The following is a 57,347-nucleotide window of genomic DNA, read 5'->3' as shown; positions in this document are numbered from 1 at the left end:
GACCATCAAGACCTTCTACGACGAATATTTCGCGGTGATGGACCTGCCCGCCGAGTTCTACATCGAGACCGTGCGCGACGTGTTCCAGGAGCATCTTCTGCCGCAGGGCAAGTTGATGCATCGCGGCCGCCCCGTGAACACCAAAGCCGTCAGCCGCATGGGGCTGATGACGGTCGAGGGCGAGAAGGACGACATCTGCTCGATCGGCCAGACGCTGGCGGCGCAGGACCTCTGCACCGGCGTGCGCGCCTATCGCCGCGTCCACCACATGCAGGCCGGCGTCGGCCATTACGGCGTGTTCTCGGGTCGGCGCTGGAACAACGAGATCTACCCGCTGCTGCGGGATTTCGTGCACGTCAATTCGTGAGGCGACTTAAGCCGACCATTCCTCGCCCCAGGCCTGTACGACGTGGCCCGGCGAGACTTCGCGATAGTGCCGCACCGGCGGCTGGTAATCCGGCGCGCGCACCGGGCTTCTGATCTCGTCGTTCGAGGCTTCGCGCCTGGTGCCGCGGCGTGACGGATCCGGCACCGGCACGGCGGCCATCAGCTTCTTGGTGTAGGGATGCTGCGGATTGCCGAACACGGCGGCACGGGGGCCGATCTCGACGATCTCGCCGAGATACATCACCGCGACGCGGTGGCTCATGCGCTCGACCACCGCGATGTCGTGGGAAATGAAGAGATAGGCAAGGCCCATGCTGGCCTGCAGGTCGAGCATCAGGTTCACGACCTGGGCCTTGACCGAGACGTCGAGCGCGGAGACCGCCTCATCCGCGACGATCAGCTTCGGCCCGAGCGCGAGCGCGCGGGCGATGCAGATGCGCTGGCGCTGACCGCCGGAGAATTCGTGGGGAAAGCGCGCGGCCATGTCGGCGGAAAGACCGACGCGGACGAGGAGGTCAGCGACCTTGTCGCGCGCCTGCGACGCCGTCGCGAGGCCGTTGGCGAGCAAGGGCGCCGCGATCGCCGTTCCCACCGACATGCGCGGATTGAGGCTCGCGAACGGATCCTGGAAGATGATCTGCATCTGCTTGCGGAAGTCGCGCAAGGCTCGGCCACTCATGGCCCGCACGTCCTGACCGTCGATCAACACCGTGCCGCTGTCCGGCTCCATCAGCTTGAGGATGGACCGGCCCGTGGTCGACTTGCCGCAGCCGGACTCCCCGACCAGCGCCAGCGTCTCGCCGGCGCGCAAGGTGAAGGAAACGTTCTCGACCGCATGGACGCGGCCCGAGACTTTTCCGAACAGGCCCGAGCGGATCGGAAAACGCGTGGTGAGGCCTGAAACTTCCAGCAGCGGACGCTCGGCCGTCGAGACCGTGTCGGGCGTCTCGGCCGGCTCGTCCGAGGTGCCCGTCACCTTGTCGACGATGGGAAAGCGCATCGGCCGCGCACGGCCATCCATCGAACCGAGGCGCGGCACGGCGGCAAGCAGCGCGCGCGTGTAGGGATGCGAGGGCGCGTCGAAAATGCGCGCGGTGGCGTCCGTCTCCACCGCCTGCCCGCCATACATCACGACGGTGCGGTCGGCGATTTCCGCGACCACGCCCATGTCATGGGTGATGAAGAGGATCGCCATCCCCTCCTCCTGCTGAAGCTCCTTCAGAAGCTCCAGGATCTGCGCCTGGATGGTGACGTCGAGCGCGGTGGTGGGCTCGTCCGCGATCAGGAGCTTCGGCTTGCAGGCCAGCGCCATCGCGATCATCACGCGCTGGCGCATGCCGCCGGAAAAGCGGTGCGGATGTTCGTGAAAGCGCGCCTTCGCCGCGGGGATGCGGACCCGATCGAGCAGGCGCACCGTCTCCGCCTCCGCCGCCGCGCGCGACAGGCCGCGATGCTGGATCAGCGCTTCGGCGATCTGGAAACCGATAGTGAGCACCGGATTGAGGCTCGTCATCGGCTCCTGGAAGATCATGGCGACGTCGTTGCCGCGGATGTCCTTCATGCCGGCTTCCGGCAACGCCAGCAGATCGCGGCCGGCCAGCATGATGCGTCCCTCGACGCGGCCGATCTCCTTCGAAATGAGACGCATGATCGACAGCGCGGTGACGCTCTTGCCCGAGCCGGACTCGCCGACGATCGCCACGGTCTCCCGGGCCGCGACGTCGAAGGAGACGTTGCGGACGACGGGAATCCACGTCCGCTCGAGCATGAAGGAGGTGGTGAGGCCCGCGACCGACAGCACGGGCGATTTCGTGTCGGCTGCGACCTGATCAGCTCTGGTGGCGCCAGTGCTCATGCGAAGACCCCTGCACGTGCACCAGCGAAGGTGCGCTCCCTCTCCCGCTTGCGGGGGAGGGTTGGGGTGGGGGTGTCTCCACAAGCGAGGGCCCCCAAGAGGAGAGAACCCCCACCCGGCGCTTTGCGCCGACCTCCCCCGCAAGCGGGAGAGGTAAGGGGAGCCCGTGGCTGCACTTGTATCAACATCGCCATCCCTCAATATCCCCGCGTGCGATCGACACGTCCCGGCAATTCCTCGCCGCGGCGGTGGCGCGCGATGACGTCGAGCACGAAATCGACGGCGGTGTCCGGCGCCGTCATGGCGGCATTGTGCGGCGTCAGCAGGATGCGCGGGTGGCTCCAGAACGGATGGCCTAAAGGCAGCGGCTCGGGATCGGTGACATCGAGCACCGCGCCCGACATCGCGCCGCCGTCGAGGGCCGCGAGAAGATCGGCTTCGACGAGGTGCGGGCCGCGTCCGACATTGACGAGAGCCGCACCGCGCGGCAGGCGCGCGAACAGTTTTGCGTCGAGGATGCCGCGCGTCTCGTCGGTGAGCGGCAGCAGGCAAATGAGGATGTCGCTCTGCCCGAGGAAGTCCGGCAGCGCATCGCGACCGGCGTAACAGGTGACGCCATCGATCTCGCGCGGCGAGCGGTTCCACCCCGATAGCGGAAAGCCGAACGCCTTGAGACGTTCGAGCACGGCTTGTCCGAGCTGACCGAGCCCCATGACGCCGACGCGCCGGCGCCTGGCCGGCGTGATCCGGATCTCGCGCCAGACCTGCTCCTTCTGCTGGCTGATGAAATCGAGGAGGTCGCGATGCAAGGCCAGGACGGCCATGGTGACATATTCGACCATGGTCTCGGTAATCCCGGGCTCCAGCATCCGAACCAGCGGAAGGTGCGCCGGAACTATTGATGCGTCGAACTGGTCCACGCCCGCACCGACCGAGAAGACGAGCTCGAGGTTCGGGAAGGCCGTCGCGATGTCGTCCGGCGGCACCCAGGCCACGAGGTAACGGACATCGGCGGGATCGCCGATGTCAGGCCAGAGCCGGAACGGCACGTCGGGCGCGCGCTCCGCGAAGAAGCGCGCCCACTCGGCACCGCGCACCATGTTGGCCTTGTAGAGAACCGTCATGCAGGTCCTCAGAACGGGCTGACCGGCGCCAGCCGCCGGCCGTCGATCATGCGCTTGTGGCTGTAGGCGGCGGGATCGACCAGCGGCGTCGCGCCGGTGACGATATCGGCGGCGAGCTTGCCGGCGGCAGGGCCGATGCCGAAGCCGTGGCCGGAGAAGCCAGTGGCGAGGAAGAAGCCGGGCAGCGCATCGACCGGCGAGATCACCGGAATAGTGTCGGGCGTGCAATCGATCGTTCCTCCCCAGGCTTCCGCGATCTCGATGTCCTTCAGCTCGGGATTCGCCTTGATCAATGAGGCGAGCGCAGCGTTGACCAGCGACATGTCGGGCTCGGGATCGCGCACGCGCTCGGTCTCGAACGGCGACGGCTTGTCGAAGCTCCAGCTCGTGCCGCGCATGATCTGGTCGAAGAACGACTTGCCGAACGACAGTTTCAGCCCGTTCTTGCGATGCAGATAAGTCGGCCAGAACGTGCGGGCATAGCGGAACAAATCGGGCGACAGCTCGACCGTACCGCGGTTGCGCAGCGCCAGCGTGAAGCCGCCGTCGAGACGGCGGCGGATGCAATAGAGATCGGTGCCGAGCGCGCCGGAGGTGATCTCCGGCGCCGGCGTGGTCCGGCATGCCGTGGCGTTGACGAGGCCGATCGGCAGCTCGATGCCGTGGCGGCGGCAGAACAGCGACGACCACGCCCCGCCCGACAGCAGCACCGCTTGCGTGCGGATGGTGCCCTTCTCGGTGACGACGGCGCTGACACGCCCGCCCGTCGTCTCCAGCCCGCGCGCCGCGCAGCCCTGATGAATGGTGACGCCATGTTTTCGCGCGGCAGCGGCGAGCGCGGGCACGGCCATCGAAGGTTCGGCACGGCCGTCGCTCGGCGTGTGCAGGCCCCCGACCCATTTGTCGGTATTGCCCGGCATGCGCTCGGCGACCTCGGCCGGCGTCAGGACGGTGGAGTGCACCTGCATCTCGCGCGCGACGGCGGCCCACTTCTCCCAGCTCGCCAGCTCGTCCTTGCTCTTGGTCAGGAACAAGACGCCGGTGCGGCGGAAACCGGCATCGACGCCGGCATCGTTCTGCATGTCCTCCCACAGCCGCAGCGCCTCGCGTGCCAGCGGGATCTCCTCACGCGCACGGCCCTGCTGCCGGCACCAGCCCCAATTGCGGCTCGACTGCTCGCCGCCCACATGGCCCTTCTCGACCAGCGCGACCGAGTGCCCCTTCTTCGCCAGATGATAGGCCGCGGAGACACCGATGACACCGCCGCCGATGACGACGACGTCCACCTGCGCCGGCAGGCGTTCGTCGCTGTTGATACGGTTGAGTGGCGGGGACATGGAGCACTCCTGGAGGTCAGTTCGATCGAATTCTTGTGGTCACGAGTTTGCGGATCATGGGATGTTCATGCGCGGGTCGAGCGCATCGCGCAGGCCGTCGCCGAGGAAGTTGAAGCTGGTCACCGCGAGCGTAATGGCGACGCCCGGCGCGATCGCAAGCCAGGGCGCACTGGTGAGATAGATCTGTGCGTTGTTGAGCATGTTGCCCCAGCTCGCGGCCGGCGGCTGGATGCCGTAGCCGAGATAGCTGACATAGGATTCCAGCAGGATCGCCTTCGCGACGTTCAGCGTCGCGGCGACCACGATCGGCGCGATCGCATTGGGAACGAGCTCGCGGAACATGATGCGCAGGTTCGACGAGCCGAAGGCGAGCGCCGCCACCGCGAATTCGCGCTCCCTGAGCGCGCGCACCTGGGCCTCGACCACGCGCGCCACCGCCATCCACGCAGTCGCCGCGATCAGCACCGTGGTGGTGACGAGGCCGGGTTCGGTGAGCGCCGCCAGCGCCAGCAACAGGAAGATGGTCGGAAAGCACAGCACGGCATCGACCAGCCGCATCAGCACCGCGCCGAGCACGCCGCCATAAAAGCCGGCGAAGGCGCCGACGACGATGCCGACCACCATCGCGATCACCATCGCCACGATGCCGATCGACAGCGAGATGCGCCCGCCCATCATCAGCCGTGCCAGCACGTCGCGGCCAAGCTCGTCCGTGCCGAGGATGTGCGCGCCGGAGAGCGGCGGCGCGAACCGCTTCATGATGTCGATATAGGTGTCGTCGAACGGCAGCAGATACGGACCGAGCGCCGAGCCGAGCACGAGCACCAGAATGATGACGGCGCCGAGGAGCGCCAGGCGATGCCGGCGGAAGCGCCGCCATGCGGCCTGACCGGGCGCGAGCTGGGCGGTGGGCAAGACTGCGGTTGCCATCGCTAGCCCACCCGGATGCGCGGATCGACGACGGCGTAGAGGATGTCGGCGAGCAGCGAGCCGATCAGCACCATGGTCGCCGAGAACATCAGGATGCCCATCACCACGGGATAGTCGCGGTAGCCGATCGAATCCAGGAACAGCCGCCCCATGCCGGGCCAGGTGAACACGGTCTCGGCCACCAATGCGCCGCCGAGCAGCGTCGGAAACTGCAGGCCCGCGACCGTGATCATCGGCAGCAGCGCGTTGCGCAGGGCGTGCACCGTGAGAATGCGCCATTCCGGCATGCCCTTGGCGCGCGCCGTGCGGATGTAATCCTGGTTGATGACCTCGAGCATGGAGGAGCGCATGAAGCGGCCCCACATCGCGGTCTCCACCAGCGCCAGCACCATCGCGGGCGCGATCAAATGATGCAGCAGGTCGAGGAAGGAGCCGTCGCCGATGGTCTGGCGGTTGCCGGCCGGCAGCCAGCCGAGCTTCACCGAGAACACGTAGATGGTGACGAGGCCGAACCAGAAGGTCGGGATCGACAGCGCGATCATGGCGCCGACGGTCCCGAGCGTGTCGAACAGCGAATAGCGCCTGAGCGCGCCAAGGATGCCGATCCAGCAGCCGAGCAGCACCGCGATGATCGTCGCCGTCGCCATCAGCTCAAGCGTAGCGCCGAGATGCGAGGAGATCACCGACAGCACCGCCTCGCCGTCGCGATAGGACTTGCCCCAATCGCCCTTCAGCATGCGGCCGAACCAGTCGAGATACTGGATCGGCAGCGGCCGATCGAGCCCGAGCTGTTTGGTGACGCGGTCGAGATCCTCCTGCGTCATCTGCGCGGAGGCGGCGAATTGCGACAGCGGACCGCCCGGCGCCATGTGCAGGATGGCAAAGCCGATCGCGGACACGATCACCAGCAGCATGATCGCCTGCGCGAAGCGGTTGACGACGTAGCGGGCCATTTCAGGCTGCCCTGCGCAACCGATCCATCAGGCCCAGTACCATTCGCGGATGTTCCAGCAATTGATGGAGGTGTTGATGTTGGGGCGGAAGCCCTGCAGTCCCTCCTTCACGCCCTCGGCGATGAAGCCCTGGAACAGCGGCAGGATCGCGAGGTCGTTGCGGATCAGCTTTTGCAGGTCGCCATAGGTGGTCTTGCGCTGCGCGATCTCGAACTGTCTCGCGCCATCGGCGAGCAGACGATCGGCCGCCTCGCTCTTGTACTGATAGGTGTTGTAGCCGCGGCCGCCCTTGGCGGGTATGGCGCCGGAGCCGAAGCGCGGCGTCACGTCGGGGTCGCTGCCGAGCATGAAGTTGACCGACACCAGCACCGAATTGAATTTCGACTGCTGCCAGAAATCGCCCCAGATCACCGCCGCCGGCATGTTGTTGACGCGCATCGCAGCGCCGATCGCACGCCAGTCCTGGATCAGGAGCTGCTGGGTCTGCTCGCGCACGGCGTTGCCCGATGTCGTCGAATTGGTGAATTCGAGCTTCACCCCGCCCTTCTCGCGCACGCCGCCGGAGCCGCGTGTCCATCCGGCCGCGTCGAGCAGCGCGTTGGCCTTGGCGGGATCGTATTTGTGCTGCGGCAACCCCTGCTGGAACGACCAGGCCTGCTGCGGCACGAAGCTCTCGGTCTGCGTCGGCAGGCCGTAATAGAGCGCGTCGATGATCCCCTGCTTGTTGATGGCGAGGTAGAGCGCCTCGCGCACCGCGCGGTCGGCGAAGGGGCCGAACTCGAGGTTTGGCGCGATGTGCTCCACCGACGACGTCGCCGAGACGAAGATCTTGCGGCCCTTCAGCGTCTTCGCCTCCTGCACGAAATTCGGCAGGATGCCTTGCAGGCCGGTGTAGTCGACCTGACCGGTGCGGAACTGGGTGTAGAGCACGGTGAGGTCGGGGATATATTTGAACACCACGCGTTCGACGTACGGCCCCTTGCCGTGATAGCCGGTGTGGGCATTGAGCAGGATGTGGTCGCCGGGCACGCGCTCGCCCCAGCGGAACGGGCCAGTGCCAACTGGCGCATTGTGGAACGGCGAGGCGTTCGGATCTGACACCTTCTCCAGGATGTGCTTCGGCACGATGAAAGTGAGCGAGCCCAAGATCGACATGTAGGGCGAGTAAGGCGCTTCCATGCGCCAATGAATCTCGTCCGCCGCGACGACCTTGATATCCTTGACGAGGCTATGGCCGACGCGGCTGCGCGCGCGAAAGTTGGAATCGTTGATCAGCTCGAGCGAGAATTTGACGTCCTCCGCCGTGAACGGCGTGCCGTCATGCCACTTCACGTCGCTGCGCAGCTTGATCTTCCAGGTCAGGCCGTCGGCCGACAGGCCGCCATTCTCGATGGTCGGCACTTCGCGGGCGAGATCGGGAACGAAATTGCCCGCGGGGTCGATGTACCAGAGCAGCGAGAACACCTGCCACCAGACGCCCTGGTCGACCTCGATGCCGGGCATCAGCGGATGAAAGACGGTCGGCTCCTGCGACAGCGCCGCGATCACCTGCCCGCGCGGCTTGTCCGGCGGATTGGAGGGACGTTCACTCTGGGCGAAGGCGTTGCCTGAAAGCGTCCATCCCGCTGCGGCGCCTGCGCCGAGCTGAAAGATCTGTCGGCGATTTGGAATGCCGAAGCGCGATCCGCCCACGCCGAACTTGCCGGTGCTGTCTGCCATGACCAGTCTCCGTTCCCGCACGCGGCACCGTCTCCCGCGCCCCGAGACCCCGGCAAGGGACAGGAGTGGGCTTTAGTGCTTCTACATTTTTCGATCAAAATTTCATCATGACTAAATACAGCTGTCAATCACATTGCTAGTATGCGCCACCTTTTCAATCTGCCTGAAGGCTCGAACCGACGGCGGTTCGGGGCTGAAATGATGCATGGGAGAAGCGACATGGATGGTCGCGGCGATATGAACGGCACGAAGGACGCTCCAACGGTCGAGGCTGACGATGCGGTCGACCAGCGCCTCGGCGAGACCGTGCGGCTGCTGCGTCAGCGCGCCGGTCTCTCGATCCAGGACGTCGCCACCAAGACCGGCCTCTCCACCGGCATGATCAGCCAGCTCGAACGCGCACGCGCCATGCCGTCGATCCGCACGCTGCGCCTGCTCAGCATCGCGCTCGAGGTGCCCATCTCGTATTTCTTCGAGACCAGCGATCCCGCCGACGTGCAGCGCTACATCGTGCGCAAGGGCAGTCGCCGCCTGCTGCGGCTCACCGCAAGCGGCGTGGTCAAGGAAGCCCTCACCCCCGAAGGCAAGGGCCAGCTCGAGCTCTACGAGCTCACGCTCAATCCCGGCGCCTCCTCCGGCACCGACTTCCTGCAGCACACCGGCGAGAAGGCCGGCTACGTCCTCTCCGGCAGCCTGCGGCTGTGGCTCGACAACGAGGCCCATGTGCTGGAAGCCGGCGACAGTTTCCGTTTTCCGAGCATCGTGCCCCACATGTTCGACAATCCGACCCAGCAGGCCGCCCGCGTGATCTGGGTCACGACGTTGCGCCAGACCGATTCGTCCCCGGTTTGAGGCGGACCGCCGCCCGTTACCGGCGCAAATTGCCCCTCGACGACGCCGCATTGACTCTGTAGCCACGGGAGACCGGACTCATTTGCCGGGCGGACATGGGGGTCCGCTCCGGATCGCGTTGGTGGGAGACCATGAAACTCAGGGGGCTTCTGACACTCGCGATGGCCGCCCAAGTCGTCGTGACCGCGGCGGCCCTCCTCGCCTCCACTGCCGTGGCCGGCCCCGGATTCGGTATCGCCCAGGTCGCAGCCCTCGTCGCCAGCGCCGCCAGCGCCATGCTGCTCGTGCGGCTCTGCACGCGCGCGATCGAGAGGGCGGAGGACAAGCACGGCGCCGCGCAATCGGCCGAGCTGGACCGGGCCCGCAGCGACGCCGCGCAGATCACGCAAGCCGTCATCAAGACCGCGCTCGATGCCTTCATCCAGATCGACGACAGCGGCACCGTGCTGGAATGGAGCTTCCAGGCCGAGGCCCTGACCGGATGGACGCGCCAGGAGGCGCTCGGCGCGGACGTCGTCGACCTCATCGTCGCCGAGCCGCTGCGCGCCGCCTTCCGTCAGCGCATGGCGCGGCTGGTTCCGGAGTTGTCGAACACGCCGGCCGGCATGCGCTTCGAGCTCACGTTGATCCACAGGAACGGCGAGCGGATCCTGGCCGAGGCGTCCAGCACGGTGTTGCGGCTGGGCGGACGTCCCATCGTCAACACCTTCGTCAGGGACATCACCCAGAAGCGCGCCGCCGAGGAGCAACTGGTGCAGTCCCAGAAGATGGAGGCGGTCGGCCAGCTCACCGGCGGCATCGCGCACGAGTTCAACAACATGCTCACGGTGATCACGGGCACCATCGAGATCCTCGCCGACGCCGTGAAGGACAACCCGCCGCTTGCGACCATCACCAAGCTGATCAGCGAGGCCGCCGATCGCGGCGCCGCGCTGACGTCGAGCCTGTTGTCCTTTGCGCGCAAGCAGGCGCTGCAGCCGGCCGATATCGACGTCAACGCGCTGCTCGACGAACTGGCCAAGCTGCTGCTGGCGACCTTCGACAAGAAGATCGAGATCGTCACAAAACTCGACCGCGACGTCTGGCTCGCCTTCGCCGATCGCGGCCAGCTGAGCTCGGCGCTGCTCAACCTCGCGATCAACGCCCGCGACGCCATGCTGGACGGCGGCAGGCTGACGCTGACGACGCGCAACGTCGTGTTCGGCGTGCGCGAGGCCGTCGCGGTCGGCGCCGGCTATGCCGGACACTATGTCGAGATCGAGATTGCCGATACCGGCACGGGCATTCCGCCAGCCATCCTGGAGCGCATCTTCGATCCGTTCTTCTCCACCAAGGACGTCGGCAAGGGCACGGGGCTCGGGCTCAGCATGGTGTTCGGCTTCGTCAAGCAGTCCGGCGGCGGCATCAAGGTCGCCTCCGAGGAAGGAAGCGGCACCGTCTTCACGATCTATCTGCCGAAGGCGGAGGCGAGCGCGCTGCGCCCGACCGGCTATGACGACCGCAAGATCGTCGGCGGCAAGGAAACCGTGCTCTGCGTCGAGGACGACCACGACGTCCGCCAATATGTCACGGTGCAGCTCGAAGCCCTCGGCTACACCGTGATCCCGGCCGCGAATGCGACCGAGGCGCTCGCGATCGAGGCGGGCGGCAAGCCGTTCGACCTGCTCTTCACCGACATCGTGATGGCCGGCGGCATGAACGGACGCGAGCTCGCCGAGCAAATGGTGGCGCAGCGCCCCTCTTTGCGGGTCCTGTTCACCTCGGGCTACGCCTACGACTCGCTGCATGCGCAGGGCCGCGCCACGATGGGCGCACCGCTGCTGCGAAAGCCCTACCGCAAGGCCGAGCTCGCAAGGATGCTGCGCCGCTGCCTCGACACCGCCGTCGATTCCGCCGGCGACGCCATCCCGACGCCCTATTCGGTGCAGGCCGACGTCGAGGCTTTTTTGCGCAGGCAGGCGGCGGAAGAGGATACGCGGAAGCCGCGGAAATAGTTTCCTCCTGACTTGAGTGCCTCAGCCTCGGCGGCGTCATGGCCGGGCTTGTCCCGGCCATCCACGTCTTGCCAGCGGCACGAAGAACGTGGATGCCCGGGACAAGCCCGGGCATGACGACCGCTAGATCAGGTGCAAGTGCGATCACCCCGCGCAGACATGGCTGTCGACGCGCATTGAATGACTAAGACGTCCCGGCCCTAGCTCATCCTTCGCCGCAGCGTCGCCGAGGGCGTCTCGCCGAATTTTTCGCGGTAGGCGCCGGCCATGCGGCCGAGATGGGTGAAGCCGAGATCGAAGGCGATATCGGTGATGGAGACGTCAGGCGGTGATTGCGCGAGCCGGGCGTTGAGGCCGGCGAGACGCATGTCGAGCAGCATCTGCGAGATCGAGACGCCGAAGTGGCGGCGGAAGCCGAGCTGCAGCGCGCGGATGCCGATGCCGGAGCGGGACGCGAGCCCGGCGAGATCGAGCGGCTCGCCGGCGTTGCCGGCAAGATGGTCGCGCGCGGCGCGCAGCGCACGCGGCAGACGCTCGGCCCGGCCGGAGTAGCTCTGAATGGCATCCGACAGGCCGTGCCGCTGGCCGTTGAGCAGATGGTCGAGCAGGCGCTCGCGCCAATCGGCCGTCGCGACAGCAGACATCAGACCTGACGGACCAAGGTGTTCGGCGAGCAGCATCAGCTCGGCGAGGCTGCGCCGCAAGGCCTGCCCGGCCGGCGCCTGCAGGTCGATCACGGGATCGAACTCGACCGCGCCTGCCGCCCTGCCCGACAGCGCGGCGGCGCGCTGCTCGACCATGCGGCGGTCGAGCAGCAGGATCGCCTGCGCGCAATCGCGCCACATCATCCGCGTCGGGATGGTCGGCGACAGCAGCGACGCCGTCCGCTCCGGCGCAGCCTCGACCTCGGTGGCGCCGGCACGGATGTGGGCCGCGCCCGAAAGCGGCACCTGCACCAGGAAGAAGCGCTCGAGGCAGCCGGGATCGATGCCGACCGATCCGCCATAGGCGACGTAATTGATGGAGAAGCCGTCAAAGGCCGCGCAATTGTGCCGGGCCGAGAAACCGGCGGCGCGCGCCGTCGCCGGCTTGAGATCGTGCGGACAGAAGATGCGCCCGATCTCCTCGGCAGCTTCGTCGACATCGTCGGTGGTGACGCGGGAGAAGTCCGCCAGCCGTTCGGCTGCGGACGACCTTGCGCTCATTTCCAGCACGGCTGCGGACATCGTCGACCACGCTTCGCGTCACGGAATTGCTTTAAGCTTATAATAATCCCGCTGGATCGAGAAGAGCCCCGCCGCCAAAATTGTCGTGCTGCACGGCAACAACCATCGCCGGATTCGTTTAGCGGATAGACAGCCGCCCCCTTGATGACCAAGCTCCCTCCCCGCCGGAATCCAATGGGAGCGCGACATGACTGCACTCGAAAAGGGCATTACCGCCAGCGGCACAGGCTATGGCGGCAAGAGCTGGAACATTCTGGGCCAGGTCTACTTCCCCAAGGCCGTCACCGACTCCACCTTCGCATTCGAAACCAACAGCGATCCCGGCCAGTTCGTGCCGGTTCACATCCATCCGACCCAGGACGAGTTCATCCTGGTGCAGGAGGGCACGCTCGACCTCAAGCTCGACGGCAAATGGGTCAAGGCCCATGCCGGCGATCTCGTGCGCCTGCCGCGCGGCATCCCACACGGCTATTTCAACAAGTCCGACAAGCCGGCCCGCGCGCTGTTCTGGGTCTCGCCGATGCAGAAGCTGGAGGCGCTGTTCGAGCAGCTGCACAATCTGAGCGACCCGGCCGAAGTCGTGCGCATCTCGGCGCTGCACGAGGTCGACTTCCTGCCGCCCGAAGCCAACGACTAGGCGAAAGCTCTCCGTCCACTTTCATCTGCTTGCAGGCCCGCCGGCCGCACCTCGCGGCCGAACGTGGTCGCTTGCGCGGAAAACCCATCGATTGCGAGCAAACCCATGGTCAGTCCCAAGCATGTCTGCGTGATCGGCGCCGGCGTCTCCGGCCTCGCCGCCGCCAAGGCGTTTTCCGCCCGCGGCCACCGCGTCACCGTCGTCGAGCGCAGCGGAGATCTCGGCGGCGTCTGGGAGCCGGCGCGCTCCTACCCTGATGTGCAGACGCAGAGCCCGAAGGAGCTCTACCGCTACACCGACCACGCCATGCCCGACGCCTATCCGGAATGGCCGACCGGGCCGCAGGTCCACGCCTATCTCGCCGACTACGCCAGGAGCTTTGGCCTCGATCGCATGCTGCGCCTCGGCACCGAGATTACCGGCATGGCGCGGCGCGCCGACGGCAAGCCGGGATGGACGCTGGCGCTGAGGGGCAAGGACGGCGCAACGACGAGCGAGGATTTCGATTTCGTCGCGGTCTGCACCGGCCAGTTCAACGAACCGCGCGAGCTGCATTGCCCCGGCGAGGACGGCTTTCGCGCGCAGGGCGGCCAGATCCTGCACTCCTCGACATACGGCGATCCTGCGCTGGCGAAGGGCCGCCGCGTGGTCGTGCTCGGCGGCTCCAAATCGGCGACCGACATCGCGGTCAATGCGGTGAAGTCCGGCGCGAAGGAGGTGACCATCGTGATGCGCGAGCCGGTCTGGCGCATTCCCTATTTCATCGGCGGCCTCGTGAACTTCAAGCGCATCCTCTACATCCGCGCGCAGGAGGAGATGTTTCCGGGCTGGGGCATGGGCGCGATGGGACGGCTTGCGCATCGCGTCGCCGCGCCGCTGGTGTGGGCCAACTGGCGCGGGCTGGAGAGCCTGCTCAAGGCGCAGCTCAAGCTCGGCCGCTGCAACATGGTGCCGAAGGAGCGGATCGAGGACGGAGTCAATTGCTCGGTGCCGATCGCTACGCCAGGCTTCTATCCGATGGTCGCCGACGGCCGCATCAATGCGGTGTTCGGCACCTTCGATCATTACGAGGGCGACAGCATCGTGATGAGCGGCGGCGAGCGCGTCAGTGCCGACGTCGCGGTGCTCGCGATCGGCTACAAGCTCGGCGTGCCGTTTCTGCCCGAAGCCTACAGGCAGAAGCTGGTCGATGCTGACGGGCAGTACCGGCTCTACCGCCTGATCGCCAATCCTGACCTGCCCGAGCTCGGCTTCGTCGGCTTCAACTCGTCATTCTGCACCGTGCTCTGCGCCGACCTCGCCGCCAACTGGCTGGTGCGCTATGCCGACGGCCAGCTCGCGAACCAGCCGACGGCGCAGGCCATGCGCGACAACATCGAGATGATGCAGCACTTCAAGCGCGTCGAGCGGCCGGCCGCCGGCGTCTATGGCGGCCTCTGCGTCGCGCCTTATCACTATCGCCATTTCGACGAGTTGATGGCCGACATCGGCACAAAGAAGCAGAAACTCGGCGGGCTGAAAGGACGCTTCCAGCCGCCGGATGCGGATGCCTATGCCAAGTTCCTGGCGACGGCGCCGGACTACCGGGCGGCATAAGAAGTCCGGCTCAGCGGGATTTGCATCTCGCCAGCCCTCGCTTCCGACGCTTACGATCTCCTGGCCCGCGAATCGATGAGAACGGCCATGGGATTGAGACATCTTGCCATCTGTGCGGCTGTTGCCTTGCTCGTCGCAGCACCTGCTACAGGTCAACAGCGCGCGCTCACGCCCCGGCAATCCGAGGCGGCCGCCGCCTATGACAAGGCGCTCGCCGAGTTCAAATCGGTCCTCGCCGAGCGGCGACGCCAGATCGACGCCAGGGAGCCGCTGCCGAACCTGCCGGGACAGGCGCTTTATCTGGCGCGTGTCGCCGTCATCAGCACCTACAAGGATCTCACCGACGCGATGCCGTCGCGGATCGGCCGGCCCAACAAGTTCGAGATTCCCCCGGCCTATTTCGACGCCGAGATCGAGCCACTGATCGACGAATATTCAAGACTGTTCGACGTCATGGAGGCCCCGCCGGCGAACGCGCAGAATTCGGCGACGCCGTTCAAGGACGTTGTCGATCTCGCCACCGTGATCGCCCGCGCCAAGGGGCTGGCGCCCGACCACGCCGCCGCTGCGGGACGCATCAGCCTCGGGCTGTTCTTTGCCGAGACCAACGGCAAGCAGAACGTCCGCAACGGACGCTCCAACACCTATATGGGCAGCTTCCAGACCGGCCCCTCCGAGGACCGCAACGGTCACAGGAAATGGCGGGCCCTCAAGGGTGAGATCGCCGCGATCAACCCGGCGCTTGCCGCGCGCGACGACAAGGAGGAGGCGCGGGCCAGCGGCATCGATCGCCGCTTCAACCACTGGACCAATGTGCGCGACGGCCTGATGAATGCGCACGCTGAGGTGTTCCGCGAGATTCCGGGCATCGTGAAGACGCTACCCGACCAGATCGACCAGATGAAGCTGTTCGAGCTGATCCAGATCGTGCCGACCCCGACGCGGTCCGCGCTCAAATCCGGCGATGTCCTGAACTACAGGGTGTCCAGCCCCACGATCATGAAGCATTTGCGCAACAACAGCATCTTCGCGTTCGGACAGGCCGACCGCGCGCGCACCTCCGCCAGCTTCCGAGAGATCCTCGGGGCGATGTGGCTGTTCAACCGCAAGTTTGAGAAAGCGATGGCGAAATACGCGGAGATCAAGCCGCGCTGAACGACGGGTTGCAACGACAACTGGGCATTGTAGGCTCGCGATCCCTGACATCCCGGCACTACGGACGATCGCATGCGCCTGCTCATTCTCGGCGGAAGCCAATTCCTCGGCCGCGCGATCGCCGCCCATGCCTGCGCGAACGGACACGACGTGACCTGCGCCGCCCGCGGGCTTGGCGGCCCCATCGCGGCAGGCAGCCGCCTCGTCCGGATCGACCGCGATGTTCCCGAGGGACTTGCGCCGCTCGCCGGCGAGACGTTCGATGCCGTGGTCGACGTCTCCCGTTATCCCGGCCAGGTTCGTCGCGCCGTCGCGGCATTGAAACAGCCGGGCGTGCATTGGACCTTTGTCTCGACGATCAGCGTCTATGCGGACAACCGCATACCGGGACAATGCGCCGACACGGCGCCGCTGCGCGAGCCCGTGGCCGAAGACGTCGAGCACAGCACCGACGCGATCTATGGCGGCGCCAAGGTCGCCTGCGAGCAGGCGGTCGGCGACGATGCCTTTATCTGCCGGGCTGGCCTCATCGCCGGGCCGGAGGATCCGACGGGACGCTTCGCCTATTGGCCTACACGGCTGGCGCGCGGTGGCGAGGTGCTGGCGCCGGGATCGCCCGACGATCCCGTCCAGTTCATCGACGTGCGCGACCTCGCGCAATGGATCGTGCATGCGGCTGAGACCCGCATGACCGGCATCTATGACGGGATCGGACCGGTGCACACGCGCGGTGAGTTGCTGAGCGCGTGTGCCTCGGCGCTCGGCGCGTCCTGCACATTCACCTGGGTCGATCGCGCCTTCCTGGAGGCGCATGACGTGCGCCGCTGGGCAGGGCCGAGATCGTTGCCGCTGTGGCTCCCCCTGCCCGACTTCGCCGGCTTCATGACGCGCGACACATCGCCGGCGCGCGAGGCCGGCTTGACCTCACGCCCCATCGGGGTGACTGCGCGCGATACGCTGGACTGGCTGCGCGCCGGCAACGGCCCTGTCGTCGGTCTCACTGTGAACGAAGAAACGGAGCTGCTGACCGCCTGGCGTGCCGCCAAGACGAGCTAGTCACGACCTGCTGGTGGTGGTCCCTGCGCCGAACGGGTTCGCGCTCAATCCCTGATTTATTCCATGCGCGGGCGCAAAAATTGCCGTCGCGGATTGTTGCGAAACCGGCCGGGTTGCATTTAGCTTCGGGCGACAACAACAGATCCTCGGGGGAAACCATGAAAGCCGCACCTCGCACGCGCGCGCACCATGCCGCGTCCGTTCTGGTCGCAACGTCGCTGGCCTCTCTCGCAAGCTTCGCTTGCCGGGCCGAGATCGTCGTCACCGCCAATGACGGCAAGATGGTGCTGGAGAACGGCAGCGCCGTGGTGCGCAAGCAGCCGTTGCCCGACACGGTCAGCGTCATCGATTTCACCGACGGCGCGTTGAAGCTGCTCGGCGAAGTGCCGGCGCCCGCCAGCGTCGTCGGCCCGCCGCCGAGCGTGGCGGTGGCACCGGACGGCTCTTATGCGCTGGTCACGGGCGCAATGAAGGTCGATCCGACGGACGCGACCAAGACGGTGCCCGACGACAGGCTCTCGGTCATCGACCTGAAATCTTCGCCGCCGAAAGTGCTCGCGACCCATCAGGCCGGCGCGGGCGCGGCCGGCGTCTCGATCAACCGCGCGGGCACGCTGGCGCTGGTCGCAAACCGCAGCGAAGGCACGGTCTCGGTCTTTGCGATCAGCGGGAGCACGCTGACGCCGGGTGGCAAGATCCAGCTCGGTGACGCCAAGTCGGGACCCAGCCACGCCGTGTTCTCCCATGACGGCGCGACCGCGCTGGTCACGCGCGACGGCGACAGCAAGATTTCGCTGCTGACGGTGGACGGACCCAAAGTCGAGTACGCCAAGCGCGATCTTTCCGCGGGCGTTCGTCCCTACGACATCGACCTCACCGGCAGCGCCGCCGCCGTGGTCGGCAATGTCGGCGCCAGCAGCGGCGACAACGACACGATCAGCCTGATCGACATGACCGCAAAGCCCGTCCGCGTCGTCTCGACCGTCAGCGTCGGCCAGACGCCGGAGGCGGTGAAGATGTCGCCGGACGGCAACCATGTCGCGGTCACCGTCATGAACGGCTCCAACAAGCCGTCGGCCTCGCCCTTCTTCAACGATTTCGGGCTGCTGAAAGTCTACCGGATCTCGGGCAGCGAGCTCGCGCCGGTGGCGGAGGCCAAAATCGGCCATTGGTGCCAGGGCATGGTGTGGTCGAAGGATTCCAAATTCATCGTGGCCCAATGCATGGTCGAAAGCGAGCTGATCGCATTCGCTTTCGACGGCAAGGCGCTGAACAAGACGTCCACCCTCAAGCTGCAGGTGAGCCCCGCGGGCATCCGAACCGCGGAGCCATGAGGCCGGTGGCGGCGCGGCCCGGATCGCGCCGCCAGCTTCACTCGGTGCGGATCGGCGAGTCCTTCAAGCCATTGTCGTCATAGGCCTTGCGGAGCGTGCCGTTGGTCGCGGCCTCGGTCATGAACTTCGTCACGAAGGCCAGCGCCTGGTTGTGGCCAAGCGGCACCGCGACGGCCGTCACCGTCTTCTTGAAGGTCTCGTCCAGCACCTTGGTGCCCGGAATCTTCTGCGCCATCTTGTTGAGCTGGTCGCGCGACAGAGCGAAGGCGTCGATCTCGCCGCTCTTCAAGAGGCCGAAGATCTCGTCATAGGTCTGGTAACCCGTGACTTTCGCATGCTTCAAATGCGCGATCGCGCCGCGCATGGTCGTGGTGGCGTTGACCGCCGCGACCTTGATGCCCACCTGGTCGAGCGTCGCGAAATTGGTGACGGCGGAGCCGGGCTTGACGATGTAGGTGGCGTCCGCGACCTCGTAGATCGGGCCGAACATCATCTTGGTCTCGCGCTCGGGATCTTTGGGCAGCCAGGTCACGTCCCAGCTGCCTTTGCCGGCGGCGTCGGTGATCTGCCCGGAATTCTGGTGCACGACATATTCGACGGGGACGCCGAGCTGCGCGGCCATCGCCTTGCCGAGATCGACGGGAACGCCGGCATAGCCGGCTTCGGTCTTGGTCGACCAGAACGCCCCGCCCGCCGGGCTGATGGCAATCGCGACCCGCAGCTTGCCGGTCGGCGCGATCTCGTCCTTCAAGCCGTCAGCTAGCGCGGGCATGGCAACCGCCGCTGCGAGAGCGAGGCCGGCAAGGGCCGAGCGAAATGGCGTTGGCATGTCATGTTCTCCTCACCTTTTCTTCTTCCAGGCCGCCCTGTCTGACTCGCGCGGCCTTTGACACAATTCTGGTCGATCATGCCCTCGGTGAAAAGCGGTTTGTCGTGATAAACTTGTCAAAGGCCACATCGCCCGTTGCGGTGCAAGGCCGCTGACTGCCATGGCTATGGTGTTCCACGGCCAGCCATTTGTTGCTAGCCTGCCGCACCGACAGACAGCAATCGGGGGCAACCGAATGATCGCAGCGAATCCCGCCTCTCCCGCACGACGCAATGGAGCGTGGAGGCATATCGGTCGGGTGCTGTCCGCTGCGGCGTCCGTCGCCGTCCTCGCCGGCTGCGAGGACAAGAACACGTTCGTGCCGCCGCCGCCGCCCAAGGTGGACGTGGCGATGCCCGTGCAGCGTCCGGTGACGCGCTATATCGAGGCCACCGGCAACACCGCGCCGATCAAGAGCGTCGATCTCGTGGCGCGGGTGCAGGGCTTTCTGCAATCGATCGACTATCAGGACGGCAGCTTCGTCAAGCAGGGCACCCAGCTGTTCACGATCGAGCCCGAGACCTACAAGCTCAAGCTCGAACAGGCGCAGGCCGCAGAGGTCGGCTCGCAGGCCTCGGTCCGGCAGTCGGAAGCCGATTACAAGCGCCAGGCCGAGCTGGTGCAGCGCCAGGCGGTCTCGCAGGCCACGCTCGACAACTCCACTTCGGCCCGCGACAACGCCCAGGCCAATCTGCAGCAGGCGCAGGCCAACACCAAGCTCGCCCAAGTCAATTACGGCTACACCCGCGTGACGGCGCCGTTCGACGGCATCGTCAGCGCCCACATGGTTTCGGTCGGCGAGCTCGTCGGCGTCTCCTCCCCGACCCAGCTCGCGACCATCGTCGCGATGGATCCGATCTATGTGAATTTCACCGTCAACGAGCAGGACGTGCTGCGCATCCGTGCCGAAGCGACCCGGCGCGGGCTGACGCCCGCCGACATGAAGCAATTCCCGATCGAGGTCGGTTTGCAGACCGAAACCGGCTATCCGCACGAAGGCAAGCTCGACTACGTCTCACCGACGCTCAATCAATCGACGGGTACGCTCGCGGTGCGCGGCCTCGTGCCCAACGACAAGCGGGTGCTGCTGCCCGGCTATTTCGTCCGCGTCCGCGTGCCCTTCGACCAGGAGAAAAGCGCCCTGCTCGTTCCCGACACCGCCCTCGGCAGCGACCAGGGCGGCCGCTATCTGCTGGTGGTCAACGGCGACAACGTCGTCGAGCAGCGCAAGGTGCAGATCGGCCCGGTCGACAACGGGCTGCGCGTCATTGAGGGCGGCCTGAAAGCCGAGGACCGCGTCGTCATCGCGGGCCTGTTGCGGGTGATCCCGGGCCAGAAGATCGACCCGCAGGTGACGAAGATCGAGCAGTCGCAGGCCTCGAGCAAGTAAGGGGCCAGCCATGATCTCAAAGTTTTTCATCGAGCGGCCGGTCCTCTCGAACGTCATCGCGCTGTTGATGATCCTGATCGGCGGCGTCGCGCTGTTCAATCTCGCGATCGCGCAATACCCCGACGTGGTGCCGCCGACGGTGCAGGTGACCACGCGCTATCCCGGCGCCAGCGCCAAGACCGTGATCGATACCGTCGCGCTGCCGATAGAGCAGCAGGTCAACGGCGTCGAGGACATGCTCTACATGCAGTCCTACAGCGGCTCCGACGGCACCTATACGCTGACCGTGACCTTCAAGATCGGCACCGACCTCAACTTCGCGCAGGTGCTGGTGCAGAACCGTGTCTCCAGCGCGCTCTCGCAATTGCCGCAGGCGGTGCAGAACCAGGGCGTCACCGTGCAGAAGCGATCGACCTCGATCCTGCTGTTCGTGACGCTGACCTCGCCGGATTCGCGCTACGACAGCCTCTATTTGAGCAACTACGCCACCATCAACATCCGCGACGAGCTCTCCCGCCTGCCCGGCGTCGGCAACGTCACGGTGTTCGGCGCCGGCCAGTATTCGATGCGGGTCTGGCTCGATCCGAACAAGCTGCAGGTCCGGGGCCTCGTGCCGCAGGACGTCATCAACGCCATCCAGCAGCAGAGCCAGCAGGTCTCCGCCGGTCAGGTCGGCGCGCCGCCGACGCCGCCGGGCCAGGCGTTCCAGTACACGCTCAACGTCAACGGACGGCTCGACGACACCAGCCAGTTCGAGAACATCATCGTCAAATCGGGCACCAGCGGCGACGTCACGCGCGTGCGCGACGTCGGCTCGGTCGAGCTCGGCGCGCAGACTTACAGTCAGATCTTTTCGCTGAACAAGCAGCCGGCCGTCGGCATCGGCGTATTCCAGTCGCCCGGCGCCAATGCGCTGCAGGTCGAGCAGGCCGTCGAGAAGAAGATGGCCGACCTCGCCAAGCGCTTCCCGGAAGGCATCAAATACGACACGCCGTTCGACACAACCAAGTTCGTCGAGGCCTCGGTGCACGAGGTCTACATGACCCTGATCGAGGCCGGCTTGCTGGTGCTGGTCGTGATCCTGGTGTTCCTGCAGGACTGGCGCGCGATGCTGGTGCCGGCGACGACCGTGCCCGTCACCATCATCGGTGCCTTCGCGGCGATGGCGGCGCTCGGTTTCACCATCAACATGTCGACCCTGTTCGCGATCGTGCTCGCGATCGGCATCGTGGTCGACGATGCCATCGTCGTGGTGGAAGGCGCCGCCCACAACATCGAGAAGGGGATGAACGGCCACGACGCCGCGATCAGCGCCATGGACCAGCTGTTCGCGCCGATCGTCGGTATTACACTGGTGCTGATCTCGGTGTTCCTGCCGGCCTCGTTCCTTGCCGGGCTCACGGGACGCATCTACTCGCAATTCGCGCTGGTGATCGCCGCGACCGCGCTTCTCTCGGCCATCAATGCAGCGACGCTGAAACCGACGCAATGCGCGCTGTGGCTGCGGCCGACGGTGCCGCCGGAGCAGCGCAATTTCTTCTACCGCGGCTTCAACGCCGTCTATGACCGCGTCGAACGCGGCTACACGAGGCTGATCACGTTTCTCGTGAAGCACGCCACGGTCTCCGTCGCGTTCGCGCTGCTGATCATCGGCGCCAGCGGCTACGGCCTGTCGCGGGTGCCGACCGGCTTCCTGCCGATCGAGGACCAGGGCTATCTGATCGCCGCCGTGCAGCTGCCCGACGGCGCCGCGCTGGAGCGGACCCAGAAGGTGCTCGACAGGGCCAGCGAGATCATCAAGACCACGCCGGGCGTGGCGCAGGTCATCACCATCGCCGGCATCTCCGCGCTCGACAACAGCGCCAGCCTCGCCAATGCCGGCGTCGCCTACATCATCCTGAAGGATTGGGAGGCGCGCAAAGGGCCCGGCGAGGATTTACGCTCGCTGGTCTACGGCCTCAACGACAAGCTAGCGACCATTATGGAGGCCCGCACCATCGTGCTGCCGCCGCCGCCGATCCAGGGCATCGGCAACGCCGCCGGCTTCTCGATGCAGGTCGAGCTGCGCGACGGCAACAGCGATTTCGCCAAGCTGCAGGCCATTACCGGCGCGATGGTCTCGAACGGCCAGAGCCAGAGCGCGCTGCAGCGCGTGCAGTCCTCGTTCCGCTCCTCGGTGCCGCAGTTCAACGTCGAGATCGACCGGGTCAAGACCCAGACGCTGCACGTCACCACCGATCAGGTGTTCTCGGCGCTGTCGACCTATCTCGGCTCGTCCTATGTCAACCAGTTCAACAAGTTCGGCCGCGTGTTCCAGGTCTACACCCAGGCCGACCCCGCCTTCCGCGTCACCGAGCGCGACATCGCCAACATGATGGTGCGCAACTCGAACGGCGACATGATCCCGATCGGCACCGTCGCCAAGATCACGCCCGCCACGGGGCCGTCGCTGATCAGCCTCTACAATCTCTATCCGTCCTCGACCGTGATCGGCCTGCCGGCGCAAGGCTATTCCTCCGGCCAGTCGCTGAAATTGATGGAGGAGATCGCCGACAAGACGCTGCCGCCGGGCACCGGCTACGAATGGACCGCGATGTCCTATCAGGAGAAGGCCGTCTCGAACCAGATCTACTGGGTGTTCGGCCTCGCCATGCTGCTGGTCTATCTCGTGCTCGCCGGCCAGTATGAGAGCTGGTACGCGCCGATCTCGGTGATCCTCGCGGTGCCGCTGTCGCTGCTCGGGCCGATGCTGATCCTCTCCGGGCTCAAGATCGACAACAACCTCTATTGCCAGATCGGCCTGATCCTGCTGATCGCGCTGTCGGCCAAGAACGCCATCCTCATCGTCGAGGTCGGGCTCGAGCTGCACGGCCGCGACGGCAAGCCGGTCATCGAATCGGCGATCGAGGCGGCGCGCGCCCGCTTCCGGCCGATCCTGATGACCTCATTCGCCTTCATCCTCGGCGTGGTGCCGCTGGTGCTCGCCACCGGCGCCGGCGCCAGCGCGCGCAAGTCGATCGGCATCACCGTGTTCTCGGGCATGCTGGCCTCGACCTGCCTCGCGGTGCTGTTCGTGCCGGCCTTCTTCGTGGTGGTGCAGCGCTTCGAGAACTGGCGGGCGAGCAAGAAGGCGCCGAAGGTGGAGACGGTGGCGGTGAAGTAGGCGACGCTGCCAATGACGGCGGCGAGACCGTCGCTCACCCCTTCTCCGCCGGAGCCTGCCGCGTCTCGCCGCTCGACACCAGCAGCACCGAGACCTTCGACTGCCTGAGCACTGCATCGGCGACGCCACCGAAGGAGAGATGATCGCCCTGGATGCGGTCGACGCCCATGACGACGAGATCGACGTCAGTGGTCTCGATCTCGCGCAGGATCGCGGCTTCCGGCGCCCGGTTCACCCGCAGCGTCGTGGTGATGTCGACGTCGTAGCGGGCGGCGAGATCGCTGGCGTCCTTGAGGATGCCGGCCTCCTGGCTGAGGCCACGGGAGGCGCCGCGCTGCGCGCCCTTGTCGCGCGTGGTCGCGACATAGATCACCCGGAGCGAGCCTGATCCGGCTTGCGCCAGCGCGACAGCGACCTCGGCGCCGCGCTTGGAGACGCCGCTGCCGGACACCGGGACGAGGATATTGAGGGCGTCGGGGTTCGGCTGCTTCAGGTGCTTGCCCTTGGCCGCGACGACCGCAAGCGGTCCTTCGAATTCCGCGGCGATGTCGTCGATCCCGCGATTGAACCGGTCCTTTGTGGTCGTGACCTTGTCGATGCCGACGACCAGGAGGTCGAAACCCTTGCGCGCCTCGTCGGCGATGGTCTCGCCGAGTTCCGCGCGCCGCGCCCGGCTGACGACATCGACGCTGCCGGTGTCTTCTTCCTTGTTGGCCGCCACCGCCTCGGCCGCCTTCTTCACCACGGCTTCGTGGCTCTCCTCCGCGTCCCGGCTCTTCTCCTGCTCCTTTGCGCTCTTGCCGATATGAAGGACGGTGATCGGCAGGCCGCGCATGCCGGCGATGAGCCCTGCGAGATGGGCGGCGAAGGTGGCGTTGACGCTTTCGTCCACCGCCAGCAAGGGGCGTTCGAGATTGGCGACGAAGCCGCGCTTCTCGAACTCCTCGCGCTCCAGCCGTTCCTTCTCCTCCTTGTTCATCGGCAGCCGCGCCAGCGCAGCGCGCAGCATCGGCGGCATCGCCATGGTGGTCACGATCGCCATGGTCACGATCATCGTGAACAGGTTCTGGCTGAGCACGCCGATGGACAGGCCGATGGTGGCGATGATCACCTCGGTCGAGCCGCGCGCGTTCATGCCGCTCGCGAGCGCCAGCGATTCCCGCGTGCTGAGGCCGCCCAGCGTGCCGCCGACAAAGGCCCCCCCGAACTTGCCGACGCTGGCGATCACGACCAGGAGGCCGGTGAGCATCAAGAGATTGGGATCGCGCAGCACCGAGAGATCGGCGGCAAGGCCCGCGAGGCCGAAGAACACCGGCATGAAGAAGCTGGAGATCAGCCCGCGCAGACGCTCGTCGATCTGCCGCGTCAGGATCGGGGATTCCCCGACCAGGATGCCGGCGACGAAGGCGCCGAGAACGGTGTGTACGCCGATGGCGTGCGTGATCATCGCCATCACGCACATCAGCAGCAGGATCACGGTGATGACCGCAGCAGTGCTGACGAGGTTGTCGTTGGCCCAGCGGATGAGCTGGAACACCAGCCGGCGGCCGATCGTGAAGCTGACGGCGAGGAAGGCCAGCGTGCCCAGCACGGATTTCGCCACCGAGGCGACGTCCAGCGCCCCTTGCGAGGCGAGGCTGAAGATGACGGCGATAATGATCCAGCCGATGGTGTCGTCGATCACGGCGGTCGCGACGATGATCTGGCCGACATTGCGGCGCATGAAGTTCATCTCGCGCACGACCACGGCGACGATCTTCACGGACGAAATCGACAACGCCGTGCCCATGAACAGGGAGGCCACCAGCCGCTGTTGCGGATTGGGCAGCAGCGTATCGGGCAGCATTTCGCCGAGCGCAAACCCGCAAGCAAAAGGCACGAGAATGCCGGCGATCGAGATCGCGATGGCGGCCTTGCCGACCTTCCTGACCAGCTTGAGGTCGGTCTCCATGCCCGTCAGCAATAGCAGGAGCAGGATGCCCACTTGCGCGATGCCGTCGATCATCGCCTTCTGCTCGGGCGTCTTCGGGAAGATCGCGTGTTGCGCTTCGGGCCAGAGCCAACCGAACAGCGAGGGACCGAGGATGATGCCGGCGAGCAGCTCGCCGATCACCGAAGGCTGGCCGATCCGCTGCATGATCTCGCCGAGACCGCGCCCCACAGCGATCAGCAGCACGATCTGCGCCACCAATAGGAATTCGGAGGGACCGGTCGATTTACCTGTTTCAGCACCGGCCGCGATGGTCGTGAGCATCAGCGCCGCGAGAACGAGCCCAGCCGAACGGAGCAGGCGCAATGGCATGCAGTGATGTCCCCCTCGCCCCGACGTCGGGATATCAGGACAGAACCCGCGGAGGGTGGAACTAGTTCCAACGGCCCGCGGCCGGCCATGGGCGCAAAAGTGCGAAAACAACCCCATGCACAGTAGGGATGGGTTTGAAAAGGCTCGTGAATTTTTTCGGCTTTGCGAAGGCAGTTTGTGTCGTCGGGCAAAACACTGGCAGATTAGTACGATGGGTGAGATGCGATGGCCCGCGACATCCAATGCCGGGCTGGCGCGAGCCGCGCCTCTCCAGTCATTCCGGGGCGTCGCGTAGCGACGAGCCCGGAATCCATTTGTCCGCAGTCCCTGCCGCCCGATGGATTCCGGGTTCGCGCTTGCGCGCGCCCCGGAATGACGGGGAGAGAGTGGCGGCCCTTACGCCTTCTCGTGCCCCGGACGCAGCGCAGCGTCTCTTCGACGGTGCGCTGCAGAGCCGGGGCCCATGCGACACGGCGACTCGCAGCCTCTGGGTCCCGGCTCAGCGCAGCAACGCTGACGCGTTGCAGCGCGTCCGGGACACGAGAGCTTAGGCTGCCTGCGGCGTCCGGATCTCGCGGGGCAGGATGATGGCGGCGGCGATCGCGAGCAGGCAGAGGCCGGCGAAGGCATGGAGCATCGTGACGAAACCGCCCTGCTCGTAGAGCCAGGCGACCAGGCCCACGGATGCGCCGGCCGCGGTGAAGCCGATGAAATAGCGCACCGCGTAGGCACGCGAGCGCCATTCCTCGCTGGTGTATTTGCCGACCATGGCATCGTTCACCGTGACCTGGCCGAACGCGCCCATGACGATGCCGATCGACACCAGGATCAGCGGCAGATTGTTCAGGCTGGCGGCGAGATACAGGAACGGCGCCAGCATGAACGACAGCGGCAGCGCCACCGTCTTCAGCGAGTAGCGGTCGAGCAGCCGGCCGATCGTGTACTGCGTCATCGCGCCGAACACGTAGACGCAGGCGGCGATGACGCCGAGCAGCGCCGGGCTTTTGGTGAGATCCGCCAGCCGCTCCGCGAACAGTTTTGGCAGCGCCACGGTGACGGCGTTGAACGTGGTGGAGATCGCGATCACCACGATCAGCAATGACAGCACCACGCGCCACATGTCCTGCTTGGCCACCCGCGCCTGCGCCGCCGCCTGCTTCGAGCCCTTGCGGTCCTCGTGCACGACCAGCATCGCAAAGGCGATGCCGATCAGGATCGTGACGATGCCGGGAACGATGAAGGCAAAGCGCCAGCCGAGATATTGGCCGATCACGCCTGTTACCAGCGCCGAGGAGGCGACGCCGAGATTGCCCCAGACGCCGTTGATGCCCATCTCGCGGCCGAGCCTCTCGGCATAGGACACGATCATGGCGGTGCCGACGGGATGGTAGATCGAGGCGAAGATGCCGATCGAAAGCAAGGCGGCGCCGAGCTGCGCCGGGGTCTGCACGAGGCCGACCGAGATCATGGACGCCCCGATGCCGACGAAGAAGATCAGCATCATGTGGCGGCGGCTCCAGCGGTCGCCGAGCCAGCCGGTCAAGAGCGAGCCGGCGCCGAAGGCCACGAAGCCCGGCGTCGCGTAAGGCAAGAGTTCCGAATAGGCCATGCCGAGCGCCGGACCCATGATGATGACGGCGGCGGCGAAGATCAGCATCGCATAATGGTCGATGAAATGGCCTGCATTGACGAAACTGATCACCCGGCTGGGGCTGTTCATTTCCCGAATCCTCTCCTGCTCCGAAATGAGTTATATGTCCTCCCCATGACGGGATGCCGCCAATGACTGTCTTGGAAAAGCCAATCCTCCGGGAGGTCCGGAGCAACCACCGCTCGCCCGCGGGCGTGCACCTGGTTGCGCGCGACTACCCCAAGGGCATGCGGATCGATCCGCATTTGCACCGCGAGGCCCAGCTCATCTATGCGGCGAAGGGCACCATGCAGGTGACGACCCCCGGGGGCCGCTGGCTGGTGCCGCCGGACCGGGCCGTCTGGGTCCCGGCCGGGCTCGATCACGCCCTCGACCTGCTCGCCGACATCGAGATGCGCACGCTGTATTTCGACCTGGCCTGGCTCAAGCGCGAGCAGCGCTATGAGGGGCTGACCAGGGAGTTCGTGGTGCGGGTCTCGCCGCTGCTCAACCAGGCGATCCTGGCGCTGTTCGACACTGGCAATACCGAGGAGCGCACCGAGCTGCTGGTGCGCCTCGTCATGCTGGAACTGCATCAGGCCGAGGATTCCGCGACCTTCGTGCCGCTGCCGCACGAGCCGCGCTGCCGCCGCGCCGCGATGATCGTGCTCGATGATCCCACCGGGCTGCACGACATCGACACGCTGGCGCGCGAGGTCGGAACCTCCGCGCGGACGCTGTCGCGACTGTTCTCGACCGAAACGCAGCTCAGCTTCAAGAGCTGGTGCCAGCGCGCGCGGATCGCGGCGGCAATTCAGCGGCTGTCCACGGATGCTAATGTTTCGGTGAAGCAGCTCGCAACGCAGCTCGGTTATGCCAGCGTGCCGGCGTTCTCGGCCGCGTTCCGCCAGGTCACGGGGCGGACGCCGACGGAGTTTGCGGGGAAGGGGTGAGCGTAACAACACTCTAGGCGTCATTGCCCGCGAAGGCGGGCAATCCAGTATTCCACCGGTGGTGATTGAGCCGAGAAGCTGCGGCGTACTGGATGCCCCGCCTTCGCGGGGCATGACAGCTTTCGTGTGGCAGCCGCATCGGGCATGCCTGCATTCTCCAAGCGCACGGCCCGACTAAAGTTGCCGCATTCTTCCGCTTGATTGTGATCGGTTTCCGCCCAAATCCCGTGTAAGCTTCCGCAACGCACAAACCTGATACGAAAGTCCCGATGGCCAACGCCTTCTTCTCCGACCTGCTCGCCACGATCTCCGAGCGCGGCCGCACGCTGCTTCGTCGCGGCGACTCCGCCGACACGCGGCGGGATGCCGATGGACTGATCGAGCTCTGCGACGCGCTGCTGTCGGGCCGGGGCGAGGCATCGGGCATCGCCATCGCGCGTGAGGTGCTCGACATCTACCGGGAGCTGGATGCGGCGGGTCGCCGCGCCTTCTTCAACGGGCTGGTGCGTGATTTCGGCCCGGATCGAGAACGCCTGTCCAAGGCGATCGAAAAGTGGCGTGACGCGCCGAGCGACGAGGACGCAAGCTCGCTGCATTTCGCCTCGGAGCCGCGGCGGCAGGAGCTGATCCGCCGGCTCAACCGCGCGCCCGGCGGCACCGGCGATCTCGTCGCCATGCGCGCCGACCTGCTCGGCATGATGAACGGACACACCGATCTCGCCGCGCTCGATCGTGACGTCTCGCATCTGCTTTCTTCGTGGTTCAACAGGGGGTTTCTCGTGCTGCGCAGGATTGACTGGTCTTCCCCGGCCAACATCCTCGAAAAGATCATCCGTTACGAAGCCGTGCACGAAATTTCGGACTGGGACGATCTGCGCCGCCGCATCGATCCGGTCGATCGCCGCTGCTACGCCTTCTTCCACCCTGCGATGGTGGACGAGCCCCTGATCTTCGTCGAGGTGGCGCTGACCGAGACGATCCCGGGCGCGATCGCCCCGCTGCTCGCGGTCGATCGCCAGCATCTGCCGATCGAGCGCGCGCGCACCGCCGTGTTCTATTCGATCTCGAATACCCAACGTGGCCTTGGCGGCATCTCCTTCGGCAGCTTCCTGATCAAGCAGGTGGTGGAAGAGCTGCGCCGCGAAATACCCAAGCTCGAGAATTTTGTGACGCTGTCGCCGGTGCCCGGCTTCATGCAATGGGTGAAGCAGGACAAGGACCTGCCGCTGTCGGACGAGGACCGCGAGACGCTGAAGCGGCTCGACGATCCCAGATGGTTCGAAAACCCGGAGACGACGGCGCTGCTCCGCGGCGTGGTCGAACCGCTGGCGGCGCATTATTTCCTCAAGGCCCGCACGTCGAAAGGCAAGCTGATCGATTCCGTCGCCCGCTTCCATCTCGGCAACGGCGCCCGCCTCGAGCGCATCAACTGGCTCGGCGATCTCTCGCCAAAGGGCTTACGGGAATCCGCCGGCGTGATGGTCAACTATCTCTATCGTCTCGAGGACATCGAGAAGAACCACGAAGCCTATGCCAATGACGGCGAGGTCGTAGCCTCGAGCGCGGTGAAGAAGCTGCTGAAGAGCGAAGGACGGCGGCTGTTGGATATGCGGTTGTCGTAGCGACAACCGTAACTGTCGTCCCGGGCAAGCGTAGCGAAGCGGAGCGCAGATCCGGGACCCATAGCCACACGGAGACGTGGTTACGGGGACTCGGAGTTGGCAACTCGCGCTACGACTTCTCCCTGGGGTTATGGGTCCCCGCGTTCGCGAGGACGACATCGGAGCAAGTGGCGCGGCCGTCGCGCTACCAATTCGCCCTACTCCGCCAGCGCCTTCATCTCCTTGTAGAGATCGGACTTGCCCTCGAAGCCGATGCCGGGAAGGTCCGGCATGGTGATGTGGCCGTTCTCGACACGCACGCCATCCGGGAAGCCGCCATAGGGCTGGAACAGGTCGGGGTAACTCTCGTTGCCGCCCAAGCCCAATCCCGCCGCGATGTTGAGCGACATCTGGTGGCCGCCATGCGGGATGCAACGGCTGGGCGACCAGCCGTGGGTCTTCAGGACTTCGAGGGTGCGCTGGTATTCGCACAGACCATAGGACAGCGCGCAGTCGAATTGCAGCCAGTCGCGGTCGGGGCGCATGCCGCCGTAGCGGATCAGATTGCGGGCGTCCTGGTGGCTGAAGAGATTCTCGCCGGTGGCCATGGGGCCAGGATAGAATTCGGCAAGCGCCGCCTGCAGCGCGTAGTCGAGGGGATCGCCGACCTCCTCATACCAGAACAAAGGATAGTCGCGCAGCATCTTGGCATAGGCGATGCCGGTCTCGAGGTTGAAGCGGCCGTTGGCATCGACGGCGAGCTGCGCGTCCTTGCCGATCTCCTTCAGCACCGCCTCGATGCGGGTGCGATCCTCGTCGATATCAGCGCCGCCGATCTTCATCTTCACGACGTTGTAGCCGCGATCGAGATAGCCGCGCATCTCAGACCGCAGCATCGAGAGATCCTTGCCGGGATAATAGTAGCCGCCGGCGGCGTAGACGAACACGCGCGGATTGGCCTTGACGCCGTGGCGTTCCGCGAGCAGGCGGAACAGCGGCTTGCCGGCGATCTTCGCCACCGCATCCCACACCGCCATGTCGATGGTGCCGACCGCAACCGAGCGCTCGCCATGACCGCCGGGCTTCTCGTTGGTCATCATCGCGCCCCAGACCTTGTCGGGGTCGAGATTGTCGCCGGCCGCGTTGAGCAGCGATTTCGGATCGGCTTCCGTGATGCGCGCGGCGAAGCGTTCGCGGATCAACCCGCCCTGCCCGTAGCGGCCGTTGGAATTGAAGCCGTAGCCGATGACCCGCTTGCCGTCGCGCACGACATCGGTGACGACGGCAACGAGGCTCGTCGTCATCTTGGTGAAGTCGATATAGGCGTTGCGGATCGGCGATGAGATTGGCTTGGTGATCTCACGGACGTCGACGATGCGGACGGACATGGGGGGCTTTCGATTTGTTGGCGTCATTCCGGGATGGTCCGAAGGACCAGACCTGGAATCTCGAGATTCCGGGTTCGCGCTATCGCGCGCCCCGGAATGACGGCTTCGCCGTCACTTCTTATCCCTGAAATACGGCTCGACCGGGCCATGCACCTTGATGGTCAGCGGGTTGCCGTGGCGGTCCTTGGCGTTGCCGGCGGTGACGCGGACCCAGCCTTCGCTGATGCAGTACTCCTCGACATTGGTCTTCTCGACGCCCTTGAAGCGGATGCCGACGTCGCGCGACAGGATGTCCGCGTTGTAATGGGGGCTGTTCGGATCGACCGACAGGCGGTCCGGAAATTCGTCGCTCATGATTGTCTCGCTCACAACAGTGTTTCGATTTGATTGCGCAATCCTTCCGGCCTGGCGGTCGGCGCGTAGCGCGCGATCACCTTGCCGGCACGGTCCACCAGGAATTTGGTGAAATTCCATTTGATGGAGGCGCCGAGAAGCCCGGATTGCTGGCGTTTCAGGTACTCATACAAGGGGTGCGCATTGGCGCCGTTGACGTCGATCTTCTCGAAGAGCGGGAAGGTGACGTCGTAATTGGTCGAGCAGAACGCCTGTATCTCGTCCGCCTTGCCCGGCTCCTGCGCGCCGAACTGGTTGCAGGGAAAGCCGAGCACGGAGAAGCCGCGCGGGGAGAGATCGCGGTGCAGGTCCTCCAGCCCGCGATATTGCGGCGTGAAGCCGCATTTGCTCGCGGTGTTGACGATCAGCAGCACCTGCCCTTCGAAATTTTTCATCGCCACCTCCTCGCCGGCAAGCGAGTTGGCCTTGAAGTCGTAGATCGCCGACATCGCTAACCCACGGGGTCGATCGGCGACGGCGGCACGCCGCCCGCTTCGATCGCCTCGCCCGCGAGCAGGCAGAGGTCCTCGCGATAGCGGCCGGACACGATATGCACGCCGACCGGCGTCTTGCCGACGAGGCCGGTCGACACCACGAGCCCCGGCAGGCCCATGAAGGGTGTCGCGATCTGCGGCATCTGCGCTTCCCAAACGCGCTCGAAGGACTCGGAATCCTTGCGGTCGAGATGATCGGGGAACGGCAGCTCGCCGGAGACCGGCGTCAGCGCCACGGCGTATTTTTCGAAGAACATCATCCACTCGCGCGTGAACGTGGCGCGGCGGGTCAGCGCCTGCGCGTAATTCGCCTGATCCATCGGCGTGACCTTGGCGCGGTTGCCGCGCAGGCACGCCAGCGCGCCGGGATCGCCCTCGCGTTCGGCCATTTCCAGCTGCGCCTCGTAACCGTCGCCGAGCCAGAGCTTGCGCTGCCACTCGACCGCCTCGCGCATCGGCGGGGTGTTCTCGATCACCTCCACGGTCCAGCCTGCGCGCTCGAGCCGCTTGCCGGCGTCGGTGACCGCCGCCTTCACCTCCGGCCGGGTCGCGAGGCCATCCGGATTGAGGCAGATCGCGGCGCGCTTCTCCCTCGCGGGGCCTTCCAGCGGCGCCGGCACATACCAGGGATCGCGGATGTCACGGGCCGACATGGCCGCGAGCGAGATGCGCAAATCGTTGATGGTGCGCGCCAGCGGGCCCGACACCGCCATGATCTGCGGCCCGATCGGGCGTTCCGGCAGCGCGGGGTTGAAGGCGGGAATGCGGCCGAGCGTCGGGCGCAGGCCGTGGACGCCGCAGGCATAGGCGGGATAGCGGATCGAGCCGGCGATGTCGGTGCCGTGGGCGATATGGCCGATGCCGGCCGCGACCGCCGAGCCGGCGCCGCCGGACGAGCCACCCGGGGTCAGCGAGGCATCGCGCGGGTTCTTGGTGTCGCCATGGATGAGGTTGGTGGTGAACCAGCGATAGGAGAAGGCCGGGCAATTGGTGCGGCCGAGCAGAATGGCGCCCGATTTGCGGAAATTGGCGACCACCGGATTGTCTTCGCGCGCGATCACGTCGCGCTGGAGCTTGAGGCCGTTGGTGGTGGCAAAGCCCTCCTGGTCGACATTGGCCTTGATGGTGACGGGCACGCCGGCGAGCACGCCGGGGTCCTCGCCCCTGGCAATGGCGGCATCGACGGCGTCGGCCTGCTTGAGCACGTCGTCCGGCCGATGGTCGATCACCGCATTGAGCTGGGGATTGACGGCATCGAGCCGGGCCAGCCCGGCCTTGGCGGCCTCCCTGGCGGAGACCTTCCTGGACTTGACGAGGGTGGCGAGGTCGGCAGCCGACAGGCGCCAGAGATCTTGCATGGCTTGCTCCGTGTATCCGGCGTCTTTTAGCGCCGGGAACGCGGCAAAGCCATGCGGATTTCGCAGAGGCGAAGGGCGCCAAAGGGTCGGATTGCTGCATCCGCCGTCATTGCGAGCGAAGCGAAGCAATCCAGAATCCCTCCTTTGAGGCAGTCTGGATTGCTTCGTCGCAAGAGCTCCTCGCAATGACGGTGGAGGGAGCGGCGTGCCCCCGCCTCTGCCGTGGGCGGCCGCTAATGCCGCGTCGCGGAGGGGTCCGGCATGTCCAGGAGCGCCTCGGTGAACGGGAACTCCAGCACGATCTCGCCTTCGGTGTCGGTCACCTCGATCACCGCATCGAGCAGCGCCCGCTGGGCGCCCTCCGACTTCACCACTTCGAGGATCATCTGGCGGGCGACCTCCCAGGCGCGATCGGGGTTGCGCAGGTCCTCACCGTCAGGATCCACGATCAGTTCGTCGCCGATGCGGGTGTTGAAGAAATATCTGGGCATGCCTGATCCAATGGGGTCGCCTGTGGCCGATTGGAAGCCGTTCTATACTCACAACTCGTTTATCCCGACAGGGATCACGACCTATCGGGGCATTCTGCCTATGGCAGCTTTACGGCCGCAATAGGCTCTCTTTGCAGTGCAGCAATTCGGTCGGCCTACTACCTAGGTCCGGGAAAATTTCACTAGCGAACTTCTGCGCTCGCATTAACTTAGCGTGTGGGCGGATACGTCCGAATTCGCAAAAATGGAGAGCCGAAATGGCATGGAAAGCCCCGAAGATCGTCGAAGTGCCCTGTGGCATGGAAATCAACATGTATGTGAGCGCCACCCGCAAGTAAGCCGGTCGGCGAATTGCGTACTGCGCCGGTGGATCTTTCGGTCACGACGCGTTTCCGAAAGAAAGATTCTGTGTCGGCATTTGCGTCGGCCTGAGATCCACCGCGCGTGTTCCTTCCAGGAGACGGATCATGCTTCGCGTCGTCGTCCTGGGCGCCGCAGCCGGCGGCGGAGTTCCGCAATGGAATTGCGGCTGCGAGGGTTGCCGGGCGGCCCGCAATGGCGGGCCTGAGCTGCACCGGACGCAGGCCTCGGTCGCCTTCAGCGGCGACGGCGAGAACTGGTTTCTGATCAACGCCTCTCCCGACCTGCGCCAGCAATTGAATGCCACGCCGCAGCTGCATCCCGAGGCCGGGGCGCTGCGCCATACGCCTGTCGCCGGCGTGATCCTGACCAACAGCGAAGTGGATGCGGTGGCGGGCCTGCTGTCGATGCGCGAGAGCTCGCCCTTCACCATCTATGCGCATGAGAAGGTGCTGGCGATCCTGGCCAGCAACAGCATCTTCAACGTGCTGAACGAGAAGCACGTGCGGCGCCAGCCGATCGGCATCAACGAGCCGTTCGAGCCGCGCCTTGCGGACGGCGCGCGTTCCGGACTGGAAGTGCTGCCCTTCGCGGTCTCGGGCAAATCGGCCTGGTATCTGGAAGGCAAAGCGCATCCCGGTGGCGACAGCGGCGACGGCGATACGCTCGGCCTGAAGATCACCGACAAATCGACCGGCAAGTATTTCTACTTCATCGCCGCCTGCGCCGACGTGAGCGACGCGCTCAAGGCCGAGATCGACGGCGCTTCGCTCGTGTTCTTCGACGGCACGGTCTGGCGGGACGACGAGATGATCAGGGCCGGGCTCGGCCAGAAGACCGGCAAGAGCATGGGCCATGTCGCGATGTCCGGCGAGGACGGCGCGATTGCGCGGCTTGCCGATCTCACCCTCGACAGGAAGATATTTCTGCATATCAATAACTCGAACCCGGCACTGCTGCCTGCCTCGTCCGAGCGTAAGGCCGTCGAAGCGGCAGGCTGGCAAATACCGGCGGACGGAACGGAGATCGTGCTGTGACTACGGCGTCAATGACGGGAATGACTGCGCTCTCGATCGGCAAGGACTTGAAGCTCACCAGCGCCGAGGAGCTCGAGGCGACGCTGCGCCATATCGGAGCGACGCGCTATCACAGCCTGCATCCGTTTCATAAGCTGCTGCACGGTGGCAAGCTGAACAAGGGCCAGGTGCAGGCCTGGGCGCTGAACCGCTACTATTACCAGAGCACGATCCCGATCAAGGACGCGGTGGTGATCTCGCGCTTCCGCGACCGCGCCACGCGCCTGGAATGGCGTCACCGCATCGAGGACCATGACGGCGATGTCGGCAGCGAAGGCGGCATCGAGCGCTGGCTCAAATTGACCGAAGGCCTCGGCCTCGACACTGCTTACGTGGAATCCACCGAAGGCATTTTGCCCGCGACGCGCTTCGCGGTGGAGGCCTACGTTCACTACTGCCGTGAGAAGAGCCCGCTGGAGGCGATCGCCTCCTCGCTCACCGAATTGTTCGCGCCGAACCTGCACGAAGAGCGTATCGCCGGCATGCTGGAGCATTACGACTTCGTCAACTCCGACATCATGAGCTACTTCAAGCGCCGCCTCGCGCAGGCGCCGCGCGATGCGGGCTTTGCGCTCGATTACGTCAAGGCGCATGCGACGACGCCGGAACAGCGCGCGCAGGTCTGCAACGCGCTGATCTTCAAGACCAACGTGCTGTGGGTGCAGCTCGACGCGCTCCAGCATGCCTATGTCGAGGGCAACATTCCGCCGGGCGCCTTCGTGCCCAAAGCGGGCTGAGAGGAACTGCAATGGCCGGGCCGCGGAACATCAGCGTCAGCGAGGCGAGCCGCCCCGTGCTGCCGCGGCATGCCAAGCTGAAGTATGACGACACTCGCAAGGTCTGGGTGATCCTGGCGCCGGAACGGGTGCTGGCGCCGGACGAGATCGCGGTCGAAGTCTTGCAACTCTGCGACGGCGAGCGCAATGTCGGCGATGTCGCCGACCTGTTAGCTGCGAAATACGCAGCTCCGCGCGAAGCGATCCTGGCCGACGTCATCATCATGCTGCAGGATCTCGCCGACAAGGGCTTTCTCACCGAGATCAGGGAGAAGACGTCATGAGCGACGTGACCATCCCACCCAACGACAGTCTCGCGGTGCTCGAAAAGCAGCGCTCGACCGCGGAGACCTTCGGCATTCCGCTCGCCGTGCTGCTCGAGATCACCCATCGCTGCCCGCTGCAATGCCCGTATTGCTCCAATCCGGTCGAGCTCGACCGCTCGGGCAAGGAACTGACCACAGACGAATGGAAGAAGGTGCTGAGCGAGCTCGCCGAGATCGGCGTGCTGCAGGTGCATTTCTCCGGCGGCGAGCCGACCGCGCGCAAGGACCTCGTCGATCTCGTCAAGCACGCCAGCGACGCCGGCCTCTACACCAACCTCATCACCTCGGCCGTGTTGCTGACGCGCGAGAAGCTGAGCGAGCTCGCCGATGCCGGGCTCTGCCACGTGCAGATCTCTTTCCAGGGCATCGAAGAGGGCCTTGCCGACCGCGTCGCCGGCTACAAGGGCGGCCATCGCAAGAAGCTCGAAGTCGCCAAATGGACCCGCGAGCTCGATCTGCCGCTCACCGTGAACGCGGTGATGCACCGGCAGAATTTGCACCAACTGCCCGACATCATCCAGATGTCGCTCGATCTCGACGCCGACCGGCTCGAGGTCGCCAATGTCCAGTATTACGGCTGGGCGCTGAAGAACCGCGCCGCCTTGATGCCGACCGTGGCGCAGCTCAATGAGTGCACTGAAATCGTCGAGGCCGCGCGTGAGCGGCTGAAGGGCGAGCTGACCATCGACTATGTCGTCCCCGATTACTACGCGCTGCGGCCAAAGAAATGCATGGGCGGCTGGGGCCGGCAGTTCTTCAACATCTCGCCGGCCGGCAAGGTGCTGCCCTGCCATGCCGCCGAGAGCATCACCGGGCTCGAGTTCGAGTCCGTCCGCTCGAACCATTCGATCGCCTGGATCTGGCAGAACTCCGAGGCCTTCAACCGCTATCGCGGCACCGGCTGGATGAAGGAGCCGTGCAAGTCCTGCGAATTCCGCGAGATCGATTTCGGCGGCTGCCGCTGCCAGGCCTTCGCGCTGACCGGGGACGCCGCCAACACCGATCCCGCCTGCGCGCTGTCGCCGCTGCACGAGACCATCTTCAAGCAGGCGGAAGCCGAGGCCGAGGGCGAGACCAACCGCTTCCTCTATCGCAACTTCGCCGGCGGCACCCTGGAATCCGAGAATGGGACCTGACGCCGACGCGGGCGCGGCCGCCAAGGAAACGGTTCGGCGCGCCGATCCCTTTGCGCCGCTGACCTCCGACATGCTCGATGTCGGCGACGGTCACGAGCTCTATGTCGAGAGCGTCGGCCGCGGCGACGGCATCCCCGCGATCTATCTGCATGGCGGGCCCGGCAGCGGCTGCCAGCCCGATCATCGCCGGCTGTTCGATCCCGAGCGCATGCATGCGGTGCTGTGCGACCAGCGCGGCTGCGGCCGCAGCCGGCCCAAGGGCTCGCGCGCGCACAACACCACGGCCGATCTGATCGCGGACATGGAGACAATCCGCGAAAAATTCGGCTTCGAGCGCTGGATGGTGGTCGGCGGCTCCTGGGGCGCGACATTGGCGCTGGCTTATGCACAGGCGCATCCCGAGCGCGTCTCCGGCATCGCGCTGCGCGCGACGTTCCTCGGCACGCAAGCCGAGGTCGAGAAGGCGTTCACGGCGCGCCTGCCGCAATTCTATCCCGCGCTCTACGAGGATTTTCTTGGCGTGCTGCCGCCGGAGGAGCGGGACCGGCCGGTCGAGGCCTATTATCGTCGCATCCTCGACGCCGATCCGGCCGTGCATGGGCCAGCCTCGCGCGCCTGGCACGACACCGAGCGCGCTCTGTCCGAGCACAAGGCGGCCAAGACGCGGCTGGACCTGGCCTCCCTGAACGTCTGGCGTACCCTGCCGGCGACGCCGTTCATGGAGGCGCATTATTTCGTCAATGACAGCTTCATGAGCCCGGACCAGTTACTGCGGAACGCGGGCCGGCTCGCGGGCATTCCCGGCATTATCGTGCAGGGCCGTTACGATCTGTTGTGTCCTCCCGAGACATCGCACGCACTCGCGAAAGCGTGGCCGGGTTCCGAGCTTCGCATCGTGGAAGAAGCCGGGCATTCGCTCTATGATGCCGGCGTGAGGGACGCGGTGATGAAGTCGATCGCCGACCTCGCATCGAAGATCGGGCGATGAGAGGACAAGAACAATGCCGCTCGCCGGGAAAGGCATGCTGCTGACGTCGATGAACATCGACGCGGCCGACGAGGCCGATTTCAACCGCTGGTACGATCGCGAGCATCTGGAAGAGCGCGTCGCGATCGAGGGATTTCTGGAGGCGCGGCGCTATGTCGCGCATGCCGCCAATCCCAAATATCTCTCGCTGTACTCGACCACCACGCTCGACGTGCTCGACAGTCCGGCCTATCGGGCGCGGCTCGCGAGCCAAACCGAATGGTCGCTGCGGAGCATGGCGCGCTTCAAGGACATGCTGCGCGTGGTCGCGCGCATCACCATCAGCAAGGGCACCGGCCGCGGCGCTGCGCTGGGCCTGGTGCGGCTGCGACCGACGCCCGACAACGCCGCGCCCTGGCGTGAGGCATTGCAAGACAAGCTTAGGCCCGAACAGTGCGACGGCATCATCTCGATGCATCTGCTCGAAAGCGAGCCCGAATTGTCGGGCGCGACGGCGGGCATTCCGGCGACGCGCAACGAAGGCGCGCGCGACTGGTTCGTGCTGATCGACGGAACGCATGTCGGCGCGGTCTCGGCCGTGATCGCCGAACGCTTCACCGGCCCGACGGCTGCGCCCTTCCCGCTGCCCGTCTCCGTCGGCACCTACAGCCTGATGTGGGACCTCGCGAAGAGCGACATCGCGCGGGGCTGAACGCCACCGTCATTGCGAGGAGCACTTGCGACGAAGCAATCCAGACTACCTCCAAGGAGGAAGTCTGGATTGCTTCGCTGCGCTCGCAATGACGCGGATGGAGTGCAGTGCGATTGCTGCACCGCACGCATCTCGCGTGCCGGCATTAATGCTGTCTGCGCGCAGCTACCATGAAAGAGGGGAAGCGCGAAAATTTGCCGTTGTACTTGGGAACGGTTCTAATAAGCTAACCCAATGACGTCATTCAGAAACCAGATCGACGCACATTAAGCGTCCGACAAGCTCAGAAGAGGCCGCGGGGTCTTTGAGCCTGCGCGGACAGGGTAGGAATGAAACCGACCGATATCGCGGCCCCCGACTACTTTCACAAAGTGGTCGATTGCCAATGGGCCTGTCCTGCGCACACCCCCGTTCCCGAATACATCCGACTGATCGCACAAGGCCGCTATAGCGACGCCTACATGATCAATTGGAAGTCGAACGTGTTTCCCGGAATCCTGGGACGCACCTGCGATCGCCCATGTGAGCCGGCGTGCCGGCGCGGACGCGTCGAGGAGACGCCGGTGGCGATCTGCCGCCTGAAGCGCGTCGCCGCCGACTTCAAGGACGACATCAGGCAACGTCTGCCGAAGCCCACAACGAAGAACGGCAAGCGCGTCGCCTTCGTCGGTGGCGGACCGGCCTCGCTGACCGTGGCGCGCGACCTGGCGCCGCTCGGCTATCACTGCACCGTGTTCGACGGCGATCCGGAAGCCGGCGGCATGATGCGGACGCAGATCCCCAAATTCCGCCTGCCCAACTCCGTGATCGACGAGGAGACCGGCTATATCCTGAACCTCGGCGTCGAGTTCAAGGGCGGCCACCGCATCGAGAGCATGAAGTCGCTGCTCGCAGAGAAATTCGACGCGATCTTCGTCGGCTCCGGCGCACCGCGCGGCCGCGAGCTCGACATTCCCGGCCGGAAAGAGGCCGCCGCCAACGTCCATATCGGCATCGAATGGCTGGCCAACGTGTCGTTCGGTCATGTCGACAAGATCGGCAAGCGCGTCATCGTGCTCGGCGGCGGCAACACCGCGATGGATTGCTGCCGCACCGCGCGCCGCCTCGGCGGCGAAGAGGTCAAGGTCGTGGTCCGCTCCGGCTTCGAGGAGATGAAGGCCTCGCCCTGGGAGAAGGAGGACGCGCTCCATGAAGACATCCCGATCCTCAACTTCCTCGTGCCCACAGCCTTCGTGCACGACAACGGCAAGCTCACCGGCATCACCTTCCAGAAGGTGAAGGCCGAATACGATTCCAAGGGCAAGCGCAACCTCGTGCCCTCGGGCGAGCCCGACCAGACCATCGCATGCGACGACGTGCTGGTCGCGGTCGGCCAGGAGAACGCCTTCCCCTGGATCGAGCAGGATTGCGGCATCGAGTTCGACAAATGGCACATGCCCAAGGTCGACCCGAAAACCTTCGCCTCCACCAACCCAAAAGTGTTCTTCGGCGGCGACGCCGCGTTCGGTCCCAAGAACATCATCTGGGCGGTGGCGCAGGGGCATGATGCCGCGCTGTCGATCCACAAGATGCTGTCGGGCGAGGACATCACCGAGCGACCTTTGCCGGACGTGCAGGTCTCGTCGCAGAAGATGGGCATCCACGAATGGAGCTATGACAACGACATCTCGAACGACAAGCGCTTCAAGGTGCCGCATCGCGACAAGGTGATCGCGCTGAAGGACATCCGCGCCGAGGTCGAGCTCGGCTACGACGTCAAGCTGGCGCTGGGCGAAGCCGAGCGCTGCCTGAACTGCGACGTGCAGACCGTGTTCTCGACCTCGCTCTGCATCGAATGCGACGCCTGCGCCGACATCTGCCCGATGGACTGCATCACCTTCACCGCCAACGGCGAGGAAGACGATCTGCGCCATCGGTTGAAGGCACCCTCGCCGCATCCGGACCAGGACCTCTATGTCTCGTCCGATCTCAAGACCGGACGCGTCATGGTCAAGGACGAGGACGTCTGCCTGCATTGCGGGCTGTGCGCCGAGCGTTGTCCCACGGGTGCCTGGGACATGCAGAAATATTTCATCGAGATGACCCACGCAGGTTCGACATGTCCGACAAAAAGCCGATCAGCAGCGTAAACGACTTCGTCGTCCGCTTCGCCAACGTCAACGGCTCGGGTTCGGCCAGCGCCAACGAGATGTTCGCGCGTTCGATCCTGCGTCACGGCGTGCCGGTCTCCCCGCGCAACATCTTCCCCTCCAATATCCAGGGCCTACCGACCTGGTACGAGGTGCGGGTGACCGAGGACGGCCATCTCGGCGCCCGCGGCGGCGTCGACATGATGGTAGCGATGAACCCGCAGACCTGGGACAAGGACGTCGCCGGCATCGAGCCCGGCGGCTATTTGTTCTACGATTCCACCAAGCCGATGCCGTCGACCAAGTTCCGCGACGACATCACCGTGATCGGCGTGCCACTGACCGCGATCACCAACTCGACCTACACCGATCCGCGCCAGCGCCAGCTGTTCAAGAACATCATCTATCTTGGTGCGCTCTCGGCGCTCCTCGACATGGACCCGAAGCTGATCGAGCAGCTGATCGGCGAGCAGTACAAGGGCAAGGAGAAGCTGCTCTCCTCCAACGTCCACGCGCTGCATCTTGGCCGCGACTGGGCGCTGCAGAATCTGAAATGCCCGCTGGGCTTGCGCATCAAGAAATCCGACAAGGTCGGCGACCGCATCTTCATCGAGGGCAACAGCGCCGCCGCGCTCGGCGCGGTCTATGGCGGCGCCACGGTGTGCGCCTGGTATCCGATCACGCCGTCCTCGTCGGTGGCGGAGGCTTTCACCGCCCATTGCAAGAAGTTCCGGCACGACCCTGAAACCGGCAAGGCGAAATACGCCATCGTGCAGGGCGAGGACGAGCTGGCCTCGATCGGCATCGTCATTGGCGCGTCCTGGAACGGCGCCCGCGCCTTCACCGCGACCTCCGGCCCCGGCATCTCGCTGATGACCGAGTTCATCGGCCTCTCATACTTTGCCGAGATCCCGGCCGTGATCATGAACATCCAGCGCGCCGGCCCCTCGACGGGCATGCCGACCCGCACCCAGCAATGCGACATCATCGCCTGCGCCTATGCTTCCCATGGCGACACCAAGCATGTGCTGCTGTTCCCGGAAGATCCGGCCGAGGCGTTCGAGTTCGCGGCCGCCGCGTTCGATCTCGCCGAGCGGCTGCAGACCACGATCTTCCTGATGCTCGACCTCGACATCGGCATGAACCACCGGCTCTGCCGCCCGCTGAAGTGGGACGATTCCAAGCAGTACGACCGCGGCAAGGTGATGACGGCCGAGATGCTGGACGAGGGACGCGACTTCGGACGCTATCTCGACGTCGACGGCGACGGCATCCCCTTCCGCACCTATCCCGGCACGCATCCGACCAAGGGCTCCTATTTCACCCGCGGCACCTCCCGCGACCGCTATGCGCGCTATTCCGAGGAAGGCTCGGTCTATGCCGACAACATGCAGCGGCTCGTGCGCAAGTTCGAGACCGCGCAAGATCTGGTGCCGCGGCCTCTCCAGGCCAATGCGGAACGGCCGACCAAATATGGCGTAATCTATTTCGGCTCGACCTCGCCGGCGATGGACGAGGCCGTGGGATTGCTCGAGGCGCGCGGACATCAGCTCGACCAGATGCGCATCCGCGCCTTCCCGTTCCACTCCAGCGTGGCGAGCTTCCTCGCCGAGCACGACTTCGTCTACGTCGTCGAGCAGAACCGTGATGCGCAGCTTCGCCAGTTGATCGTCAACGAGAACGGCATCGATCCCGTCCGCCTCGTGCCGATCGTGCATTACGACGGCACCCCGATCACCGCCCGCTTCATCGCAAAAGCCATTGGCGACCACCAGGATCACCTCAAGGTGACCCCGCTCCGCAAGGCCGTGTCATGACCTACATCGCAAAGCCGAAATTCTCTCATCCGGGCCTCAAGAAGAACGACCTTGGCTACACGCACCGCGACTACGAGGGAAAAATCTCGACGCTGTGCGCGGGCTGCGGTCATGACTCGATCACCGCCTCGATCATCGAGGCCTGCTACGAGCTCTCGATCGAGCCGCATCGGGTGGCGAAGATCTCCGGCATCGGTTGCTCCTCGAAGACGCCGGATTATTTCCTCGGCAATTCACACGGATTCAACACCGTGCACGGCCGCATGCCCAGCGTGCTGACCGGCGCGAACCTCGCCAACCGCGATCTGATCTATCTCGGCGTCTCCGGTGATGGCGACAGCGCCTCGATCGGTTTCGGCCAGTTCGCGCATTCGATCCGGCGCGGCGTCAACATGACCTATATCGTCGAGAACAACGGCGTCTACGGCCTGACCAAGGGCCAGTTCTCCGCAACCGCCGACCGCGGCTCGAAGTCCAAGAAAGGCGTGACCAACACCGACAACGCGATCGACCTCGTCGCTATCGCGCTGCAACTCGGCGCCACCTTCGTCGCGCGCTCGTTTTCCGGCGACAAGACCCAGTTGGTGCCGTTGATCGCGGCGGCGATCGGCCACAAGGGCGCGTCGTTCATCGACGTCATCAGCCCCTGCATCGCCTTCAACAACCACGCCGGCTCGACCAAGAGCTTTGACTACGTCCGCGAACATAATGACGCGGTGAACCGCCTCGACGTCCTAGTCGGCCGCGACCCCATTGCGGTCGATTACGCACCGGGCACGGTGCAAGTGGTCGAGCAGCATGACGGCAGCAAGATCGCGCTGCGCAAGATCGACGCCGACTACGATCCGCATGACCGGCTGGGCGCGCAGACCTTCCTCGCGCGGCACGCGGCCAAGGGGCAGATCGTCACCGGTCTCTTGTATGTCGATCCCGATGCGGAAGATCTGCACGCGCATCTCAACACGGTGGAGACGCCGCTCAACACGCTGGAAGCGGACACGCTGTGCCCGGGTTCGGCGGCGCTGGACAAGTTCAACGCCAGCCTGCGCTGACGAATTGGCGGTGGGCACGGCGCGCTGCGTCTTTGCCCACCTCGCGGCACTGCCCTAATGGGCGGGTTCGGGCTCGGTGGCGGGACGGGCCGTATAGGCCAGACGGCCGGCCTTCCAATATTGCTTGCAGGTCTCGAGCAGCGTTTCGCCGTCCATGGTGAGGCCGCCGGGATTGACCAGCACGCCCTCGGCGCCGATCGCCTTGTTCATCAACGAGACGATGCGCTTCAGCAGGCCGACGTCGAAACGATTGGCGACCATCGGGTCGAGCTTGAGCACCACGATCACCTGATTGCGATACTGCCAGGCCGAGATGTCGCGCACGGACCTCCAGGAAATGGTGTCATCGGCGATGCGGGTGTCGCGAATTCCGACGCGGGTGATGAAGAGGACCGGTTGCCTGCTGGAGAGCAGCCGCCAAAGCGTCCTGCAGGTGATGAACCCGAACAGCGCGACACCGATATAGCAGGCCACGATCTGGAATTCGGAGAGCGTCTTGACGTGAAACCAGTTGAACGCGACAGCGGCGCACAGCAGCGTCAGCAGCACGCCGCCGGCCAGCATCTTCAAGAGCCGCGGCACCGAATAGCCAACCGCAAGGTTGGGCAAGTTCTGACTTACGGACATCTTGACCGCCACCAGTCATCTGCAACAACCAGGGGTTTACCGACCCTCATCCTGCCAAACCTTTAAGGCTGGAACCTTGCGCGAGGCTGCCGGCAAGGCGGGCCGCCGCGCTTGAACGCGCCTCTCGCCGGCTGCGACTAACCGCCAGTCGGCTCCCCTGCTGTGCGGGCCGGCCACTGTAAAAACGTCCGGGTGCGATCATGAAGCTTGCCCTTGTCCTGCCGCTCGCCCTCTCCGCCTTGGTCGGCACCGCCCATGCCGATGAGGCCGACAAGGTCCGGGAGACCACCAAGGCCGAGGCCGACGCCTTCACGGCCCGGGTCTATGCGGGCACGCCGGGCGACAAGGCCTATGCCTGCTTCGTCCGCCGTTACGATTCCGAACATCTGGCGCGTCATCCCAAGCAGAAGGTCGCCGCGATGAAGCTGCTGGTCTCGGCGGAGACCGACAAGGAAGACAAGCAGCTGCACAACTCCTTCCGCATGGGTTTCCGCTATCGCCATCGCAGCGGCGATTTCGACTCCAGCGGGTCGTGCGGCAGCCACGCGGTGCTGCTGAGCCAGGGCGACGAAGTCCGCATGGGCTGCGGCGTCGACTGCGAGGGCGGCGGGATCGAAGTGGCGCTGTCCAAGGACAACAAGTCTGCCATCGTCCGGCTGCAGCAGATCAGGGTCTGGCAGAACAACAAGCCGGACGACGAGGCCGAGCATGCGCTGGTCGCCGGCGCCGACGACAAGATCTTCAGGCTCGGCCGCACCGACACCAGCGAGTGCGCCTCGCTCGTGACCGACCGCAAGGAGCTCGCGGCGCTGCGCCACAAATGATATGCCTCTCGGCGAAGTCGGGCTGAGTGGAGGAGATCGCCATGAACCGCCGCAACATCCTGTGGACCGCCGTCTCGACCCTTGGCACAGCTCTTGGCGCCGCGCTCGGCGCCTCCCGCGCAAAGGCCGCGACGGAAACGGGCAGCACCGACAAGCTGAAGGTCGTCTATCATCTCAGCGACGCCGAGAAGGTCAATTTCGTGCTCGGCAATATCCAGAACCACATCGACGGCGTCGGCGGCCCCGAGCACGTCACGATCGCGCTGGTGATCCACGGCCCGGCGCTGAAGGCATTTCACGCTGGCCAGGCCAACCCCGATCTCAGCAAGCGTGTCGGTGAATTCTCCAAGGACGGCGTCGAACTCGCCGCCTGCGGCAATACGATGAAGGCGCAGAACGTCTCGCTGAAGGAGCTGCTGCCGGGTTTTGTCAGCGCGGAAAAAGGCGGCGTGGTCAGGTTGGCCGAGCTGCAGTCGCAGGGCTATTTGTATCTTCGGCCGTGAAGGCTGGGAGAGGCATCGCCCTCTCCGCCGTCATTGCGAGTGCAGCGAAGCAATCCAGAATCCTTCCGCGGAGACAGTCTGGATTGCTTCGTCGCAAGAGCTCCTCGCAATGACGTCGAGAGGGCTGCGCCAGCCAAAGACTATTCTTCCCCTCGTACTTGACTTATCCATAACTCTGCGGTTATGAATTAATCCATAACTTTTCGGTTATGGATTTCCCATGTCTGCCGCCCCCGATCTGCTGTTCAGGATGCTTGCCGACCCCACGCGGCGGGCCATTTTCGAACGGCTGTGCCGGGAGGGCGAGCAGACGGTCGGGGCGCTGACCGCGCGATCCGGGGTGTCGCAGCCGGCGGTGTCGAAACATCTGGGCGCCCTGAAGCAGGCCGGCCTCGTGCGCGACCGCCATGAGGGACGCCAGACCCATTACAGCGCGCAGCCCGGCGCGCTCAATCCGCTGATCGACTGGACCAGCCAGATGGCCTCGTTCTGGCAGAAACGGCTCGATGCACTCGACGATCTCCTGAAGAGGATGGACCAATGACCGGACCCGCGACCGAAACACGCTCGGTGGTCGTCGAGCGCGAATTTGCCTTTCCGGCCGAGCGGCTCTGGCGCGCGCTGACGCAGCCGCATCTGATCGAGGAATGGCTGATGAAGAACGACTTCAAGCCTGATGTCGGCCACAGATTCAATCTGCGCGGCGAATGGGGCGGCGTGCTGGACTGCGAGGTGCTCACCATCGAGCCGCAGAAGACGCTCGCCTACACCTGGAATTTCTCGCATGCGGACGCCGCGTTCGATCTCAGAAGCGTCGTCACCTTCACGCTGACACCAACCAGCGCCGGCACGCATCTGCGCGTCGAACAGGCCGGCTTCAGCCCGACGCAGAAGCAAGCCTTCGGCGGCGCGCATGCCGGCTGGAAGCAGTTTTTGGCCAAGCTGGACGAGTTGCTGGCGCGAGCCGCGTGAGCACGTCCGTTTCGATCATTGCAAGGGAGATCCGTTGACCATGTGGATTCGACAAACCCATCGCTGGCTGTCCATGGCCTTCACCATCGCGGTGATCGCCAACATCGTCGCCATGATCATGCAGCTCGATGCCGCTTGGATCGGCTTCCTGGCGCTCGTGCCGCTGATCCCGCTGCTTGCGACTGGCCTGTATCTGTTCGCACTGCCTTATCTCGGCCGGCGCGACGTGCGGGGCGAGGCAAGGTCATGAAGAAGGCGGTGGCGAAGACGAGCGCGACGAAGCCGGCGGAGGGAGCCTCGCCTGCCAAGCTGATCGATGGCCGGATCAAGGAGCTCGGCGACTGGCGCGGCGAGATGCTGGCGCGGGTCCGCGGCCTGATTAGGGAGGCCGATCCTGAGGTCGTCGAGGAATGGAAATGGCGCGGCGTGCCCGTGTGGGAGCACGACGGCATCATCTGCACCGGCGAGACCTACAAGGAAGTGGTGAAGCTGACCTTTGCCAAGGGCGCGGCGCTGGCCGATCCGGCCGGCCTGTTCAACTCCAGCCTCGACGGCAATGTGCGGCGCGCGATCGATATCCGCCAGGGCGAGAAGATCAACGAGAAGGCGTTGAAGGCGCTGATCCGCGCGGCGATCGAGCTGAACGCAGCTAAGAAGAAGCCGGCGAAGAAGCGGCCGGCGTAGGACTCTTTGAATTCCTGGTGGCGGCCGGAGCAAGCGCCTCGTCCTTCGAGACGACCGCTCCGCGGTCTCCTCGGGATAAGGCTTACCAGCATCTCTGGATTCTTGAATTGTTGTCCACACTCCGTCCTCATCCTGAGGGCCCGCCGAAGGCGGGCGTCTCGAAGGATGGGCCGCGAGCAAAGTGTCTCAGCTTCAGAAGCTGGGGGCCGCCCTCAGGCCACCGCGGCCGGGATCGGGCGCGGGCTGACGACGTATTCGCGCAGAACCTTGTCGTTGGCGTCGACTTCGATCAGCGAGACGTCGTAGGTCCAGAGATCGGCAAGATGCTGGAGCACCCGCTTGGCGTCGGTCTCGTTGAGCTGCGAGCCCTTGATGACGTGGTGATGCAGGATCAGGCGGCGGTCGCCGGAGAGATCGACGTCGACCACCTCGATATTGGCGTCGATGTAGCCGACATCGTGTTGACGCGCGAGCTCGCGCCGGACGCGACGAAAGCCGCGCTCGTCGTGGATGGCGTCGACCCTGATGCCGGCGCGCTCCTCGGGATCGTCGTGCAGATGGAACATGCGGAATTTGCGCATCAAGGTCGGGCTCAGGAACTGCGCAATGAAGCTCTCGTCGCGATAATTCGCCCAGACGTCGCGCAGCACCCCCATCACGTCGTTCTTGCCGGCGATGTCGGGGAACCACTCGCGGTCCTCGCCCTCGGGATTGGTGACGATGCGCTCGATGTCCTGCATCACCGCAAAGCCGAGCGCATAGGGATTGAAGCCGGAGAAGCGCGGATCGTCGAATTCGGGCTGGAACACCACGTTGGTGTGAGATCCCAGGAATTCAAGGAAGTTGCCGTCGGTGATGCGGCCCTGCCGATGCAGCTCGGTCATGATGCGATAGTGGACGTAGGTCGCCGTCCCCTCGTTCATTACCTTGGTCTGGCTCTGCGGATAGAAATATTGCGCGATGTGGCGGACGATGCGCAGCAGCTCGCGCTGCCAGGGCGCCAGCCGCGGCGCGCTCTTCTCCAGGAAATAGAGCAGGTTCTCCTGCGGCAGGCCGAGCAGCTTGCGGCGCCGTTCGATGCTGAGCGCGGACCGGGTCTTGCTCTTGCCCGCCGGCACGGTGCGCCAGAGGTCGTTGAAGACCTCCTCCTCGTGCTGGCGGCGTCGCCCTGCCCGCTTCTCCTCGGCGCGCAAATCCAGCGTCTTCTTGCCGGGATAGCGATCGATGCCGTGCGACATCAGGGCGTGCGCTGCATCGAGGGTCCGCTCGACCTCGATGCGGCCGTAGCGTTCCTCGCACTGCATGACATAGTTCTTGGCGAAGTCGAGATAATCCAGAATCCCTTCCGCATCTGTCCACTGCTTGAACAGATAGTTGTTCTTGAAGAAATGGTTGTGGCCGAAGGCAGCGTGCGCGATCACCAGCGTCTGCATCGTCGCCGTGTTCTCCTCCATCAGGTAGGAGATGCACGGCGAAGAGTTGATCACGATCTCATAGGCGAGGCCCATCAGACCCTTGCGATAGGACGCCTCGTGATAGGCGAATTGCTTGCCGAACGACCAGTGCTTGTAGAACAGCGGCATTCCGACGGACGAATAGGCGTCCAGCATCTGCTCGGCGGTAATGACCTCGATCTGGTTCGGATAGACGTCGAGCCCGAGATCCTTCAAAGCCACCGTCTCGCAGGCATCGGTGATGCGCTGCAAGGTGTGGAAATCCCAATCGGCGCCTTCGAACAATCGTTCCGTCATGGAGCGGCTTTCTCCTGAGCAGTTTCGCGGCGCTGGAACAAATCGTGGAACACCGGGAAGATCTCGCTGCGCTCAGAGACCTTGCGCATCGACAGCGGTGCGCCGCTGTTGCGCAGGCGCTCGTAGAGGCTCCAGAGCGAGGAGTCGGAGAGATCGAAGGCGCTGCCGCCGGATTCCCCGACCTCGAGATAGGCAAAGAACTGGCAGACCGGCAGGATCTTGTCGGTCAGCAGCATGCCGGTGAGCTCGCCGTCGGAATAGGAATTGTCGCCGTCGGAGGCCTGCGCGGCATAGATATTCCAGTCCGCGGGACTGAAGCGCTCGCGCACGATCTCGTGCATCGCCTGCAGCGCGCTGGAGACCAGCGTGCCGCCCGAAGCCGGGCCGTAGAAGAAGGTCTGCTCGTCGACTTCCTCGGCGCGATCGGTGTGGCGGATGAAGACGATCTCGACATGCTTGTAGCGGCGCTTCAGGAACACGTAGAGCAGCATATAGAAGCGCTTGGCGAGGTCCTTCATGTGCTCGGACATCGAGCCGGAGACGTCCATCAGGCAGAACATCACGGCCTGCGCCACCGGCCGCGGCACCTTCTCGTAGCGGCGGTAGCGGATGTCGAGCGGATCGATGAAGGGAATACGCTTCGTCTTCGCCTTCAGCCTTTCGAGCTGGGCGAGCAGCAGCTCGCGCTCGTCTTCGTCGGTGCAGGCGGCGATCGCGGCCTCCAGCTCCTCGATCTCGTCCTTGCGCGGACGCTTGAGCGCGATGCGGCGGGCGAGCGCGAGCCGCACCGTGCGGCTCACCGAGATGTTGGCGGGCGAGCCCGAGGTGGTGTAGCCGGCCCGCATGATGCCCTCGCTCTCGGTCTGCGCGATCTTGCGCTTGGCGAGGTCAGGCAGCTCGAGATCATCGAGGAAGAGATCAACGAACTCGTCGCGGGAGAGCACGAAGCGGAACGCGTCCTCGCCGTCGCCTTCGCCCGGACCTGAATTCTTGGCGCTGCCCTGGCCGGAGCGCTGGAGATAATCGCCCTCGATGAACTTCTTGTTGCCGGGCAACACCATGTCCCGCGTTCCGCCTTCGCGGCGGAAGCGCGGCTCGTGCATGCCGTCGAGGGGGATCGTGACCTCGCCCCCCTCCAGGACGTCCTTGATGTCGCGTTCCTGCGAGGTCTTCTTGACGGCGCCCTGCACCAGGGATTTGGCCCGACGCAAGAACCGCTGGCGATTCTCAAGACTCTTGCCGCCCGGATTCAGGCGCCTGTCAATAATGTGAATGGGCACTTTACCATTCGCCTCCCATTCCGCCTCAACCGGCCTGCTTCACGCGCATGTACCATTCGACGAGCCGGCGAACCTGACGCTCGGTGTAGCCACGCTCCACCATGCGTGCGACGAACTCGCCGTGCTTCTTCTCCGTCTCGCCGTCCTTCTTCGATCCGAAGGAGATGACCGGAAGCAGGTCCTCGACTTGCGAGAATATCCTCTTTTCGATCACGTCGCGAATCTTCTCGTAGGACGTCCAGGTCGGATTCTTGCCGCCGTTCTGGGCGCGGGAGCGTAACGAGAATTTGACCACCTCGTTGCGGAAGTCCTTGGGGTTGGCAATGCCCGCCGGCTTCTCGATTTTCGTCAATTCCTGGTTCAAAAGTTCGCGATCGAGCAGCTGGCCGGTGTCGGGATCCTTGAAGTCCTGGTCCTCGATCCAGGCGTCGGCATAGTCGACGTACCGGTCGAACAGGTTCTGGCCGTAATCCGAGTAGGATTCCAGATAAGCCTTCTGGATCTCGTTGCCGATGAACTCGGCGTAGCGCGGCGCGAGGTCCGCCTTGATGAATTCGAGATAGCGCTTCTCGACCTCCTCGGGCAGCTGCTCGCGGCGGATCGACTGCTCCAGCGCGTACATCAGATGCACGGCGTCAGCGGCGACCTCCTGCGGATCGTGGTTGAAGGTGGCGGCCAGGATCTTGAAGGCAAAGCGGGTGGAGACGCCGTCCATGCCCTCGTCGACGCCGGCGGCATCGCGATATTCCTGCACGCTGCGCGCCTTCGGATCGGATTCCTTCAGGCTTTCGCCGTCGTAGACCCGCATCTTGGCGAACACCGTGGAGTTCTCGTGCTTGCGCAGGCGCGACATCACCGAGAACCGCGCCAGCGTCTCCAGGGTCGAGGGTGCGCAGGGCGCCGAGGCGAGCTCGGAGCCCTGGATCAGCTTCTCGTAGATCTTCTGCTCTTCCGTGATCCGCAGGCAGTAAGGCACCTTGATCACGCAGATGCGGTCGATGAAGGCTTCGTTGTTCTTGTTGGACTTGAAGCTCGCCCACTCCGCCTCGTTGGAGTGCGCCAGGATGACGCCCGTGAACGGGATCGCGCCGATGTTCTCGGTGCCGATGTAGTTGCCTTCCTGCGTCGCGGTGAGCAACGGATGCAGCATCTTGATCGGCGCCTTGAACATCTCGACGAACTCGAGCACGCCCTGGTTGGCGCGGTTGAGGCCGCCGGAATAGCTGTAGGCGTCGGGATCGTTCTGCGCGTAGGTCTCGAGCTTGCGGATGTCCACCTTGCCGACTAGCGAAGAGATGTCCTGGTTGTTCTCGTCACCTGGCTCGGTCTTGGCGATCCCGATCTGGCGCAGCCGCGACGGCTGGATCTTGGCGACGCGGAACTGGGAGATGTCGCCGCCGAAGGCTTCCAGCCGCTTGTAGCACCATGGGCTCATCAAGCCGGTGAGACGCCGGCGCGGAATGCCGTATTTCTCTTCCAGCATCGGGCCGAGCTGATCGGGATCGAACAGGCTGAGCGGGCTCTCGAACACCGGCGAGAGCTCGTCGCCGGCCTTGAGCACGTAGATCGGATGCACTTCCATCAGCGACTTCAACCGCTCGGCCAGCGAAGACTTGCCGCCGCCGACCGGCCCGAGCAGGTAGAGGATCTGCTTGCGCTCTTCCAGTCCCTGCGCCGCGTGGCGAAAGAAACCGACGATGCGCTCGATGGTTTCTTCCATGCCGTAGAAGCCGGCGAAGGCCGGATAGGTGCGGATCGTGCGGTTCAAAAAAATACGGCCAAGGCGTGGGTCCTTGGCCGTGTCAATCGTCTGAGGTTCACCGATCGCTGCTAGCAGTCGTTCGGCCGCGTTTGCGTATTTCATGGGATCGCTTCGACACGATTCCAGATATTCCGCCATCGACATGTCGTGCTGGCTTCTCGCCTCGAACGACCGAGCGAAAGCGTTGAATAGAGAATCGTTGTACATGATCCCTCTCCGCGTGAGTTCCGCTACAAGCTGAAACGAAAGCAGTTACTGGACCGTTCCTCAGGCCGCTTCTCGAATCAGCGTGAGCACATGACGATCATTGGACACCCGGGTGCCGACACGACGCAACGCACAAGCTAGGCACTCGTTGAATTACGAACAGGCACCTGCCTGTAAATTGTGCGAATCTCTGTCTATCTTCGCTCATTTCCAGAATTTGTCACTCGCTCGCCACATCCGGGCGATACCGGGGCCGCCTCTCTCCGGCACCGCAACATAGGGCGATCCGCGCGCGGCGATCTTATGACGCTTGTACGGCGAAGCCTTGCGCGCCCCGTTCATCTTCCTGCTGCATTGCAGTGTGCGGAAGACTGGCTGCGTGAGCGTCGCGGCAAGCGCGCAGCAATGTCTCAAAATCGGCCACCAGCCCCTCCGACCGGATCACGATTCGATCGTTCTCCACGCAGCGGGCCAGATTGCGAATGCCGCGCAGCTGCCGCAGCAAGGCGGGCGTCGGCGTCAGCACGATCATGTTATGGCCGCGGCATTGTTCAGCCGAAATCTCCGCAAACGAGTCCCACGGCAGAAATTCATCGCCGATGCGGAGATCGCGGATGCCGTACGGGGTGACCACCACCACCGCGCCCCGCTCGGTCGGGAGCATCCAGATCAGCCGGATCGTCAAGGAGGCGAACACCACGACGCCGGCGACCCCGGCTATCGTGTCGTAATCGCCAAGGCCATCCCACCAGCCGAAGGCGAAGGTCGCGCCGACCAGGGTCATGGCAAAGCCCGCCGCGACCAGCAGCCGCAGCGTGGTGGTACATGGGCTGATTTCGAGATCATGGGATACGTCGACACCTCCGGCGGACGCGGCCGGTGACGAACCATTGGCGACGGCGAAGGCAAGGCCGTCAGATTGCGCGTGCATGCTTTCCCCCAGCATGGCCATTCGCGGCCGAGCCATGATGCATCAGGCGGATCGAAATCCGCCGACGAGCACTCCGCGTCGCCAAGAGCTGCAGAAAGCAGTGGCCGACGCTACGCAACCAGACCCGGCCGAACGCTCGGCCAACGACTTTTTACGCAACACCGGCTACTGCCGACGGGATCGCCATGATCGCGACGGAGTTACACTGGAGGGTATGACACCTGTACCCTTGATTGGTTCCCTCCCGGGAGCATGTAAGCTAGAGGATAGCGCGTCAGGACAGGCGCGGAAACCCCTCGTCCGCAGGCTTGGAGATAAATAAGCACCATGAATCCCGTCAAAGAACTGGAAAAGCACGGACAGGCCGTCTGGCTGGACTTCCTCGCCCGCGGCTTCATCGCCAAGGGCGACCTGAAGCGGCTGATCGAGACCGACGGCGTCAAGGGCGTCACGTCCAACCCCTCGATCTTCGAGAAGGCGATCGGCAGCTCGGACGAGTACGACGCCCCGATCGGCAAGGCGCTGAAGCGCGGCGACCGGACCGTGGCCGATCTGTTCGAAGCCGTCGCGATCGAGGACATCCAGAACGCCGCCGACGTGCTGCGCCCGGTCTATGACCGCCTCAAGGGCGGCGACGGCTATGTCAGCCTGGAGGTCTCGCCCTACCTGGCCATGGACACATCAGGCACCGTCGCCGAGGCCCGCCGGCTGTGGAAGGACGTCGATCGCAAGAACCTGATGGTGAAGGTGCCGGCGACGCCGGAAGGCCTGCCGGCGATCGAGACGCTGATCGGCGACGGCATCAGCATCAACATCACGCTGCTGTTCTCCAAGTCGGTCTACCTCGAGGTGGCCGAAGCCTACATCGCCGGTCTCGAAAAATACGTCGCCGGCGGCGGCGACCCCTCGCATGTCGCGAGCGTCGCGAGCTTCTTTGTCAGCCGCATCGACAGCGTCGTCGACAAGCAGCTCGACGACAAGATCGCCCGCGCCAACGACCCGTCCGAGAAGGAGCGGCTTGCCGCCCTCAAGGGCAAGGTCGCGATCGCCAACGCCAAGATAGCCTATCAGGATTACAAGCGCCTGTTCTCCGGCCCCCGCTGGGACAAGCTCGCCGCCAAGGGCGCGAGGCCGCAGCGCATGCTGTGGGCCTCGACCGGCACCAAGAACAAGGACTACAGCGACGTCCTCTATGTCGAGGAGCTGATCGGCCCCGACACCATCAACACCGTGCCGCCGGCGACGCTAGATGCATTCCGCGACCACGGCAAGCCGCGCGACAGCCTGGAAGAGAACGTCGACGACGCCCGCCGCGTGCTGGAAGAGCTGGAGCGTTCCGGCATCTCGCTTGACGCCATCGCCGAGGAGCTGGTCAAGGACGGCGTCAAGCTGTTCGCGGACGCCGCCGACAAGCTCTACGGCGCGGTCGCCCACAAGCGCGCCACCGTGCTCGGCAGCGCGATCGACCGCCAGCAGCTTTCGCTCGGCGACGAGCTCGGCAAGGCTGTGACCAAGAGCACCGAGGAATGGCGCGCCTCCGCCAAGATCCGCCGGCTCTGGCAGCGTGACAAATCGGTCTGGACCGGCGCGGACGAGAACAAATGGCTCGGCTGGCTCGACAGCGCCGCCAAGGCCGACGTCGCCGATTACGAGGACTATGCGGGCCGCGTGAAAGGCCAGAAGTTCTCCGACGCCGTCGTGCTCGGCATGGGCGGATCGAGCCTCGGACCGGAGGTGCTGGCCGAGACCTTCGGCAAGAAGCCCGGCTTCCCGAAGCTGCATGTGCTCGACTCCACCGACCCGGCGCAGGTACGGGCGATGGAAGCGAAGATCGACATCGCCAGCACCGTGTTCATCGTGTCCAGCAAGTCCGGCGGCACCACCGAGCCGAACGCGATGAAGGACTATTTCCACGAGCAGGTTGCCAAGGCGGTCGGGCCCAAGGTGAAGACCGGCCATCGCTTCATCGCGGTGACCGATCCGGGCTCGTCGCTGGAGAAGTCCGCGAAGAAGCTGAACTATGCCCGCATCTTCCATGGCGAGCCCTCGATCGGCGGCCGCTATTCGGTGCTGTCGCCGTTCGGCCTGGTGCCGGCGGCGACCGCCGGCATCGACGTCAAGACCTTCGTCAAGCATGCGCTCTCCATGGCCCGCTCCTGCGGACCGGACGTGCCGCCGAGTGAAAACCCGGGCGTGCAGCTTGGCCTTGCCATGGGCCTCGCCGGCCTCGAAGGCCGCGACAAGGTGACGATCCTCGCCTCGAAGAAGATCGCCGATTTCGGGGCCTGGGCCGAACAGCTGATCGCGGAATCGACTGGCAAGGAAGGCAAGGGCCTGATCCCGATCGAGGGCGAGCCGCTGGGCGATCCCTCCGTCTACGGCAACGACCGCTTCTTCATCGACATCCGCATCGAAGGCGAGGCGGACGCCGCCCATGACTCGGCTCTCGCCGGGATCGAGGCCGCGGGCCATCCCGTCGTGCGCATCGTCATGAAGTCGATTGATCATCTCGGCCAGGAGTTCTTCCGCTTCGAGATGGCGACGGCGGTGGCCGGCTCGATCCTCGGCATCAACCCGTTCGACCAGCCGGACGTAGAGGCGGCCAAGATCAAGACCCGCGAGCTCACGGCATCGTTCGAGAAGACCGGCGCGCTGCCGAAGGAGCAGCCGGTGGTCAGCACGGATGAGGCCGATCTCTACACCGACGAGGCCAATGCCACGGCGCTGCGCGCCGCCGGCGCCAATGGCGACCTCACCTCATGGCTGAAGGCGCACCTGTCGCGCTCCGGCGACGGCGACTATGTCGCCCTGCTCGGCTATGTCGCCCGCGACAAGGCTACGATCGATGCGCTGCAGGCGATGCGGCTCGAGGTGCGCGAGAAGCGCCGGGTCGCGACCTGCGCCGAGTTCGGACCGCGCTTCCTGCACTCCACGGGGCAGGCCTACAAGGGCGGGCCCGACAGCGGCGTGTTCCTCCAGATCACCGCTGACGATGCCAAGGACCTGGCGGTGCCGGGCCAGAAGGCCAGCTTCGGCGTCATCAAGGCGGCGCAGGCGCGCGGCGATTTCGACGTGCTCACCGAACGGGGCCGGCGCGCGCTGCGCGTCCACCTCAAGGGCGGGCTCAAGAAGGGTCTTGCGGCCCTGAACGCCGCGCTCACCGACGCGCTCACTTAAGGAATATCGCCAATGCAACTCGGCATGATCGGCCTCGGCCGGATGGGCGGCAACATCGTTCGCCGCCTGATGCGCCACGGACATTCGACCGT

The 57,347-nt window shown here is 65.1% G+C and carries 50 protein-coding genes (2 of these 50 only partly in view); 30 read left to right on the top strand and 20 right to left on the bottom strand.

All coding sequences use genetic code 11. From position 1 onward, the window contains the following. On the top strand, positions 1-367 hold the 3' end of the coding sequence (locus QRQ56_RS28735; protein ID WP_438744549.1) for a polyhydroxyalkanoate depolymerase. 857 nt of this gene lie to the left of the window's left edge; the window shows 367 of its 1,224 coding nt (coding positions 858-1,224); its start codon lies beyond the left edge, outside the window; it ends in the stop codon at positions 365-367. Between the two features lie 6 nt (positions 368-373). On the opposite strand, the gene QRQ56_RS28730 is transcribed toward QRQ56_RS28735, so the two are convergent. The 6 genes from QRQ56_RS28730 to QRQ56_RS28705 form a co-directional block, all read right to left on the bottom strand. Further along, the gene (locus QRQ56_RS28730) at positions 374-2,242 is read right to left on the bottom strand and encodes an ABC transporter ATP-binding protein (protein WP_438744548.1); all 1,869 of its coding nucleotides are present in this window, start codon (positions 2,240-2,242) and stop codon (positions 374-376) included. Positions 2,243-2,439: 197 nt separating this feature from the next. Then, entirely contained in the window at positions 2,440-3,366 is a 927-nt protein-coding gene (locus QRQ56_RS28725) for a 2-hydroxyacid dehydrogenase (RefSeq protein WP_438744547.1), read from the bottom strand. Positions 3,367-3,374: 8 nt separating this feature from the next. Beyond that, on the bottom strand, positions 3,375-4,703 hold the full coding sequence (locus QRQ56_RS28720; RefSeq protein WP_438744546.1) for an NAD(P)/FAD-dependent oxidoreductase: 1,329 nt from the start codon (positions 4,701-4,703) through the stop codon (positions 3,375-3,377). Between the two features lie 54 nt (positions 4,704-4,757). Then, positions 4,758-5,633, bottom strand: coding sequence for an ABC transporter permease (locus QRQ56_RS28715; RefSeq protein ID WP_438744545.1), 876 nt, complete (start codon positions 5,631-5,633; stop codon positions 4,758-4,760). Positions 5,634-5,635: 2 nt separating this feature from the next. Next, positions 5,636-6,586 (bottom strand): ABC transporter permease, encoded by a 951-nt coding sequence (locus QRQ56_RS28710; protein ID WP_438744544.1) that lies wholly within the window; start codon positions 6,584-6,586, stop codon positions 5,636-5,638. 27 nt (positions 6,587-6,613) lie between these two features. Beyond that, entirely contained in the window at positions 6,614-8,305 is a 1,692-nt protein-coding gene (locus QRQ56_RS28705) for a peptide ABC transporter substrate-binding protein (protein ID WP_438744543.1), read from the bottom strand. 219 nt (positions 8,306-8,524) lie between these two features. On the opposite strand from QRQ56_RS28705, the gene QRQ56_RS28700 reads away from it, so the two are divergent. Further along, positions 8,525-9,157 (top strand): cupin domain-containing protein, encoded by a 633-nt coding sequence (locus QRQ56_RS28700; RefSeq protein WP_438744542.1) that lies wholly within the window; start codon positions 8,525-8,527, stop codon positions 9,155-9,157. A 131-nt stretch (positions 9,158-9,288) separates the two neighbouring features. Further along, positions 9,289-11,151 carry an ATP-binding protein gene (locus tag QRQ56_RS28695; RefSeq protein WP_438744541.1) on the top strand — a complete coding sequence of 621 codons (1,863 nt, stop codon included), beginning with the start codon at positions 9,289-9,291 and terminating at the stop codon, positions 11,149-11,151. Positions 11,152-11,351: 200 nt separating this feature from the next. Here the strand turns inward: QRQ56_RS28695 and QRQ56_RS28690 are convergent, their stop codons facing one another. Further along, positions 11,352-12,377 (bottom strand): AraC family transcriptional regulator, encoded by a 1,026-nt coding sequence (locus QRQ56_RS28690; protein WP_438744540.1) that lies wholly within the window; start codon positions 12,375-12,377, stop codon positions 11,352-11,354. A gap of 187 nt (positions 12,378-12,564) precedes the next feature. On the opposite strand from QRQ56_RS28690, the gene QRQ56_RS28685 reads away from it, so the two are divergent. The 5 genes from QRQ56_RS28685 (at position 12,565) to QRQ56_RS28665 (ending at position 18,155) form a co-directional block, all read left to right on the top strand. Further along, positions 12,565-13,014 (top strand): cupin domain-containing protein, encoded by a 450-nt coding sequence (locus QRQ56_RS28685; RefSeq protein WP_438744539.1) that lies wholly within the window; start codon positions 12,565-12,567, stop codon positions 13,012-13,014. A 105-nt stretch (positions 13,015-13,119) separates the two neighbouring features. Further along, positions 13,120-14,610 (top strand): flavin-containing monooxygenase, encoded by a 1,491-nt coding sequence (locus tag QRQ56_RS28680; RefSeq protein WP_438744538.1) that lies wholly within the window; start codon positions 13,120-13,122, stop codon positions 14,608-14,610. A gap of 87 nt (positions 14,611-14,697) precedes the next feature. After that, entirely contained in the window at positions 14,698-15,765 is a 1,068-nt protein-coding gene (locus tag QRQ56_RS28675; protein WP_438744537.1) for a hypothetical protein, read from the top strand. A gap of 72 nt (positions 15,766-15,837) precedes the next feature. Continuing rightward, positions 15,838-16,821, top strand: coding sequence for an NAD-dependent epimerase/dehydratase family protein (locus tag QRQ56_RS28670; protein WP_438744536.1), 984 nt, complete (start codon positions 15,838-15,840; stop codon positions 16,819-16,821). Positions 16,822-16,979: 158 nt separating this feature from the next. Continuing rightward, the gene (locus QRQ56_RS28665; RefSeq protein ID WP_438744535.1) at positions 16,980-18,155 is read left to right on the top strand and encodes a YncE family protein; all 1,176 of its coding nucleotides are present in this window, start codon (positions 16,980-16,982) and stop codon (positions 18,153-18,155) included. 37 nt (positions 18,156-18,192) lie between these two features. On the opposite strand, the gene QRQ56_RS28660 is transcribed toward QRQ56_RS28665, so the two are convergent. Beyond that, a complete protein-coding gene (locus QRQ56_RS28660; RefSeq protein WP_438744534.1) occupies positions 18,193-18,984 on the bottom strand; it encodes an ABC transporter substrate-binding protein in 792 nt (263 codons plus the stop codon). Positions 18,985-19,219: 235 nt separating this feature from the next. Between QRQ56_RS28660 and QRQ56_RS28655 the strand changes: the two genes are divergently transcribed. Continuing rightward, positions 19,220-20,413, top strand: a complete 1,194-nt coding sequence (locus tag QRQ56_RS28655; protein WP_438744533.1) for an efflux RND transporter periplasmic adaptor subunit — start codon at positions 19,220-19,222, stop codon at positions 20,411-20,413. A 10-nt stretch (positions 20,414-20,423) separates the two neighbouring features. Continuing rightward, positions 20,424-23,576 carry an efflux RND transporter permease subunit gene (locus tag QRQ56_RS28650; RefSeq protein WP_438744532.1) on the top strand — a complete coding sequence of 1,051 codons (3,153 nt, stop codon included), beginning with the start codon at positions 20,424-20,426 and terminating at the stop codon, positions 23,574-23,576. A gap of 34 nt (positions 23,577-23,610) precedes the next feature. On the opposite strand, the gene QRQ56_RS28645 is transcribed toward QRQ56_RS28650, so the two are convergent. Further along, entirely contained in the window at positions 23,611-25,878 is a 2,268-nt protein-coding gene (locus tag QRQ56_RS28645; RefSeq protein WP_438744531.1) for a cation:proton antiporter domain-containing protein, read from the bottom strand. Between the two features lie 547 nt (positions 25,879-26,425). Continuing rightward, positions 26,426-27,598: an MFS transporter gene (locus QRQ56_RS28640; protein WP_438744530.1), complete on the bottom strand. Its 1,173-nt coding sequence runs from the start codon at positions 27,596-27,598 to the stop codon at positions 26,426-26,428. Positions 27,599-27,660: 62 nt separating this feature from the next. Between QRQ56_RS28640 and QRQ56_RS28635 the strand changes: the two genes are divergently transcribed. Then, on the top strand, positions 27,661-28,461 hold the full coding sequence (locus QRQ56_RS28635) for an AraC family transcriptional regulator (protein WP_438744529.1): 801 nt from the start codon (positions 27,661-27,663) through the stop codon (positions 28,459-28,461). A gap of 269 nt (positions 28,462-28,730) precedes the next feature. Further along, entirely contained in the window at positions 28,731-30,083 is a 1,353-nt protein-coding gene (locus QRQ56_RS28630) for a malonyl-CoA decarboxylase (protein ID WP_438744528.1), read from the top strand. A 197-nt stretch (positions 30,084-30,280) separates the two neighbouring features. Here QRQ56_RS28630 and tarD read toward each other — a convergent pair whose 3' ends face one another. The 5 genes from tarD to QRQ56_RS28605 form a co-directional block, all read right to left on the bottom strand. After that, positions 30,281-31,450 (bottom strand): D(-)-tartrate dehydratase, encoded by a 1,170-nt coding sequence (tarD, locus tag QRQ56_RS28625; protein ID WP_438744527.1) that lies wholly within the window; start codon positions 31,448-31,450, stop codon positions 30,281-30,283. 111 nt (positions 31,451-31,561) lie between these two features. Next, entirely contained in the window at positions 31,562-31,804 is a 243-nt protein-coding gene (locus QRQ56_RS28620) for a DUF3297 family protein (RefSeq protein ID WP_438744526.1), read from the bottom strand. 11 nt (positions 31,805-31,815) lie between these two features. Next, positions 31,816-32,292, bottom strand: a complete 477-nt coding sequence (locus QRQ56_RS28615) for a glutathione peroxidase (protein WP_438744525.1) — start codon at positions 32,290-32,292, stop codon at positions 31,816-31,818. Between the two features lie 2 nt (positions 32,293-32,294). Then, entirely contained in the window at positions 32,295-33,695 is a 1,401-nt protein-coding gene (locus tag QRQ56_RS28610; protein ID WP_438744524.1) for an amidase family protein, read from the bottom strand. 233 nt (positions 33,696-33,928) lie between these two features. Further along, positions 33,929-34,186 (bottom strand): DUF6894 family protein, encoded by a 258-nt coding sequence (locus tag QRQ56_RS28605; RefSeq protein WP_438744523.1) that lies wholly within the window; start codon positions 34,184-34,186, stop codon positions 33,929-33,931. Between the two features lie 257 nt (positions 34,187-34,443). Between QRQ56_RS28605 and pqqA the strand changes: the two genes are divergently transcribed. The 10 genes from pqqA to QRQ56_RS28555 all read left to right on the top strand — a co-directional run bounded on the left by pqqA (position 34,444) and on the right by QRQ56_RS28555 (position 44,537). Then, positions 34,444-34,524: a pyrroloquinoline quinone precursor peptide PqqA gene (pqqA, locus tag QRQ56_RS28600; RefSeq protein WP_007595659.1), complete on the top strand. Its 81-nt coding sequence runs from the start codon at positions 34,444-34,446 to the stop codon at positions 34,522-34,524. 129 nt (positions 34,525-34,653) lie between these two features. Then, entirely contained in the window at positions 34,654-35,583 is a 930-nt protein-coding gene (pqqB, locus tag QRQ56_RS28595; RefSeq protein WP_438744522.1) for a pyrroloquinoline quinone biosynthesis protein PqqB, read from the top strand. Next, positions 35,580-36,359, top strand: coding sequence for a pyrroloquinoline-quinone synthase PqqC (pqqC, locus tag QRQ56_RS28590; protein ID WP_438744521.1), 780 nt, complete (start codon positions 35,580-35,582; stop codon positions 36,357-36,359). The genes pqqB and pqqC overlap by 4 nt, the downstream gene beginning before the upstream one ends. A gap of 11 nt (positions 36,360-36,370) precedes the next feature. Then, positions 36,371-36,682 carry a pyrroloquinoline quinone biosynthesis peptide chaperone PqqD gene (gene pqqD, locus QRQ56_RS28585; protein WP_438744520.1) on the top strand — a complete coding sequence of 104 codons (312 nt, stop codon included), beginning with the start codon at positions 36,371-36,373 and terminating at the stop codon, positions 36,680-36,682. After that, entirely contained in the window at positions 36,679-37,860 is a 1,182-nt protein-coding gene (gene pqqE, locus QRQ56_RS28580; RefSeq protein WP_438744519.1) for a pyrroloquinoline quinone biosynthesis protein PqqE, read from the top strand. The genes pqqD and pqqE overlap by 4 nt, the downstream gene beginning before the upstream one ends. Continuing rightward, positions 37,850-38,848, top strand: a complete 999-nt coding sequence (gene pip, locus QRQ56_RS28575; RefSeq protein ID WP_438744518.1) for a prolyl aminopeptidase — start codon at positions 37,850-37,852, stop codon at positions 38,846-38,848. Before pqqE ends, pip begins: the two co-directional genes overlap by 11 nt. 13 nt (positions 38,849-38,861) lie before the next feature. Continuing rightward, positions 38,862-39,539 carry a hypothetical protein gene (locus QRQ56_RS28570; protein ID WP_438744517.1) on the top strand — a complete coding sequence of 226 codons (678 nt, stop codon included), beginning with the start codon at positions 38,862-38,864 and terminating at the stop codon, positions 39,537-39,539. 329 nt (positions 39,540-39,868) lie between these two features. Further along, positions 39,869-41,668, top strand: coding sequence for an FAD-dependent oxidoreductase (locus QRQ56_RS28565; protein WP_438744516.1), 1,800 nt, complete (start codon positions 39,869-39,871; stop codon positions 41,666-41,668). Further along, the gene (locus QRQ56_RS28560) at positions 41,638-43,485 is read left to right on the top strand and encodes a 2-oxoacid:acceptor oxidoreductase subunit alpha (RefSeq protein WP_438744515.1); all 1,848 of its coding nucleotides are present in this window, start codon (positions 41,638-41,640) and stop codon (positions 43,483-43,485) included. The genes QRQ56_RS28565 and QRQ56_RS28560 overlap by 31 nt, the downstream gene beginning before the upstream one ends. Continuing rightward, positions 43,482-44,537 carry a 2-oxoacid:ferredoxin oxidoreductase subunit beta gene (locus tag QRQ56_RS28555; protein WP_438744514.1) on the top strand — a complete coding sequence of 352 codons (1,056 nt, stop codon included), beginning with the start codon at positions 43,482-43,484 and terminating at the stop codon, positions 44,535-44,537. Before QRQ56_RS28560 ends, QRQ56_RS28555 begins: the two co-directional genes overlap by 4 nt. A 54-nt stretch (positions 44,538-44,591) precedes the next feature. On the opposite strand, the gene QRQ56_RS28550 is transcribed toward QRQ56_RS28555, so the two are convergent. After that, complete coding sequence (locus tag QRQ56_RS28550; RefSeq protein ID WP_438744513.1) at positions 44,592-45,164, bottom strand: STM3941 family protein; 573 nt, start codon at positions 45,162-45,164, stop codon at positions 44,592-44,594. A gap of 200 nt (positions 45,165-45,364) precedes the next feature. Here QRQ56_RS28550 and QRQ56_RS28545 point away from each other — a divergent pair, with 200 nt between their 5' ends. From QRQ56_RS28545 to QRQ56_RS28520, 6 genes are all read left to right on the top strand, one after another. Then, positions 45,365-45,988 (top strand): hypothetical protein, encoded by a 624-nt coding sequence (locus tag QRQ56_RS28545; RefSeq protein WP_438744512.1) that lies wholly within the window; start codon positions 45,365-45,367, stop codon positions 45,986-45,988. A gap of 41 nt (positions 45,989-46,029) precedes the next feature. Further along, a complete protein-coding gene (locus QRQ56_RS28540) occupies positions 46,030-46,491 on the top strand; it encodes a DsrE family protein (RefSeq protein ID WP_438744511.1) in 462 nt (153 codons plus the stop codon). Positions 46,492-46,711: 220 nt separating this feature from the next. Further along, entirely contained in the window at positions 46,712-47,035 is a 324-nt protein-coding gene (locus QRQ56_RS28535) for an ArsR/SmtB family transcription factor (RefSeq protein ID WP_438744510.1), read from the top strand. Next, positions 47,032-47,463 (top strand): SRPBCC family protein, encoded by a 432-nt coding sequence (locus QRQ56_RS28530; protein ID WP_438744509.1) that lies wholly within the window; start codon positions 47,032-47,034, stop codon positions 47,461-47,463. The genes QRQ56_RS28535 and QRQ56_RS28530 overlap by 4 nt, the downstream gene beginning before the upstream one ends. A gap of 40 nt (positions 47,464-47,503) precedes the next feature. Beyond that, positions 47,504-47,713, top strand: a complete 210-nt coding sequence (locus QRQ56_RS28525) for a hypothetical protein (RefSeq protein ID WP_438744508.1) — start codon at positions 47,504-47,506, stop codon at positions 47,711-47,713. After that, positions 47,710-48,147: a DUF1801 domain-containing protein gene (locus QRQ56_RS28520; protein ID WP_438744507.1), complete on the top strand. Its 438-nt coding sequence runs from the start codon at positions 47,710-47,712 to the stop codon at positions 48,145-48,147. Before QRQ56_RS28525 ends, QRQ56_RS28520 begins: the two co-directional genes overlap by 4 nt. Positions 48,148-48,359: 212 nt before the next feature. On the opposite strand, the gene QRQ56_RS28515 is transcribed toward QRQ56_RS28520, so the two are convergent. The 4 genes from QRQ56_RS28515 to QRQ56_RS28500 form a co-directional block, all read right to left on the bottom strand. After that, positions 48,360-49,898 carry a SpoVR family protein gene (locus QRQ56_RS28515; protein WP_438744506.1) on the bottom strand — a complete coding sequence of 513 codons (1,539 nt, stop codon included), beginning with the start codon at positions 49,896-49,898 and terminating at the stop codon, positions 48,360-48,362. Next, positions 49,895-51,172 carry a YeaH/YhbH family protein gene (locus tag QRQ56_RS28510; protein WP_438744611.1) on the bottom strand — a complete coding sequence of 426 codons (1,278 nt, stop codon included), beginning with the start codon at positions 51,170-51,172 and terminating at the stop codon, positions 49,895-49,897. The genes QRQ56_RS28515 and QRQ56_RS28510 overlap by 4 nt, the downstream gene beginning before the upstream one ends. Before the next feature lie 31 nt (positions 51,173-51,203). Continuing rightward, positions 51,204-53,147, bottom strand: a complete 1,944-nt coding sequence (locus QRQ56_RS28505) for a PrkA family serine protein kinase (RefSeq protein ID WP_438744505.1) — start codon at positions 53,145-53,147, stop codon at positions 51,204-51,206. A gap of 301 nt (positions 53,148-53,448) precedes the next feature. Next, entirely contained in the window at positions 53,449-54,099 is a 651-nt protein-coding gene (locus QRQ56_RS28500; protein WP_438744504.1) for a hypothetical protein, read from the bottom strand. 306 nt (positions 54,100-54,405) lie between these two features. Between QRQ56_RS28500 and QRQ56_RS28495 the strand changes: the two genes are divergently transcribed. Both QRQ56_RS28495 and gnd read left to right on the top strand, forming a co-directional pair. Then, positions 54,406-57,255 carry a bifunctional transaldolase/phosoglucose isomerase gene (locus tag QRQ56_RS28495; protein ID WP_438744503.1) on the top strand — a complete coding sequence of 950 codons (2,850 nt, stop codon included), beginning with the start codon at positions 54,406-54,408 and terminating at the stop codon, positions 57,253-57,255. A gap of 12 nt (positions 57,256-57,267) precedes the next feature. Further along, positions 57,268-57,347: the beginning of a phosphogluconate dehydrogenase (NAD(+)-dependent, decarboxylating) gene (gnd, locus tag QRQ56_RS28490; RefSeq protein ID WP_438744502.1), read on the top strand. 919 nt of this gene lie beyond the right edge of the window; the window shows 80 of its 999 coding nt (coding positions 1-80); it begins with the start codon at positions 57,268-57,270; its stop codon lies off the right edge, out of view.

Origin of the sequence: Bradyrhizobium sp. U531 (assembly GCF_051710265.1) — a bacterium.
Lineage (GTDB): Bacteria > Pseudomonadota > Alphaproteobacteria > Rhizobiales > Xanthobacteraceae > Bradyrhizobium.
The sequence above is the reverse complement of the archived record's forward strand: the minus strand, read 5'-3'. Positions and strand labels throughout refer to the sequence as shown.

Excerpts from the sequence above, each read along its gene's own strand:
- QRQ56_RS28730 (WP_438744548.1), bottom strand. The coding sequence starts at position 2,242 with ATGAGCACTGGCGCCACCAGAGCTGATCAGGTCGCAGCCGACACGAAA.
- QRQ56_RS28725 (WP_438744547.1), bottom strand. The coding sequence starts at position 3,366 with ATGACGGTTCTCTACAAGGCCAACATGGTGCGCGGTGCCGAGTGGGCG.
- QRQ56_RS28720 (WP_438744546.1), bottom strand. The coding sequence starts at position 4,703 with ATGTCCCCGCCACTCAACCGTATCAACAGCGACGAACGCCTGCCGGCG.
- QRQ56_RS28715 (WP_438744545.1), bottom strand. The coding sequence starts at position 5,633 with ATGGCAACCGCAGTCTTGCCCACCGCCCAGCTCGCGCCCGGTCAGGCC.
- QRQ56_RS28710 (WP_438744544.1), bottom strand. The coding sequence starts at position 6,586 with ATGGCCCGCTACGTCGTCAACCGCTTCGCGCAGGCGATCATGCTGCTG.
- QRQ56_RS28705 (WP_438744543.1), bottom strand. The coding sequence starts at position 8,305 with ATGGCAGACAGCACCGGCAAGTTCGGCGTGGGCGGATCGCGCTTCGGC.
- QRQ56_RS28700 (WP_438744542.1), top strand. The coding sequence starts at position 8,525 with ATGGATGGTCGCGGCGATATGAACGGCACGAAGGACGCTCCAACGGTC.
- QRQ56_RS28695 (WP_438744541.1), top strand. The coding sequence starts at position 9,289 with ATGAAACTCAGGGGGCTTCTGACACTCGCGATGGCCGCCCAAGTCGTC.
- QRQ56_RS28690 (WP_438744540.1), bottom strand. The coding sequence starts at position 12,377 with ATGTCCGCAGCCGTGCTGGAAATGAGCGCAAGGTCGTCCGCAGCCGAA.
- QRQ56_RS28685 (WP_438744539.1), top strand. The coding sequence starts at position 12,565 with ATGACTGCACTCGAAAAGGGCATTACCGCCAGCGGCACAGGCTATGGC.
- QRQ56_RS28680 (WP_438744538.1), top strand. The coding sequence starts at position 13,120 with ATGGTCAGTCCCAAGCATGTCTGCGTGATCGGCGCCGGCGTCTCCGGC.
- QRQ56_RS28675 (WP_438744537.1), top strand. The coding sequence starts at position 14,698 with ATGGGATTGAGACATCTTGCCATCTGTGCGGCTGTTGCCTTGCTCGTC.
- QRQ56_RS28670 (WP_438744536.1), top strand. The coding sequence starts at position 15,838 with ATGCGCCTGCTCATTCTCGGCGGAAGCCAATTCCTCGGCCGCGCGATC.
- QRQ56_RS28665 (WP_438744535.1), top strand. The coding sequence starts at position 16,980 with ATGAAAGCCGCACCTCGCACGCGCGCGCACCATGCCGCGTCCGTTCTG.
- QRQ56_RS28660 (WP_438744534.1), bottom strand. The coding sequence starts at position 18,984 with ATGCCAACGCCATTTCGCTCGGCCCTTGCCGGCCTCGCTCTCGCAGCG.
- QRQ56_RS28655 (WP_438744533.1), top strand. The coding sequence starts at position 19,220 with ATGATCGCAGCGAATCCCGCCTCTCCCGCACGACGCAATGGAGCGTGG.
- QRQ56_RS28650 (WP_438744532.1), top strand. The coding sequence starts at position 20,424 with ATGATCTCAAAGTTTTTCATCGAGCGGCCGGTCCTCTCGAACGTCATC.
- QRQ56_RS28645 (WP_438744531.1), bottom strand. The coding sequence starts at position 25,878 with ATGCCATTGCGCCTGCTCCGTTCGGCTGGGCTCGTTCTCGCGGCGCTG.
- QRQ56_RS28640 (WP_438744530.1), bottom strand. The coding sequence starts at position 27,598 with ATGAACAGCCCCAGCCGGGTGATCAGTTTCGTCAATGCAGGCCATTTC.
- QRQ56_RS28635 (WP_438744529.1), top strand. The coding sequence starts at position 27,661 with ATGACTGTCTTGGAAAAGCCAATCCTCCGGGAGGTCCGGAGCAACCAC.
- QRQ56_RS28630 (WP_438744528.1), top strand. The coding sequence starts at position 28,731 with ATGGCCAACGCCTTCTTCTCCGACCTGCTCGCCACGATCTCCGAGCGC.
- tarD (WP_438744527.1), bottom strand. The coding sequence starts at position 31,450 with ATGTCCGTCCGCATCGTCGACGTCCGTGAGATCACCAAGCCAATCTCA.
- QRQ56_RS28620 (WP_438744526.1), bottom strand. The coding sequence starts at position 31,804 with ATGAGCGACGAATTTCCGGACCGCCTGTCGGTCGATCCGAACAGCCCC.
- QRQ56_RS28615 (WP_438744525.1), bottom strand. The coding sequence starts at position 32,292 with ATGTCGGCGATCTACGACTTCAAGGCCAACTCGCTTGCCGGCGAGGAG.
- QRQ56_RS28610 (WP_438744524.1), bottom strand. The coding sequence starts at position 33,695 with ATGCAAGATCTCTGGCGCCTGTCGGCTGCCGACCTCGCCACCCTCGTC.
- QRQ56_RS28605 (WP_438744523.1), bottom strand. The coding sequence starts at position 34,186 with ATGCCCAGATATTTCTTCAACACCCGCATCGGCGACGAACTGATCGTG.
- pqqA (WP_007595659.1), top strand. The coding sequence starts at position 34,444 with ATGGCATGGAAAGCCCCGAAGATCGTCGAAGTGCCCTGTGGCATGGAA.
- pqqB (WP_438744522.1), top strand. The coding sequence starts at position 34,654 with ATGCTTCGCGTCGTCGTCCTGGGCGCCGCAGCCGGCGGCGGAGTTCCG.
- pqqD (WP_438744520.1), top strand. The coding sequence starts at position 36,371 with ATGGCCGGGCCGCGGAACATCAGCGTCAGCGAGGCGAGCCGCCCCGTG.
- pqqE (WP_438744519.1), top strand. The coding sequence starts at position 36,679 with ATGAGCGACGTGACCATCCCACCCAACGACAGTCTCGCGGTGCTCGAA.
- pip (WP_438744518.1), top strand. The coding sequence starts at position 37,850 with ATGGGACCTGACGCCGACGCGGGCGCGGCCGCCAAGGAAACGGTTCGG.
- QRQ56_RS28570 (WP_438744517.1), top strand. The coding sequence starts at position 38,862 with ATGCCGCTCGCCGGGAAAGGCATGCTGCTGACGTCGATGAACATCGAC.
- QRQ56_RS28565 (WP_438744516.1), top strand. The coding sequence starts at position 39,869 with ATGAAACCGACCGATATCGCGGCCCCCGACTACTTTCACAAAGTGGTC.
- QRQ56_RS28560 (WP_438744515.1), top strand. The coding sequence starts at position 41,638 with ATGTCCGACAAAAAGCCGATCAGCAGCGTAAACGACTTCGTCGTCCGC.
- QRQ56_RS28555 (WP_438744514.1), top strand. The coding sequence starts at position 43,482 with ATGACCTACATCGCAAAGCCGAAATTCTCTCATCCGGGCCTCAAGAAG.
- QRQ56_RS28550 (WP_438744513.1), bottom strand. The coding sequence starts at position 45,164 with ATGTCCGTAAGTCAGAACTTGCCCAACCTTGCGGTTGGCTATTCGGTG.
- QRQ56_RS28545 (WP_438744512.1), top strand. The coding sequence starts at position 45,365 with ATGAAGCTTGCCCTTGTCCTGCCGCTCGCCCTCTCCGCCTTGGTCGGC.
- QRQ56_RS28540 (WP_438744511.1), top strand. The coding sequence starts at position 46,030 with ATGAACCGCCGCAACATCCTGTGGACCGCCGTCTCGACCCTTGGCACA.
- QRQ56_RS28535 (WP_438744510.1), top strand. The coding sequence starts at position 46,712 with ATGTCTGCCGCCCCCGATCTGCTGTTCAGGATGCTTGCCGACCCCACG.
- QRQ56_RS28530 (WP_438744509.1), top strand. The coding sequence starts at position 47,032 with ATGACCGGACCCGCGACCGAAACACGCTCGGTGGTCGTCGAGCGCGAA.
- QRQ56_RS28525 (WP_438744508.1), top strand. The coding sequence starts at position 47,504 with ATGTGGATTCGACAAACCCATCGCTGGCTGTCCATGGCCTTCACCATC.
- QRQ56_RS28520 (WP_438744507.1), top strand. The coding sequence starts at position 47,710 with ATGAAGAAGGCGGTGGCGAAGACGAGCGCGACGAAGCCGGCGGAGGGA.
- QRQ56_RS28515 (WP_438744506.1), bottom strand. The coding sequence starts at position 49,898 with ATGACGGAACGATTGTTCGAAGGCGCCGATTGGGATTTCCACACCTTG.
- QRQ56_RS28505 (WP_438744505.1), bottom strand. The coding sequence starts at position 53,147 with ATGTACAACGATTCTCTATTCAACGCTTTCGCTCGGTCGTTCGAGGCG.
- QRQ56_RS28500 (WP_438744504.1), bottom strand. The coding sequence starts at position 54,099 with ATGGCCATGCTGGGGGAAAGCATGCACGCGCAATCTGACGGCCTTGCC.
- QRQ56_RS28495 (WP_438744503.1), top strand. The coding sequence starts at position 54,406 with ATGAATCCCGTCAAAGAACTGGAAAAGCACGGACAGGCCGTCTGGCTG.